Origin of the sequence: Acidithiobacillus sp. IBUN Pt1247-S3 (assembly GCF_041146875.1) — a bacterium.
GTDB lineage: Bacteria > Pseudomonadota > Gammaproteobacteria > Acidithiobacillales > Acidithiobacillaceae > Igneacidithiobacillus.
Genome location: NZ_JBFRXP010000018.1, coordinates 1 through 56,895 on the forward strand (window position 1 = coordinate 1; position 56,895 = coordinate 56,895).

Genomic DNA, 56,895 nt, shown 5'->3' on the forward strand with positions numbered 1-56,895 from the left:
AACCAGCCGCGTCTCAGCAACTGACTCTGTTGTAGTGGAGCGTTTTAAAATCGCTATTCGCAATATCAATGAGTTATAAAATTAACTGTCGAACTCGGGAGCACTATGTCGGCGGCTTCCTTGGCCGCCTCGCTGCCGCGCACGCCCATGGCGATACCCACATCGGCGCGTTTTAGCGCGGGCGCATCGTTGACACCATCACCGGTCATGGCGACTACCTGCCCGCGCTGTTGCAGCGCTTCGACCAAGCGCAGTTTGTGTTCCGGGCTGGTGCGGGCGAACACCTGCGTTTCTAGGGCTGCCGCCGGCAGATCTGCAGGGGCGATTTGGTCGATCTCGCTGCCGGTCAATACCTTGGCATGCGCGGGGTCGAGCAGACCCATCTCCCCGGCAATGGCCAAAGCGGTATGGCTATGATCTCCCGTAATCATCTTTACCTGGATACCTGCACGGCGACAGTCGGCAATGGCGTCGATGGCCTCCGGGCGCGGCGGATCGACAATACCCACCAAGGCCAGCAGGGTGAGGCTCTGCCCCAGGTTGTCCAGGTTCAAGGTTTCCTGACCAGCATCTACGTCCTGCTGCGCGAGGGCCAATACCCGCAATCCCGCGCTCCCCAGGCGGCGCATTTCCCGCTCCCAGAACACGCGATCGAGAGGTAGCACCATGCCGCTGGCATCAAACATGCTACGACAGCGTTCCAAAACCCGATCCGGCGCACCTTTCAGCAGAACCCGGCGCGTACCGTCAGGTCGCTGCACCAGCACCGCCATGAATTTGTGGCTGGATTCAAAAGGAATACTGGCAAGACGCTGGTAGCCCTCGCGCGCAAATCCGGCCTTGCTAGTCAGGGCGCGCAGCGCTCCCTCCGTGGGCTCGCCAACGATCTGCCAGTGTCCGCCCTCTTGCCGTAACTCGCTGTCGTTCGCCAGGCTGGCTACCTCCAGGGCAGCAAAGCGCGCAGCATCCACTGCGTTGTCCCCGCTGAGCTCGCCTTGGGTTGCATAGCCAGCGCCAGTAGCTTCATAGGTTCCCGCATGGGTGCGCAGGCTGCGGGCGAACATCTCATTACGGGTCAGGGTGCCGGTTTTATCGGTACAGATAATCGTCACCGAACCCAGGGTTTCGATGGCGTGAAGGCGGCGGGTGATCACTTGTCGTCGGGCCATACGTTCCACCCCGATCGCCAGGGTAATGCTGAGGATGGCCGGGAGCCCTTCCGGGATTGCGGCCACTGCAAAACTGATTACCGCGAGAAAGACCTCGAAGGGCGGCAGTAGCTGCCGCGCCAGACCGAAACCCGTCATCAGGACGCAAAGCGCGAGAACCAAAGCGGCCAGGGTTTTGCTAAAGCGCTGCATCTGCCGCGTGAGCGGGGTTTGGATAACGGTTACCCCTTGCATCAACCCCTGAATTTTGCCGATTTCCGTAGAGGTCCCGATGGCGGTGACCACCGCTTCGGCGCGACCGGCCTGTATGTACGTGCCGGCGTAGAGCATGTTGTGGCGGTCGCCCAAGGCAGCATTGGCCGACACCACGGCGGCGGATTTGTCGCTGGGCAGCGATTCGCCGGTAAGCAGGGATTCGTCGGCGCGCAGGCTTTGAGCCGAGAGGATGCGCAAGTCCGCCGGAACGCGATCGCCAGAGCGCAGCTGCAGGATGTCGCCAGGTACGAGCTCCTCGGCGTCGACACCCTGCCACTTTCCGCCACGTCGCACCTTGACCTGCAAACGGAGCAGCTTGCGGATCGCCGCCAGGGCATTTTCCGCCTTACCCTCCTGCAGGGTACCAATCAAGGCGTTGAGAAAGAGCACGGCAAAAATTACGGCGCTGTCCAGTAGATGCCCCAGGAGCAGGGTAACCACAAAAGCCGCAAGGAGGACATAGATGAGCGGGTCACGAAACTGTCGCAAAAAGCGCATGAGCAAACTGGGCGGGCGCCTGGAAGGCAGACGATTGGCACCGTAGTGTTTTTGCCGCGATGCGATCTCACTACTGGTTAGCCCTTGCGGTCGAGTCTCCAGCTGACCGAGCACGGTGTCGGCATCGACCATATACGCTGCTGCAGGCGCCTCTGTTATTTCCATCATGCTGTCGCTCCCTTCACTTTTTTCCAGTGTAGGAGGACAAGCTCTTTTTATCTACTTGTGGGGCTGCCAAGCACCTGCGCCAGCACTTGGCTGACTTCAATCTCCTCCATGCAGCGATGATGCTTTAGCGGACATTCCCGTTTGCCACAGGGGCTACACGACAATTCACGGCGAATGACCTGGGCATGGGCTGACAGCGGCGGGGTCATTTGTAGCGGTGTGGGCCCGTACAGAGCGATCACGCGACTGCCGACGGCACCAGCCACGTGCATGAGGCCGGAGTCATTACTGACCGTGATCGGCGCAAGGGAGAGGAGATCTATGGCTTGCAGTAAGCTGGTTCGCCCACCCAGATCGACCGCTCCCGTTGCCTGTGCGGCAATTTCCTGGGTGATCGGCGCGTCCTTGGGACTCCCGAAAAGCCAGACTTCATAACCACTTTGTAATAGGGCCTGGGCCAAGCGCGTCCAGTGGGCCACGGGCCAGCGTTTGGCCGGACCATATTCAGCACCAGGGGCCAAGGCGACAACGCGGGCACTCGGGTTAAGGCCAAATTCCTGCCAGGTCAGGTCGCGAGCTGCCAGATCGACCTGCAGACGGGGTGCTGGCAATTGCTGCGGTTGTGGCAGACGTGGCGGCAAACCGAGGGAGACGTACTGATCTACGGTACGGGGCAGTTTGCGACGATTCAGTCGATGTGGATCAGAGAGCAACCAGGCGCGCATCTCGCGGCGAAAGCCGCTGCGCACGGGAATCTTCATCCAGTACGGGACTAGCGCCGACTTGAAGCTGTTGGGTAGGCAGATGGCCCAGTCATAGTCCGTAGGCTGGAGTTCCTGAGCAAGAGCGCGCCGCGCCTTGAGCGCCAGTTTACCATGCGGGATTTCCAGGGGGATCACTCGGCGTAGCTCGGCCATACGTTGTCCTACCGGCGCACTGGCAGGCGGCGCCAAGAGGTCGATCTGCACCCGCGGCCAACGCCGGCGCATCACCTGAAACAGTACCTGCGCCATGACCATGTCACCTACCCATGAGGGCCCAACAACCAGGACCTGGGCCGGGTCGTTGCTGCGCGCCAGCCGGGTCATACGCTGTACCCGCGGCAACGGATCTTCCTCCGGTACCAACGGCCGCAAGTCGCTCACCACAAATAGCCTGCCATCATCACCAGCAGTTCCACGGCAATCAGCACAATGATGATCCACTCCAGTATGGTTTCGCGCTTGTGACGGCTGGCAACGACAATTACTTCCAGCCCCTCACCAATGGCGTCTAGTTTTTCGTCAAGCGCGCGAAAGCGGCTGGTCAACTCCAGATCCGCAGACAGTTCCCGCGACAGAAGTTCGAGGCCTGGGGTCTCCCAGACAACGTCGGGATTGTCGAGCACCGCCAGGCGCGAAAGGATCTCGGTGCGGGTGGCGGAGGTGGAGGCAAGAAAACGCAGATAGCCGCCCTTGCGACCCGGCAGACGCCCGCTCCTGGTAACTTCGGACAGGAGGTTCAGCGTGGTTTCGAGGAGATTTTCGACCGCTTCCTCATGCATCTCCAAGGCGAGGCTCTGCGCCAGCCGCAGCGCAACCAGAAAGAGGCGCTCATCATCGATTTGGCGCAACTGCACGGCCTCTTTTGCCACGCCGTCGCGCTCGCTCAAGCGCAGCTCGAGCTCTTCCACAGTCACCTTACTGACTGCGGGAAAGGCGGCCTGCACCCCGGCCATGATGCGTGCCTGCAACGCCGGCCCGGCCTCGTAAAAACAGATCACCCCAGAGCGAAAGAGCACCACGCGGGTCTCGCCTTCACGCAACATGCGGTGTGCCGGCCCCTCGTAGACACGCTCCATGTCAAAGGTTTCGGGCCAGGTCTTGAGCTGGATCTGGCGCACTGGTTGAATGGCGTGGAGCAGCGGCTGCATACGTGCTCAGACCTCGGGAAACAGCTTGCCAGGGTTGAGGATGCCCAAGGGGTCGAAGAGCGCTTTGATTTCCCGCTGCAGATGCAGGCTGACGGGGTCGAGCTCGCGCGCTACGAAACTGCGTTTGACGCTACCGATCCCATGTTCACCCGAGAGGGTGCCCCCCAGGGCTAAGACTTTACCGAAGAGACGATCCAGACCACGCCGGGCGCGCTGCATTTCGTCGCCATCGGCGGGATCGACGAGAAAATTGACGTGCAAATTGCCATTTCCGGCATGGCCAAAGCTGACGACCCGCAGCCGCTCCGAGCCAGCAATGTCCTCGATCTCGGTCAGGAGGTCGCATAGGCGCGGCACCGGCACAACGACATCCTCGTTGATTTTCAGCGGCGCCATAGCCTTGGTTGCCGGAGATAGGGACTTGCGTGCCGTCCACAGGGCGGCGATGGTCGCTGCATCCTGGCCGCGTTCCAACTGCAGCAGCCCGTCGCCAGTGAGGGCGGCGGCCATGATCTCCAACTGGCGGGGCAAATCCTCCAGCTCTCCATCGACCTCGACCATGACCAGGGCTTGCGTCGCCTGCGGCAGGCTACTGGCTGCACCCATGCCACGCACCGCCGCCAAGGCCTGGGGGTCCATGAATTCTACCGCGCTGGGGAGAATCGTCTGCTGCATGACACGACTCACGGCCGCGCAGGCATCTTTGCTCTGGGCAAAGGCCGCCCGCAACAGGGCACGGGCGGCTGGGCGGGGCGCTAGGCGCAGGGTGGCCTCAGTGATCAGAGCGAGGGTCCCCTCGCTGCCCACCAAAAGCCGGGTGAGATCATAACCCACCACCCCCTTGCTGGTGCGCACGCCAGTTTCCAGGGTTTCGCCGCGCCCGGTCACGGCGCGCAGCGCCAACACATAATCGCGAGTGACGCCATATTTGACGGCATGCGGGCCGCCGGCATTCATCGCCAGGTTGCCGCCGATGCGACAGTAGGGGCTGCTGCCCGGGTCGGGGGGATAGCTGAGGCCGTCAGCTCTGGCGATGCGATCGATTTCCGCGGTGATACAGCCGCTTTGCACACGGATGAGATGCTCTTGCGGGGCATATTCCAGAACTTCTGTCATGCACTCGAATGAGATGACCGCACCGCCTTCTACCGGGAGCGCACCGCCGACGTTACCCGAACCCGCTCCCCGCGCCGTCAGCGGCAAGTGGTGACGCCCGGCCAGACGCACGATGGCCTGCACCTCCTCATGGCTATGGGGGAAGAGTACCAGCGCCGGCAGGCGTGCCTCGGGGGTGTCGTCGCTGCTGTAAAGCTCGCGGGTAAAGAGATCGTCGCGGGCGCGCTCGACACCCAGGCTGGCCTTGAATCCAGCAATCGCATTTTGCGTCATGGTAAACGTTCCCGAATGCGCTGCAACAAGTTGCTGGTGCTGCGCTGGTGTTGAAAGGGAATGCTCAGCACCCGTCCACCCCAGCCTTGCACCTCGGTGGCGCCAACAATTTTTTCTACTGGCCAATCGCCGCCTTTGACGAGAATCTCAGGCCGAATTTTCGCAATCAGTTGCAGCGGGGTGTCTGCGCTAAACATGGTGACAAAATCGACAGATGCGAGTCCGGCGAGCACGCCCTGGCGATCCCCAAGGGCATTGATCGGGCGGTCGGCCCCCTTGCCCAGACGTCGCACAGAATCATCGCTATTTACGGCAAGGACCAGGCAGGCGCCCTGCGCCCGTGCCTCGTGTAAATACTGTACATGCCCGCGGTGCAGGATATCGAAAACACCGTTGGTAAAGACCAGGGGGCGCTGCCCCTTGACGCGCGCGGCGAGCTCATCCCAGTCGTTAATGATTTTTTCTTCCAGCGTTATTGCTTGGTCTAGTTCTGCGGCGTGCGCATCGACAGCGGCGCAGAGGCTGTGAATCAGGAGCAGATGGACTTCCTGGATACGCGCTGTGCGTTCGTGGGCTACCCGTAATTCGATGTCGCCAGGCCGCAGACGCTGGGCCAGTGCCCCGCCATCACGTCCGGTGAAGGCCAATACCCACATGCCACGCTCGTGTGCTGTTTGCACGGCAGCGAGGATGTTGGCGGAGTTGCCGGAGGTGCTGAATACCAGCAAGCTGTCCCCGGCACTGCCCAAGGCCGCCACCTGGCGGGCGAAGACCTGGTTGTAGTCGAGGTCGTTGGCAATGGCAGTAAGCACCGCGCCATCGGTGCTCAGGGCGATGGCGGGCAAGGGGCGGCGCCAGCCTTCGAAACGGTTGACCAACTCCGAGGCAATATGTGCGGCATCGCCGGCCGAGCCACCATTGCCACAGCTCAAGAGTTTGCCGCCACGACGCCAGGTTTGCAGAATGCGCTGCTCTGCTTGCCCGCTGGGCACGGCCAATTCGTCCAATCCAGCGAGTAGAGCACGGTGTTCGCCCAATTGCGCGGACCAGAAAGAGGACTCTGTCATGGGCTGGGTACCTGAAAGGCGTCGCGAATCCACTCCCCCGCCGCTTCACCATCAAAGCTTACGACGTCAAAGCGACAAGGCCAGGATTGATATTGGGAGTAGCGCAACAGAAAAACCTGCGCGGCACGGATGATACGTTGCTGTTTACGCGGTCCGATGCTCGCTGCCGCTGTTCCCTGGCGATCGTGACTGCGGCTGCGCACCTCGATAAAAACCAGATGTTCCCGATCTTGCGCGATGAGATCGATTTCGCCGGAACGGCAGCGAAAATTGCGCTGCAACAAGCGCATCCCCCGTTCCTGCAGCAAGCTCTGTGCGCGCTGCTCATGCCACTGTCCGACCTGTTGCGTGGGCGACGGCATCGGTCAGGGACTCGGTAAGCTCGGAAGGGCTTGGGTGGCGCCATTTTGCCAAGTTACCCAGCGCAAGTTTCTTTTGTTAATTACTCCTTGCTGACCCGACTGCGTCGCACCCACAATTTTGGCAAGCAGGCCATAGGACTCGACACCCAGCCCTGCCATGCGCCACTGCTGCGCTGTCGCCTGCGGCAGGCTTTGCTTGACTGCCAGTGCGGTCGGGCCACTGGCAAGTTGCGGATCATAGACCCAAGGCATGCCCAGCGCATAGATTTTTCCGCCTACCAGATTGCCAGAGCCCTCCGCACTAACGGAGGGGATACCGGCGAGCAGGATCGGACTCGCACTTTGCGCGCGTATATCCGCGACAATCGACGCGAGATTTTGCTCTGGTGGAACCAGAAAAATGAAACCGCGCTGCCCTGATCCAGAGCCCAGCGATTCTTGAACGGCCGCAGTGCTATCGCCACTACCCACGCGATAGTGGGCGACTCCAGCAACGCCTCCACCAAGCTTTTTCCAGGTCTCTAAAAAGGCCGCTTGCATGCTGGCGCCGGCGGAATCGAGCGGATACAACACGGCCACCTGTCGGAATCCAGCCTGGAACGCATCTTCCGCTACCCGGCGCGCGGTTACCTGCAAACTGATATCAAAGTCGAAGATGCCTTTGGCCGGGTCAGCAGCAGTATCGCCCAGGAGAAGGATGGGCGGATCGTTGGGACGTCGTGCCTCAAGTACCGCGCTGATGTCTTGCGGCAAGGCGGGGCCGACAAAAGCCGCGCATCCCGACGCTACGCCCGTGGCATATTGGGTGGTATTTAACACCGGATCACTACTGTCGCTCAATTCATGAATAACCGGTCCGGCCTGCTGCCGGGCCGCCGCCTGCAACCCCGCCGTAAAGGCGAGGGTATCATCGGCAAAACGCCCAGTCGTAGGGAGCAGCGTGCAGATGGCGCCATGTGCCCCGGTTTGCGATGTTTCCGCCGCATGATCGTAATGAATGTTTGGATGACCCGGGTGCGCCTGCAACCAGGCTGCAAAGGCCGCTTGCTGATTCGCGGGCTCAACATGCTCACGCGCAATCAAGGCAAAGGCGAGCCATTCCTGGACGATCGGATCGCCGCTGCGGCCTTGCCAGTTCTTCAAGCGCGCCGAGCTTTGCGCGCTGAGTAGGGTGTGAATCTGTTGCCGATTTTCTGTTTTTACGGACCCGGAAAGGAGGGCATCTCGTTTCACCAGAAAGTCCAGCGCGGTGAGATCGTGGTTTTCCGCTTGGTACAGTTTCGCGAGTTGCCCCATCGCCGCGGCGCGTCGCTCAGGCGGGACATCGCCCATACTGATGAGTTCGGCGAGAGAGCCACGGGCAAGCTTATCTTGCCCATCACGCTGATAGGCTTGTGCCTGAATCCACAGCGCTGTGGCACGTTGTGAAGGCTCATGGCTGAGTCGCAAAACTTCCGCGCTGAGCAATTCCGCCACCTGTGGACGGTTACCCTCCAACGACGCCTGCGCTGCCTTGAGCAGATAGTCCAATTGCTTATCGGTGCCACTCGCGGCTGCCGCTTGAATGTAGTCTTTAGCGGCAGCGAGATCTTTTCCTTCGGCCAGCAGTCGGTCTGCCTCTTTCGCCTGGCTGATTTCTGGCGGCGTAGAGGAAACTGCAGCCGGGGGGGTAGGCGTAGGCGCGGTAGGATGTGGCATACTCGCACAGGCGCTCAGCAGCGCTGCGACTAGCGCTATGCTGCCAAGGCGCCACCATGCCGGCGCAAAAAGTTGGGAGTGCAGGTGCATGGGCAGAGTGTAGGGAGAAGACCGCAGGTGCGCAATTAGATGACGAAGATGCCAGTTGAGCAAGGGACACATGCTGGGCGCCTGGATATTGTCGGCACGCCCATCGGCAACCTGGAAGATCTCTCCCCCCGGGCGCGACGAGTACTGAGCGCGGCCGATCGGATCTTGGTAGAGGACCGCCGCCACGCGCAGCGTCTCTTTCAGAGCATTGGTATCCAGCCGCGGACCGAGCCTTTGCACGAGCACAATGAACGCGAGCAAATTCCGCGCATCCTTGCCTACCTGCAAGCGGGCGAGCGCCTCGCCCTCATCTCCGACGCTGGGATGCCGCTGGTTTCCGATCCTGGCTATCCCCTGGTAAGTGCTTTGCGCCGCGCTGGGGTAGAGATTGCCGTTGTCCCTGGCCCCTCCGCATCCCTAGCGGCCTTATCTCTTGCCGGCCTGCCAACGGACCGCTTTTGCTTTGAAGGTTTCCTCCCGGCCAAGAGCGGCGCGCGGCAACAGCGGCTGCAAGAGCTGGTGGACGAGACCCGTAGCATGATCTTTTACGAGGCACCGCATCGGATTCTTGCCACCCTGCAAGACATGATCGCCGCATTTTCTAGCGAACGGGGTGCGGTGCTGGCGCGCGAGCTGACCAAGCTGCACGAGGAAAGCATTGGCGAAACCCTCGATAACATCCTGACGACTTTGGCGGCTGCCCCGGAACGCCAGCGTGGCGAGATGTGTCTAGTTTTGGCTGGTGCGCCAGCGCGTGAGAGCGGAGAAGCAGAGCTCGATCGCTTACTACGTCCCTTGCTCGCGGAGCTGCCGCTCGCGCAAGCGGTGCGCATTGCCGAAGCGCAGTGCGACGTTGCCCACCGTCGCCTTTATCAACGCGCCCTCGCCTTGACTTCGACAACAGAGTCGGATTAAATCGCGACTCTCACAGCCCAGGTAGCTCAGTCGGTAGAGCAGAGGACTGAAAATCCTCGTGTCGGCGGTTCGATTCCGTCCCTGGGCACCATATAAAACAAAATCTTACAAATCCTCCCTTGAGAATCCTCTGGTACCCCGATACAGATTCAGTGCACCCACGAATTTGCCAATGAATCCCAAATCTAGGGTTAACAGCCGGAATTGCCTGTTGAAGCCCGCATGGGTATGCTCGTTCCCAAAAATGGTATGGAGCATTGCGTGAACCAACAAAGCCTTTCCGCCCTGATCTGGTCCGTCGCCGACCTGCTGCGCGGGGATTTCAAGCCCCATGAATATGGCCGGGTGATCCTGCCCTTCACGGTGCTGCGGCGCCTGGATTGCGTGCTGGCACCCAGCAAAGAGGCGGTGCTGGCGGAATACCGGGAGAAAAAGGCGGCGGACATCGCCTATGCGCCCTTCGTGCTGCGCAAGGCCGGCCAGAGCTTCTACAACGTCTCCAGTCTGGACATGCCCAGGCTGCTGGGCGACCAGGACAACCTGCGCGCCAATCTGCACAGCTACATCCAGGGCTTTTCCGGTGACGTGCGCGACATCTTCAGCCGTTTCGATTTTGCGGTGACCGTGGAACGGCTGCACAAGGCCAGCCTGCTCTATCTGGTCACGGAAAAATTCACCCGTCTCGACCTGCACCCGGACGCCATCAGCAATTACCAGATGGGCCTGGTGTTCGAGGAATTGCTGCGCAAATTCGCGGAAATGTCCAACGAGACCGCCGGCGAGCACTTCACCCCGCGCGAGGTCATTCATCTCATGGTGGAGCTGCTCTTTACGGAGGATGGGGATGTCCTGACCATGCCCGGCATCGTCCGCACCCTCTACGACCCCACGGCGGGCACCGGCGGGATGCTCTCGGTGGCCGATGAACACCTGCACGACATCAATCCCCATGCCCGCCTCACGATGTTCGGGCAGGAACTCAATGACGAATCCTACGCCATCTGCAAGGCCGACATGCTCATCAAGGGCCAGGATGTGACGAACATCGTGCCCGGCAACACCTTGTCCGACGACGGTCATCCGGGCCGGCGTTTCGACTACATGCTCTCCAATCCGCCCTTTGGCGTGGAGTGGAAGAAGGTGGAGAAGGAGGTGCGCGCCGAGCATCAGCAAAAAGGCATGGCCGGGCGCTTCGGGCCGGGCCTGCCGCGCGTGTCCGATGGTTCCCTGCTCTTCCTGCTGCATCTGCTGTCGAAGATGCGTCCACGGGAAGAAGGCGGCAGCCGCATCGGTATCGTCCTCAACGGCTCGCCGCTCTTCACCGGCAGCGCGGGGTCGGGGGAAAGCGAAATCCGCCGTTATCTCCTGGAAAACGATCTGGTGGAGGCCATCGTCGGCCTGCCCACCGACATGTTCTTCAACACCGGCATCAGCACCTATGTCTGGATGATCTCCAACAAGAAGGCCGAGGACCGCCGCGGCTGGGTGCAGCTCATCGACGCCTCCGGCCTCTACCAGAAGATGCGCAAGAGCCTGGGCTCCAAGCGCAAGGAGCTGGCGCCCGCCCACATCAAGGAAATCGCCCACGTCTTCGGCGGCTTCATGGAGCTGGATCAGGCCATCGTGCTGGATCGGGACGGCAAGGAAGTGGAGCGGGTGCTGCTCTACGAGGACATCGCCGCGCCGCAAGCGCCCCCAGGGGGACGGATCAAGGTGGCGCCCTTCTCGAAGATCCTCGCCAACCACGAATTCGGCACCCGCACGATCACCATCGAGCGCCCGCTGCTGGACGAGGACGGCCAGCCGGTGCTGGTCGCCAAGGGCAAGAACAAGGGCAGGATACAGGCCGACAGCAAGCGGCGGGATACGGAGAACGTGGCCCTGGAGGAAGACATCGACGCCTATTTCCGGCGCGAGGTCCTGCCCCACGCCCCCGATGCCTGGATCGACACCGGCAAGCGGGACCCGCAGGACGGCCAGGTGGGCATCGTCGGCTACGAAATCCCCTTCAACCGGCATTTTTATGTCTACGAGCCGCCCCGTCCGCTGGCCGAGATCGACGCCGATCTCGCCGCCGTCATGGGCGAGATTCAGCGCATGATCGGGGAAATGTCGGCATGAGCGACATCGCCATCTACCAGTCCCCCCAAGGTGTGGTCGAGGTCCGTGTGGAGCGGGACACCGTCTGGCTCAAACAGGAGCAGATGGCGGAACTCTTTGGGCGGGATCGTACCGTGGTGGGTCGCCACATTCGCAACATCTTTGCGGAAGGCGAACTGGAGGAGAAAAGCAATGTGCAAAATTTGCACATTGCCGGCTCCGACAAGCCCGTGCGCCTGTACAATCTCGACGTCATCATTTCCGTCGGCTACCGGGTCAAGTCGAAGCAGGGTGTGCAATTCCGCCAATGGGCCACCGCCCTGCTTCGGGAGCACCTCACCCGCGGCTATACCCTCAACCGGCAGCGCTTCGAGGCCAACGCCCGCGAGCTGGAAACCGCCTTGCAACTCATCCGCAAGACCGCCGCCAGCCCAGATCTGGGGCTGGATGCCGGACGCGGACTGGTAGACGTGCTCACCCGCTACACGCATACGTTTCTCTGGCTGCAACGCTACGACGAGGGCCTGCTCACCGAGCCCGCCGGGCAACCCGGCGGCGTGCTGCCCACCCCGGCAGAGGCGCGCCATGTCATCGCCACCCTCAAGGCCGATCTCATGAAGCGCGGCGAGGCCAGTGAACTGTTTGGGCAGGAGCGCGGTGACGGTTTGGAAGCCCTCCTCGGCAATCTCGACCAAAGCGTTTTCGGTGAGCCCGCCTACCCCAGTGTCGAAGCCAAGGCCGTGCACCTGCTGTACTTCGTCATCAAGAACCACCCGCTGTCCGACGGCAACAAACGCAGCGCGGCGCTGCTGTTTCTGGACTTCTTGCACCGCAACGCACGCCTGCAACGCGCCGATGGCAGTGTGGTGATCAACGATGTCGGCCTGGCCGCACTGGCCCTGCTCGTTGCGGAATCCGACCCCAAGGACAAGGACGTGCTGATCCGCCTCATCATGCACATGTTGGTGGGGGATACCGATGGTGCAAAGGAAGCGCGCGCATGAGCTTCCTGCGCTATCCGAAATACAAGGATTCCGGGGTGGAGTGGTTGGGGGAGGTGCCGGAGGGGTGGGATGTGACAAAGCTCAAGAGGCTTGCCTCACTACAAAGTGGCGATTTCATCACTGGCGTATCAATTCAAGAAAACGGCGTTTATCCGGTTTATGGCGGAAATGGGCTGCGTGGGTACTGTGATACTTTTACTCATGATGGATTTTATGCGCTGGTCGGTCGGCAGGGGGCTTTGTGTGGTAATGTCAATTACGCCGACGGGAAATTCTGGGCTTCCGAACACGCAGTTGTGGTGTCTCCCTATCAGCCGACTTCCGTTCTCTGGCTCGGAGAATTGCTGAGTGCGATGAACCTCGGACAGTATTCAATTTCTTCAGCACAGCCTGGTCTATCTGTAGAGCGAATTGGTGATTTGCGCATACCAATCCCACCAGAGATTGAGCGCCGTTCAATCGCCGCCTTTCTCGACCGCGAAACGGGCAAGATCGACGCGCTGATAGGGGCGCAGCGGCGGCTCATCGAGCTACTGCGCGAGAAGCGCCAAGCCGTCATCTCCCACGCCGTCACCAAGGGCCTGGACCCGGACGCACCGATGAAGGACTCCGGGGTGGAGTGGCTGGGGATGGTGCCGGATGAGTGGGGCGTAAGCTGTATTAGGCGCATATTCGAAATTTGCAAACGCATAGCAGGCGAAGAAGGGTATGACATTCTATCCATCACCCAACGCGGGATTCAGATAAAAAACATAGAAAGCGGTGACGGGCAGCTTTCTATGGATTATTCCAAGTATCAGATCGTAGATGTTGGCGATTTCGCAATGAACCACATGGATTTACTAACGGGATACGTTGATGTCTCTCCATTCTTTGGCGTGACCAGCCCAGATTATAGAGTTTTTCGTTTCAAGAAAGAAAAGTCGTTCTCCGCTAAATTCTTCCTTTATATCTTTCAGAATGCATATAAACAAAAAATTTTCTTTCCGTATGGGCAAGGGTCGGCTCAACTGGGTCGATGGCGTTTACCTGCTGATGAGTTCAACTCATTTTCTTTACCCGTTCCACCCCTGCCAGAACAGAAAGTCATAGCCGCCTTCCTCGACCGCGAAACCGCCAAGATGGACGACCTAATCACCAAAGCTGAACAAGCCATCACTCTGCTGCAAGAACGCCGCAGCGCCTTGATCTCGTCGGTGGTGACGGGGAAGATCGATACACGCGGGGAGATCCAATGAACTGTATTCACATTTTTTTTGATGCTCTTGTAGGGATTGGCACACTCGCATTGGCATTTTTTACATACAAAAGCGTGGAGCAATCAAAACATATGTCTGCCGCCGCCAAGGAAAGTATCGATCTGACAAAGAAGATAGAAAAATCCAAGATAAAACCCTATTGCATTATTTCACCACTTCCTGAAAATGCTGACAAGCAGCGCTTCGGAACCTGCCCGGAAACTTATTTTATTAATGACCATCATGGGCCAAAAATGTCCTGCATTGTCAAAAATTATGGACCTGGACCAGCCCACGCTGTTAGCATTTTTTTGGGTGGAGATGAAAAAAAGTTATGGACAAAAAGAATTCTAGTTGCGGATCTTTTGGCCCCAGGAGATCAAATTGAGTTCAAGAGGCAATTTACCGAAATAGACCTGCCTTCATCCGAACTTAGAGAGTTCCCACGCACAAATACTCAAGGCAGGAGAGAGGGACAACCGGAGTATTTGTGTAGCAATATAAAGTACGCTGGCCTTGAATACAGCGATTCCGAAAAAGACAAATTCCACGCGATCCGGCTTTTCGTATCGCGAAGGGCACTATCTCATCCAGTACCCTTCGAGGAACCTACGGACGCTCAAAAATTTTCCGCGGAAATGGTAGAGATGGTCTTTTTTGACGGCCCACACGAGGACAGGCCCTTTTATTCGGAAACAGAGGAGGAAAAGGCGGAACGATTGAGTTTACCATCTACTTTTCGATCTCGGCCGGACATTGCCACGGTACCGATTGATCGCGGCAACGGACTGGACTAGGCTACCCGCGTACCGAAGGGCGGAGAAGCAAATCATGTCGAAAGCCAACCCTCAGGAAAGTAAAACCCAGCTTCCCCGCGAGGTGGATCAGATAGGCACTGGGGAAGAGATCATTATTTCTCGCGCCGGCAAGCCGCGCCCGCTGGGCCTGGGCGTGGGGCGCTTTACCATGCCGGAAGAGTTCGACCATTTCGCACAGGCCGAAATCAAGGCCATGTTCATTCCATCCAAGGGCACGGTCTAGGACGATGATGCTTCTGGTCGAAGTCGTTACCTGGAGCACCTAATCCATGCCCATCCACACCGAATCCCGTCTCGAATCCGAAATCTGCGCCGACATGGCGGCCCTGGGCTGGCTCTACACCCCGCCCGACGCCTCCCACATCAGCCCCGACGCCCCGCGCTACGACCGCGAGCACGCCCTGTTCCCCGATGATCTGCACGCCTGGATCGAAGCCAGTCAGCCCGATGCCTGGGCGCGGATCGTCAAGACCCACGGCGCCAACGCCATGAACGAGGTCGTGGACCGGCTGCGCAAGACCCTTGATACCCACGGCACCCTGCATGTGTTGCGCCATGGCTTCGAGATGCTGGGGCTGCGTCATCCGGTGAGCGTGGTGCAGTTTCGTCCCGCGCTGGCGATGAATGCGGATTTGCAGGCCCGCCATGCCGCCAACCGCCTGCGGGTCGTGCGGCAGGTGCGCTATTCCCTGCACAACGGGAATTGCATCGACTTAGTGCTGTTCCTGAATAGCCTGCCGATGGCGACGATCGAGATCAAGACCGACTACACCCAGGCCGTCGAAGATGCCGAGTACCAGTACAAGTCGGACCGCCTGCCCAAAGTGCCCGGCAAGAACGCCATCGAGCCCTTGCTGAGCTTTCCGGGCGGGGCGCTGGTGCATTTCGCCCTGAGCAATTCCGAAGTGCGCATGAGCACGCGCCTGGACGGCATGAAGACGCGCTTCCTGCCCTTCAATCAGGGTAATCAGGGGGCTGCGGGCAACCCGCCCAATCCCAACGGCTTCGCCACGGATTACCTCTGGAAGGAAGTCTGGGCCAGGGATTCCTGGCTGGATATTTTGGGCCGCTATCTGGTCCCGGTGAAAAACGAGAAGAAGCAGTTGGCGGGCTGGATATTCCCCCGCTACCATCAGCTCGACGCCACCCGCAAGGTGGTGGCTGCCGTGCTCCGGGATGGCCCCGGCGACAAGTATCTGATCCAGCATTCGGCGGGCTCGGGCAAGACCCATTCCATCGCCTGGACGGCGCATTTTCTGGCGGACCTGCACGATGCGGACAACGCCAAGGTCTTTGACAGCGTGATCGTGGTCTCCGACCGTACCGTGCTGGATGACCAACTCCAGGAGGCGCTCTCGGCCCACGAGCGCACGCGCGGCGTGGTGGCCCTGGTCAAGGGGGATGGCGGCAGCAAGAGCCGTGAACTCTCCGAGGCGCTGGCCGCCAACAAGAAGATCATCGCCTGCACCTTGCAGACCTTTCCCTTCGCGCTGGAAAAGGTGCGGGAACTGGCCGCCACCGAAGGCAAGCGTTTTGCCGTCATCGCCGACGAGGCCCATTCTTCCCAGAGCAACGAAACGGCGGCGAGGCTCAAGGTCATTCTCTCCGGCGATGTCGAAATGGAAATGGACGAGAGCGAGGAGATCAGCGTCGAAGACCTGCTCGACGCGCAACTGGGCGCGCAGATGCAGGCCAAGGCAGCGGGCAAGGCGTCCGGCATCACCTATGTCGCCTTCACCGCCACCCCCAAGGACAAGACCCTGCAGCTCTTCGGCACCCGGCCCGATCCCGCGCGCCCGCCCGCCGATGACAATGTGCCGCGGCCTTTCCATGTCTATTCCATGCGCCAGGCCATCGAGGAGGGCTTCATCCTCGATGTGCTGCGCAATTACACGTCCTACAAGATGGCCTTCCAGTTGGCGCACGCCGGGAATGGATCGGACGGAAAGGCGTCCCCGGTGGTGGACGAAAGTACGGCCAAGGCGGGCATCATGGGCTGGGTGCGGCTGCACGAGTACAACATCGCCCAGCACGTGCAGATCGTCGTCGAGCACTTCCGCACGCTGGTGGAGCCGCTGCTGGGCGGTCAGGCCAAGGCGATGGTGGTGACCAACAGCCGCCTGGAAGCGGTACGCTGGCAGCGGGCCATGCAAAAGTACATCGCCGGGAAGGGCTACCGTCTCAATACCCTGGTGGCCTTCTCCGGCGAGGTCATCGACGCGGAAAGCAGCCCCGACCCCCTGAGCGAGCACAGTACCCTGCTCAACCCCCACCTGAACAGTCAGGGTATCCGCCAGGCGTTCATGAGCCGGGGCGGCCAGCGCGGCGACTATGCCATCCTGCTGGTGGCCAACAAGTTCCAGACCGGCTTCGACGAGCCGCTGCTCTGCGGCATGTACGTCCACAAGCGCCTCGACGGCATCCAGGCGGTGCAGACCCTCTCCCGCCTCAATCGCGCCCATCCCGGCAAGGACACGACCTATGTGCTGGATTTCGTCAACGATCCTGCCGAGATCCTCGCGGCCTTCAAGCCCTATTTCGAGACCGCCGAACTGGATGGCGTGACCGATCCCCACCTCATCTACGACCTGCGCGCCAAGCTCGACGCCCAGGGTTACTACGCCGAGACGGAGGTGAACGCGGTCGCGGAAGCGGTGCTCCTGGGGAAACAGCAATCCCAGGTGGATGCGGCCCTGGTGTATGTCTCCAACCGGCTGCTGGGCCAGTTCCATGCGGCCAAGACGGCATTCCAGGCCCACGACCCGGACAGCGAAGCCGCCGGGGCGGCCAAGGCCCGGATGGATGCGCTATGGCTCTTCAAGCGCGACATCGCCACCTTTGTGCGCCTGTACGGCTTTCTCTGCCAGATCTTCAATTACGGCAACACCGCCATCGAAAAGCGCGCCATCTTCTACAAGCTGCTGCATCGGCTGCTGACCTTCGACCGCGACATGGAAACGGTGGACCTGTCGGCCCTGGCGCTCACCCACTACACGGTCCAGGATCTGGGGATGGCGCATCTGAGCCTGTCCGGCGGCGAGCCGATCAAGCCGACCCGTCCGGGAGAAGGTCAGGTGCGGGACCCGCATCGGGAGTCGCTGGATGCCATCATCGGCAAGATCAACGACCTCTTCGTGGGCGAGATCAGCGAGCATGACAAGCTGGTCTACGTCAACGATGTGATCAAGGGCAAGCTGCTGGATTGCGAAATCCTGATCCAGCAGGCCGTCAACAATACCAAGGAACAGTTCGCCAACTCCCCCGATCTGGACCGCCTCATCCTGGATGCGGTCATGGACGCGCTGTCCTCCTTCACGGCCATGAGCAAGCAGGCCCTGGAATCCGCGCGCATCCGCCTGGAACTGAAGGAAATCCTGCTCGGCCCGGCGGGCCTCTATGAAGCGCTGAAGGCCAAGGGAACAGGCGGGATGGAGCATGGTTGATGTGCCACCCCCTGCCTGAGCATCATGGATAAGCTCATGTCAGGCCCAGGGCCACAACCCAGAGCCCGATCCCACTCAGCGGCTGAGAATGGCCACTCCGAAAAGCCAAACCCCTCTGGTCAAAGCGGTAGGTAGCTCCACTGGTCCGTTGCCTTGGCCTTCTCCCGCACGGCTTCGTTCTTGGCCAGCAGCACCTCGTTCATCAGATGCGTATACGGTAACTGAGCGGCGTATCTGGCAAACAGTGAGTCCCTCTGCGAACACTTAAATGCTATCATCGCGCCCATCGTCTTTGCTTGCCACCCGTCGGAGTTCACCGTGCTCAGCACCCATCAATTGACCATGCAGTTTGGTTCCAAGCCCCTGTTTGAGAATGTCAGCGTCGAGTTTGGGGATGGCAATCGCTATGGTCTGATCGGCGCCAATGGGAGTGGCAAGACCACCTTGATGAAGATTCTTGGGGGTGATCTGGAACCCAGCTCTGGCAATGTCAGCCTGAGCAGTGGTGAACGCTTGGGCAAATTGCGTCAGGATCAGTTTGCCTTTGAGGGCTACACCGTGTTGGATGCGGTCATGATGGGACATGCCGAGTTTTGGCAGGTAAAGCAGGAGCGTGATCGTCTCTATAGCCTTGGCGAACTCAATATCGAGGATGGTATGGCCATCGCCCAGATCGAGGGGGACTACGCCGAACTCGATGGCTACTCTGCCGAGGCGCGGGCGGGGGAATTGCTGATTGGCGTTGGTATCCCCCTGGAACAACATCAGGGATTGATGTCCGCTGTTGCCCCAGGCTGGAAATTGCGCGTGCTCCTCGCCCAGGCGCTCTTTGCCGATCCGGACATTCTGCTGCTCGACGAGCCTACCAACAACCTGGATATCCATACCATTCAGTGGCTGGAAGAATTGCTCGCTACCATCAACAGCACCATTATTATCATTTCCCACGATCGCCATTTTTTGAATAGCGTGTGCACGCACATGGCCGACCTGGATTACGGCGAACTACGCATCTATCCTGGCAATTATGATGAATATATGCGCGCCTCGACCTTGGTGCGTGAGCAATTGCTGGCAGAGAATGACAAAAAACGCGAAAAGATGGCGGAGTTACAAACCTTCGTCAGCCGGTTTTCTGCCAATGCTTCCAAGGCTAAGCAGGCGACTTCCCGTGCCCGACAATTGGAAAAAATCGAGTTGGAAGAGGTCAAACCCTCGAGCCGCCAGAGTCCGTACCTGGTATTTCAACAAGAGCGCAAGTTATACCGTCATGCCCTGGATGGCAAAGATTTGCGCAAAGGCTTTGCAGAGTTGCCGCTGTTTCACAATCTGCGCCTGCACATCGAAGCAGGAGAACGGGTGGCGATCATCGGTGCCAACGGCCTGGGAAAAACCACCCTACTCCGTTGCCTACTTGGCGAAATGGCGCTCGACGCTGGCGTGATCAAGTGGGCCGAGAATGCCAAAGTTGGCTACTTTGCCCAGGATTATGCTGCGGAATTTACCGAAGAGCTCAGCCTGTTCGAATGGATGAGCCAATGGCGCAGCGAAAAAGACGATGACCAGACCATCCGTGGTGTACTAGGGCGGCTGCTTTTCGGGCAGGATCAGGTAGACCGCAAGGTACAGGTGCTTTCTGGTGGCGAAAAAGGGCGCATGTTGTTCGGCAAGCTCACCTTACAAAAGCCCAATGTTCTGATCCTCGACGAACCCACCAACCATTTGGATATGGAATCTATCGAGTCGTTGAATAATGCCCTGGAAAAATTTGACGGAACGCTAATTTTCGTTAGTCATGATCGGGAGTTTGTCTCGTCTTTGGCCACCCGCATTATCGAATTCACTCCCCAAGGGATCGAAGACTTTAAGGGTAGCTATGAAGACTATCTGCGCGGCCAGCAAAATAGCAAAGTCGTCCAGAAAAAGGTGGGGAAAGGACGGTGAGCGCAAAATTTCGGCCATCCTTGAAACTCTGTTGGAAAATCGCACTCCAAAAAGTGCGATGACGAAAGACTCTTCCTATGCTGAGGCGCGGGCCTTACTCAAGTTATTATTGATCAGCGGTGCCATCACGCTGGCCAGTGCCGCGGTTATCGTCGTACTCTGGTGGCTCTACGCTGGCCCTGGAATCGCTGGATGAAAGTATGCTAAAGACCTGTGGAGACGCCCAATACCGCTACCTGGACATGCGCGAAGCAGAGCCAGGCGATCGCTTCTTTCACCTGCGTCATCAACCCTATAGCGATGTGGTTTCGGCGATAGAGTCGGTCGAAGTCGTAACGGTAGATGACAAAACCCTGCACTGCCGGGTGGCAGGACAAAGCAAGCTCTGGAAACTACGGCGCCAGGAGGAACAGATCCATTGTTATGTGGCCGAAGATCCGCTCTTTCAGCAGCTCTATTACACGTTTATCCGCGCGCAGCGGATACAGCAGGTACAAGATTGGATTCGTCACGCGCCCCCGGAGCGCTTCGATGAAGAGGTCCTCCAGGCGATCGAGCACTGGCACGGTCAAAAGTAAGTTCCGTGCTGCTTGGCACCGGTCCTGCCGGCACCGCTACCGTTGCAAGTAGCGATAGCAGTATGCCACTCCATGCTGAAGTGGCCATACGGTTTGGGGCGAACACGGAGTCGAACACGCCTTGACTTTCGGGGGGGTTCTCCTTATCTTCTGTGCCCTTACGAAATTTTGGGGTAGATCATCATGAAGCGCACTTTTCAGCCTAGCGTCGTGCATCGCAAGCGCACCCACGGTTTTCGCGCCCGCATGGCGACCAAGTCTGGCCGCCTAGTGCTCAAGCGGCGGCGCGCCAAGGGCCGGTACAAGCTCTGCCCCTGAGGCATGAGCAGCCAGGCGTTTACCCGTAACGACCGCCTGCGCAACAAAGCCGAGATCCGGCAGGCCTTGCGCGAGGGGAAGAAGCGTAGTTTTCCCGAGCTGGTTTTTTACCGCCTGGACAACGACCTTGGCCATGCCCGGATCGGCTTCGCGGTCAGTCGCAAGGTGGGCAAAGCCGTGTACCGAAATCGCCTCAAACGGCGCCTGCGCGAAGCCTTTCGCTTAAGCACCGGGCGCTCGTTGTCTTGTGATCTCATGGTGGTGGCACGACCGGCAGCGCGTGATGCGGATTATGCCGCGCTGCGTCAACGTCTGGACAGCGTGTTGCGTTGATGCGAATGCTGCGTCGTGCCGTTATCCTTCTGATACACGGCTACCAACTCGTCTTGAGCCCCTTTCTCGGGCAGAATTGCCGCTACCATCCAACCTGTTCGCATTACACCTGCGAGGCCATTGAGCGCTACGGTGTCTTGCGTGGTGGCTGGATGGGCATCAAACGCATCGCTCGCTGTCATCCTTTTCACCCGGGGGGGTACGACCCCGTCCCCTGAGTTTACGGAGCCCCATGGATAGCCAACGTACCATCCTTGCCGTCGTCCTCTCGATCATCGTCCTGGTACTCTTCGAGTGGCTTGTACCCCATCCCAAGCCCAGCCCCAAACCGACGCCTACCGCAGTCACGCAGTCGGTGGCCAAGCCGGCGGCGGCGACAACGTCATCTGCCGCCATTACCAGCAGCCCTGTCGCGCCCAGCGCCATACCCGTGGTGACGAGTACAGCGGTCGGGGAGGGACCCAGTGTCGCCTTTCAGACAGTGCTGTATAGCGGCAGGATTTATCTACAGGGTGGTGACATCCAGAACCTCGGTCTGCGGGACTATCCCATCGCCGTCGACAACAAGGCTCCCTATCCCATCCTCGATAGCAGCGCGGCGCGGCTCACCGCGCAGCAGAGCGGTTTCATCGACGCCGGTGGTCAGACACTACGTCCGGATTTCAGCGCGCCAAAGACTGTCAGCGACGGCGAACCCATTACGCTAAGTGGGCAGGCTGGCCCACTCAAGATTGAGAAAACCTTTTCTTTCGAGCCACATACGTATGTGGTGAACGAGGACATCCGTGTCACCAACACGGGCAAAGAGCCTTGGAAAGGCAGCTATTTCGATCAGATCCTGCGCAACGATCGCACCCAGAGCCATTGGTTCATGTCGATCTTTACCGGTACGGTCTTGATGCACAATGGCAATCTCAGCGAAAAGGGGTTTTCCGATATTCGTGATCATCCCGAGCAGCATGGTGGTCCCGGCTGGGCGGGGATGACCGATCACTACTTTTTGCAGGCGGTGCTACCGGAATCACACGCATCTGTGCAACTGTATGCGCGTCCGGAGGGTGGCAACTATGCCGCTGGCGTGCAGCAAGCGCTGCCCACGTTGCAGCCAGGACAGAGCTATACCCTGCACCAGCAGCTTTTCCTGGGACCAAAGCAACAGAATCAACTGGCGGCCCTGGGCCGCGGCCTGGAACAGACGGTCGATTATGGCTGGTTCTCGATCGTTGCCGAACCCATGCATGGGGTGCTCAACTGGTTTCACTCTTGGGCCGGCAACTGGGGCCTCGCAATCATCCTCTTGGTCGTAGCGGTGAAGATCATCTTTTTCTATCCCTCCGCCATTAGCTACCGCTCGATGGCCAACATGCGCAAGCTGCAACCGAAACTTGAGCAAATCAAGAAGGAATGTGGCGACGACAAACAGAAGATGGGCGCCAAGATGATGGAGCTGTACCGCACGGAGAAGGTCAACCCCATGGCCGGCTGCCTGCCCATCGTCATCCAGATGCCGGTGTTCATTGCCCTGTATTGGGTGCTAGTGGAGAGCGTGTCGCTGCGGCAAGCGCCATTTATTCTCTGGATTCATGATCTGGCGGTGCCCGATCCCTACTACATTCTGCCGCTGCTGATGGGCATCAGCATGTTCTTGCAGCAGCGTCTGAACCCGGCGCCGATGGACCCGGTGCAGAAAAAGATCATGTCGATTTTGCCCGTCGCCTTCGCCATTTTCTTCTCCTTCTTTCCCGCGGGCCTGGTCCTGTACTGGCTGACCAACAACGTGGTCTCCATTGGTCAGCAATACCTGATCACCCGCCACGTCATGAAAGAGCGCTAGAGTGGCGCGCCGCGGGCGCTACCAACTGGGCGACACGATTGTCGCCATCGCCACCCCCCCGGGCGAAGGAGGCATTGGCATCCTGCGCCTTTCCGGCCCGTCTGCCCTGGCGATTGCCAACGCCCTTTGTGGCCTAACCGACGGGCAGCGATGGCGTGCGCGGCATGCCTACTTACGGCAATTTCTCCAAACGGCAGATGAGCGCATCGACCACGGTATCGCGCTCTATTTTCCCGCGCCGCACAGCTACACCGGCGAGGACGTGGTGGAGCTGCAGGGGCATGGTAGCCCGGTGATTCTCGGAATCCTGCTCGAACATGCCGTGCGCCTAGGCGCGCGTCCAGCCCGTGCCGGTGAGTTCAGCGAGCGCGCCTTCCTCAATGGTCGTCTCGACCTGGCCCAGGCCGAGGCCGTGGCCGACCTGATCCATGCCCGTAGCCAATCCCAGGCGCGCGCCGCCATCGCGAGTCTGGAGGGGCGTTTTTCAGCGGCCATCAATAGTCTACGCGCCGCCATCCTCAGCGCCCTGGCCCTGGCCGAAGCCGGCCTTGATTTTAGCGAGGAGGACCTCGGCGAGGAACATCAGCAGGCACTGAGCGCGCAGGTAGAAGAGCTACAGACCTGTCTGACGGCAATTTTGGAACAAAGTCGTGCGGGTGCGCGCCTGGCGCGCGGGGCACGGATTCTCCTCATCGGCCGCCCCAATGTCGGCAAATCCAGCCTGCTCAATGCCTTGGCCGGGCGCGACTCCGCCATCGTCACGCCCATCCCCGGCACCACCCGCGACATTCTGCGCGAAGAACTAGAGCTGGGTGGCTTGCCCCTGGAATTACTGGATACCGCCGGGCTGCGCGATAGCACGGACCCGGTGGAACAAGAGGGCATCCGCCGCAGCCGTGCCCTGCTGGACAGCGCCGAAGAGATCCTGCTTCTACTCGACGCCAGTCAGGGTTGGCAGGAAGAGGATGCGCAGCTATTGGCAGGGCTCGATGCGCAGCGTTGCACCCTGCTGTGGAACAAGATCGACCTCTGTCCAGAATTTGTCGCCCCGGATTCGGGGATCCCCGCACTGTGTATCTCTGCCAGCGTCGGGGCTGGGCTGGAGGAACTTCGCGCCCATCTTCAGCAACGGCTAGGCGGCAATGAGCACAGCGGCTGGGCGGCGCGGCAGCGCCATCTCCTGGCGCTGGAGGCGGCTCTGAGCCACCTGCACGAGGCCGCTGACAGCCTACATCACCCCGCTGCCGAGGAATTGCTTGCTCAGGGTCTGCGGGAAGCTGCCGACGCCCTCGGACAAATCACCGGCGTTGTCGATGTCGAGGAGATCCTGGGTGAGATCTTTTCGCGCTTTTGCATCGGCAAGTAAGCTTTTTGTCAGAGATACGCATCTCGACTATCCTGTACCGCATCACCGATCGCCGGAGAACATCATGCACAAAAGGGAATTCCTGCGCCTCACGGCGATGGGAAGCAGCCTCGCCCTCGGGGCATCGCTTATCGGCACGCGCATCGCCCTCGCCGCCAATGCCCAAGGCTGGCCCGCGGAGTCCTTCGCCGCCACTAGTGTCGATCGGGTCTTGCAAGAACTCTTTCAAATGCGCGACCTGACGATATCTGAACGGGTGCACGTCCAGATACCTGCGGAAGTCGACGATGCCCTCACGGTGCCGGTCTCGGTGTCCGTTGATCATCCCATGCGCGACGACGACTACATCGCCCGTATCTATCTGCTCGTCGATCACAATCCCACGCCGTTGGCGAGCATCTTTCATTGCAGTCCGGCTAACGGCAAAGCCGCTTGCTACCAGCGCATCAAGATCCTACATGACAGCCAGGTGCGCGTGATTGCACAGAGCAACCGCGGCGATATCCTCGCCGCCAAACCGCACGGGGTACGCATTCGGAGCACGGGAGCGACGCAATGAGCATACTCGCCAATATGGGTAGTCGACTGACACGCAATTTTGGCGAGGTTCAGATCGGGCTTCCAAAACAAGCGAAGAAAGGCGAGATCATCGAGATCCGGGCGTTAATCCTGCACCCCTCGCAAGACGAGACGGAAGGGAAGAAAATTTTCATCGAAGAGGTGACCTTTACCTTCGATGGCAAAGCCTTCTGCCATTTCGATTGCTCCAGTATGGGCAGCGCGAATCCCTATCTGGCCGTACCGCTACGTGCCGAAAAAAGCGGTCTGGTTACGGTGCGCTGGCGCAACAACCAGGGGCACACCAGTTCCGGTCAAAAGAGCCTGCGCGTTACCGATTAAAAAAGGGGGCATGGCCAATCTTGGGCTTTTCAAGAGGCGATCAATAGGGATAATCCCAACCGGGGGCCGGGTCTTTGTAGCGGCGATGTACCCACCAATACTGCTCAGGCGCACGGCGGATGGCCGCCTCCAGGGCGGCATTCATGGCCGCCGCGTCGGCTTCGTCATCACCGGAAGGAAAGCCATCTGGCAAAGGCACGATCTCGATCTCGAAGCCCTCGCCGGCGGATAAACGATACGCAAAGAGGCCGAATACCGGGCTACCCCGCCGTTGTGCGAGACGCGCCAGAAGTGGCGTGGTGCAGGCGGGTCGACCAAAAAAGGGGGCAAAGACGCCCTCGCGCGGGTCAACATTCTGATCTGGTAACACCCCCACCACTTCGCCCTTTTGCAGGGCCTGCAGCAGGCCGCGGATTCCACCATCCTTAGCCACCAGGTGTGCGCCGCTGCGCCCGCGCCCGGCGACCATTTGCGCATTGATAGCGGCATTGCGCGTTGGCATGTAGAGCACCGTCACCGGCCAGCGCTGGCCAATGTACTGCACGGCTGCCTCCCAGGCGCCCAGATGCGCGGTAAACAGCACCACGCCGTTGCCCTTGGCCAAGGCGGCATCCACTGCCTCCGCACCCTGCACGGAACGGATCAAAGCGAGGCTCTTGGGCAAGGGCCAGAACCACAGAGGCCCAAGCTCGATAAAGGCTTGTCCAAGCTGGCGAAAGTGGCGATAGAGCAGCGCCTGGCGCTGTTTGGCACCGAGCTCGGGAAAGGCGAGCGCAAGATTGGTACGCGCTACCCGCCTTCCGCGGGGCACCGCTAACCGCGCCAAATCTCCCAGACGATTCCCCACCCATACGCGCGTCGAACGGGGCGAGTGCGCGAGCAACCAAAGTAGTTTGCTGATCCCTAGCGCGAGCCAGGAATCCAGGCGCGCATTCGCCATCAGAGCAACACCGTCGGCTGGCGTTGGGCGAGTTCGATACCCTCGGCATCCAAGCGTAATTTGATCGTCTCGAGAATATCGCTGCGCGCGGAAGTATAGTCTGCTGTCGTTACCCAAGGCCGCACATAGAGTTGCACACCCAAATCCGTCAGATCCTGTACACCGATGGTCAACGCTGGTTCGGACAGCACGCGAAGATCGGCAGCAGCAACCTCAGCAAGAATTTGCTTGGCACGCTGCAAGTCTGCCTTGGGGGTTAGCGTCAGTAGAAGGTCGATGCGACGCTGGCCATGGATCGAACTATTGGTAAGAACCTCACTTAATACTTTGCTGTTAGGCACATAGAGCTGTCGATTATCCGGGCTGGTGATGACGCTTTGAAAGAGATGAATACGCTCGACCGTCCCAGAAACTCCCGCCACCTCAATGCTGTCTCCTACCTGATAGGGGCGCAGCACAAGCAACAACACCCCCGCCGCAAAATCCGCCAGTGACTTCTGCAGAGCAAGACCGATAGCTAAGCCAGCCGCACCCAGAATGGCCAACAGGGAGGTCGTCTGCACCCCCAATTGTCCGAGAGCCGCAACGACGACAACGATATACAGTACGATTTTGATGAGAGATTCGAGAAAGCGCGCCACGGTGAGGTCGTGGTGCACGCGCTCCAGGGTGCGTGCGCTCAGGCGCCCCAACCAACGCGCCAGCCACAACCCAATCACCAACACCAATAGGGCGGCAGCGATATGGCCTACCCAGGTCCACAGGCGGTCGTGGATGGCCATCGACCAGGAGGGAATCCATGCAAATTGGGAAAGGGACATAAAAATAGCACCGCAGAATTCGATCCAAGGAGCCTAGAGGCTGACGGCGCCGATGGCAAGGCGCCGGGGGATCAATGTAAAACGGTAGTCGATGTTCCTTTGCTAACAGCCGCCCGCAAGGCGTTGAGTTCTGCCATCATCCAGCGCTGGTAGTCGTAGCCCGTAGGCATGGTCTCGTAGACCCCCACCACCGGGACTTTGGCCTGTTTGGCAGTGGCCAGAAAAGATTGCGTCAGGCTATCAGTAACCTGCTGATTGTATAGAAAGACCTTGACCTGCCGCTGGCCAAGCAAAGCATTTTGCTTACTGACATCCTGCGGCGCTGGGTCGGTGCCGTTCATGATGGCCGCCTGCAAGGACCAAGGCGTTTTGATCTCGCAACCCGCCGCCTCTAGCATGTAATCTGCTACCGGTTCCGTCACCGCCACCGGGGTGTTCGGATATTGCTTTTTGAATGCCGCCAGCCCCTCGTACCAAGGCCGAAGAGAAGCATCAAAGCGCTTCACTCGCGCGGCAAAATAGGCGCGGTGCTCGGGCATCATGCTGCTGAGCGCATCGGCCACTGCTGCCGCCACCTTGGGCATAGTTTCCGGTTTGTACCAGAGGTGCGGGTTGCGGGTATTTTCCGGCAGGCCCAGCAGATCCTGCACCACAATCACCTTACGCGCCTGGCTGGGGTTGGCCGCCAGAATTTTCTTTGCCCAGGTGTCGTACCCGAGCCCGTTGCGCACTACCAACTGCGCCGCTGCCATCTCGCGGGCGATGGCCGGACTGGCCTCAAAGGTATGCGGATCGGTATTGGGATTGCTCTCGATGGCGCGCACTTGCACATATTCGCCGCCAATCTGACTGATGACATTGGCATATTCATTTTCGACACCAACGGCGCGGATGCTGCCGGCAGCATGGGCAACACCAGCAAAAAGGGCGCTGCAGGCAAGGCCGATGGCCAGTGAACGACGAAGGGGAACAGACATTGCAGCGCTCTCCGTAAAATGCAACTTGGTTGCATCAGTTTCATGCGTCGCTCTCTTGCTGTCAAGCCATGTGCGCCCAAGTGCACACATCAAAAAAACTCCAGGTGCAAGCGTAACAAGCCAACAGTAGCGTTTGGATATACGCCATTGGGATGGACGATGTACTGCAAGTCGGGCTGCAGGCTCAGATAGTCGTTGAGCTTGGCAACATAGGTCAGCTCGTAACTGGTCTCGGCCGGGTAAATGGCCGCGGGCTGCTCTTCATCCTCGAAACCCGCGGCAACGACTCCCGGCCGCAGTGCCGCGCGCGCCATACCGAAGGAGAGGGCATCATCGGGACGTGCGGGCAGGAAATGACTCAGGCGCGCTCCCGCCCCCAAATACCAGGGAACGAGATTTTCCCGCCCAAAGGCCTTGCCCCATTGCAGAAAGGGCGCCAGCTCGGCACCGGCAATCTGCCAATGGGCCTCGACAATGCCATAAACACCGTTCGTCGTTGGGCTCAAATCGAAAGCGGGGGCACGCGGCTGGCGGTAATGCCAAGCACCGACCTTGAACACATACTGGCCGTACTCGTCGGTATCATCATCGGCATCTTCGCCTTCCTCGTGCCCCCAGTGCAGGGCACCCTCCCAGATGGCAAAGTAACCACGATCAAAAACGCCTTGGTACTGATGTACAGCATCCCCCTGAAAGATCGCCGCTTTACTGCTCCAGTTGCCCCCATAGGTATGGACGATAAAACCGAGCCCGGAATACGGGTAGGTAGGCAACGCCGGGACGTTGCCAGAGAGGCTGGGGTCCAGGCCAAAGGAACCGTTGAGCAACTGCAGGGCATTGCTGGCGACATCAAAGTAGAGATTGAAATCCGTGTAGCCGACTCGGGTAGCCAACCAATCCGTCCATTGCTGACGATAGTTGAGCTCGTACAGACGTATGGCCGAGGGCGCGTAGATGTTGCTCGCGGTCTGCAGGTCACCGCTGTAGGCCGTATCCTCTGCCGAGCTATAAATACCGAAAGCAGAAGCGGTAAACAGCCCCCCCGGCCAAACACCGGCCTTATTGGTATTCCATTGTAGGCCGAGCTGGCCGGCGCTGGTGCTGGCGGTGCCCTGGCGAATGCCACCGGCGAGGTTGGCAAAGAGCTCGGTATCCAAGTGTGCCGACCAGGACAGCCCTTGGCCGATGTGTTGAAAATCCGTCAGATAGCGTGGCGCGATGCCATTCTGAACGGGAATTGGCGAGTCGGCACCCGGTCCCGGCAATCCGGACGCAAGACTGGAGCCACTCATAAAAAAGGTGAGAAAAGAAAAGGTTTTGAACTTCATGAAACGCTCTCATCAGGAAGAACGGCGTCACTATGCCAAACCTTCTTTTCTAAGTCAATAACGATTCTCATTCTTATTTATCTGCGCTTTCCACAACCCTACGCCATCCTCTACACTGCAATTATGCAGAAAACTAGTCTTTTTCTTGGCGGTACCTTCGATCCCATTCACTACGGACACCTGCGTGCTTTGGAAGAGGTACGCGAGGCCTTGGGGATGGAGCAGGCCACCCTCATTCCGGCGGGTGACCCACCGCATCGCGGTAGCCCTTGGGCGCCGGCGGAACATCGTCTGGCCATGGCGCGGGCGGCTGCCTCCCAGGCGCCGGGGATCGAGGTACTCGCCTTCGAAGTGGAACAAAGCGGTCCCTCCTATACCATCGAGACCGTGCACGAGTTGCGCCGACAGAACCCCGAAGGGTTTCTGGCCATGGTAATTGGCATGGATGCCTTCTTGCGCTTCGACACCTGGCGCGACTGGGAAAACATCCTCGAACTCACCCACTTGGTCGTCATTGGCCGGCCCGGCTGGCCGATGGCGGAACTGCCGGAAGGCCTGCGGCAGGCGCTCTATCAACGGCGGGTGGACGAACTCGCGCAACTGCACAGGACGCCCGCCGGCAAGATCGCCTTTCATACCGTCACCGCACTAGAGATTTCCGCTAGCCATATTCGCAGCCTGCTCGCTGCCGGTCGCAGCGCGCGTTTTTTGTTGCCAAACGCGGTCTTGGATTATATTACCGAACATCGGCTCTACCACGAAGCGTAACCCGGAGGATCACTCATCTTGCTCATCACCCCCGAAAGCCTGCGCGATCTCAGTATCGCCGCCCTCGATGAACACAAGGCCATCGACATCCAAAGCATCGACGTTCGTCAGCAAACTGACATTACCGATTACCTGATTGTTGCCTCCGGTAACTCCGACCGGCAGCTTCGTGCCCTCGCCGATGCCGTCATCGACAAGGCGCGCGGCCAGGGCGTGCGGCCTCTCGGTAAGGAAGGCGCCTCGGGTAGCGACTGGATGCTGGTGGATCTGGGCGACGTGGTAGTGCATTTGATGCGACCGGAAACCCGCGACTTCTATCAGATCGAGCGGCTTTGGGGCGAGCTGCCCAAGGTGCGTAGCCAGGGCAACGAGGGCTAGCGTGCGCTTGTTGGTCCTCGCTTTGGGGACCCGCATGCCGGACTGGGTAGAGACGGCGGTCGAGGAATATCGCCGACGGATTCCCGCCCCGGTGCAGTTGGAGTGGCGCAGTCTGCCCTTGGCCAAGCGCGGACGCCAGTGCGATCCCGCCCGCTGGCGACGGGAAGAAGGTGAACGACTTCTCGCCAGCACCCTCAAAGATAGCGAGATCGTCGCCCTAGAGGTCCAGGGTCGAGCCTTGCGCAGCGAGGAACTGGCGCAGAAAATGGACACTTGGATCAACCATCATCAGGACGTAACCCTATGGATTGGCGGCCCCGATGGGATTGATCCCGAGCTGCGGCCGCATTGGCGCTGGTCGCTATCGGCATTGACCCTGGCACATCCCGTAGTGCGAGTGGTGCTCGCCGAACAGTTGTATCGGGCCCGGAGCATCCGGGCGGGCCTGCCCTATCATCGTGGCGGAGAGGAGAGTGGATGGTGAAGCTTTATCAACGTGTCTTGCCCAGACTAGGCTTGGTCGTCACCTTGAGTCTGGGGCTCAGCGCCTGCGCGCAGATGGTGGTGCCCACGCCGCAGCAAAGCAGTAGCAACGCCATTGCCGTGCAGGCGGCGCGCATCCACATTTTCTCCCTGTCCCCACAGGTACCCACGCAGCAATTGGAGCCGGCGCGCAAAGCTCTGGCGGCGGCAAACGCGGCGCAGCAACGTGGCGACTATCTCTTTGCCGAGCGGCAAACGGAGCTGGCCCGCATTCGCCTCGATAACATTCAGCAGCGCTTGAATCAGAGCCCGGCGAACGACGGCAACCAACAAATCAAAGGACAACTTCGCGATCTGCAAGGACGGATTGCCAGCCTTCAGGAAAAAATTGCTGCCACCCGTCAGCAGCTTCAGGAGACGAACCCATGATTCGCCGCAGCCTGCTTGCCGCCACGCTTCTCTTCTTACCCGCCCTCGCCTGGGCCGATACAAGTACTACTGCGGCGTTGCAACGCGCCTATGCGCAAACGCAGAGCCTGCAGAAATCGCATGACTTGAGTCCACAGCAGTCCGCAAATCTGCAACGAGACTTACAGCAGATGACGGCAGATCAGGTGAACCCACCCCTTTTCGCGGTCGACAAGGCCATCTTCGAGGCCCGGCTGCATGGCCTGCGCGAGGCGCAGACTGCAGCAAGTGGTGGCCAGGAGAAAGAACGGCTGACGCACGAATTAGCAACATTGAATCAAAAATACCAGTCTCTGCAGGCGGAGTACGCGCAATTGCGCCAGCAGCTGGCAAACCACACCATGCAAGGTGCCCGCACGGCCCGCCTGAAACAAGAAATCCAGCAGCAGAAAGAGACGCTGCAACAAGAGGAGCAGAGCCTCGCGACGATGCAACCGAGCACAGCACCGAGCAGCAGTAGCAGTCCGGCCGTTGCTCCCAGCTTCCCGGCGCCAACCGTTGCCGCAGCGCCCGCGCCAATGCAAGCACTGGCGGCCTACGGTGATTTGCACCAGGGCAAATATGGCACCGAGCTGAATATGCCCGTAACCGGATTGTTCGCCGGGGATCAGCAACTTTCTGCTAATGGCAAGCAGCGCCTGCGCGCCGTCGCTGGCACGCTCAAGGGAATCACCGCAGCGCAAATTCTGGTACGCGTTTCCGGGCAACCTGGCGGACTGAATCTCGCCACCCAGCGCGCGGAGGCGATCTTGCAGGGCTTGCGCCAGGCAGGAATTCCAGACTCCCGTCTTGCCTTGGCCTCAGGCTCCGGGGTCGCCAGCGGTATGGCACAGATCCTCTTACCCAGCGGCTCCTGAGCGTATGCCCAAACTGGTCCTCGCGTCGGCCTCGCCACGCCGACGGGAACTGCTCGCACAGCTTGGTTACACCCCCGAACTGCGTCCGACGAGTATTGATGAGTCCCGCCATGCTGGCGAGAGTCCCAGGCATCTCGTCCGCCGTCTAGCGCGGGAGAAGGCAGAATCCGCCCTGCGGGCCGACGAAGACGCCCTAGTGCTCGGCGCCGACACCCTGGTCTGCTTGGGCGATCAGGTCTTCGGCAAGCCAGCGGATTATACCGAGGCCGAGCAAAATTACCGCGCGCTCGGTGGGCGCTGGCATCAGGTGCTTACTGCGGTAGCGATTACGGACGGCAGCCGGATACGACAGATCCTGTCGCGCAATGCCGTCTACCTGCGTAGCATTTCTTCTGCCGAGGCGCACGCTTATTGGGCCAGTGGCGAACCGCAGGACAAAGCGGGCGGCTATGCCATCCAGGGCCTCGGCGCCGTATTCGTGCGTAGCCTGCGCGGTTCCTACTCCGCGGTGATGGGCCTACCCTTAGCAGAGACGGCGACATACCTCCACGAACTGGGTCTTTCATCCCCCAAATTGCAGGCAATCCATGAGTGAAGAACTACTGATCAATGTCACTCCGCAGGAGATCCGCGTTGCCCTGGTAGACAACGGCGTATTGCAGGAACTGCAGGTAGAGCGTAGTGGCCATCGCGGCTTGGTCGGCAACATCTACAAGGGTATCGTGCGCCGCGTGTTACCGGGCATGCAGGCGGCCTTTATTGATGTGGGACTCGAGCGCACGGCGTTTTTGCATGCCGCCGATATCCAGGGCGCGGAAAGCGAGGAGGAACTGCAGCAGGAAGGTGAGACAGATATCGAAACGCGTAGTATCAACCTCCATGACCTGCGCAGTGTCTCGACCCTGCTGCATGAGGGGCAGGAAATCCTCGTGCAGGTAATCAAAGACCCCGTGGGTAGCAAGGGTGCGCGCCTATCGACACGCATCACCCTACCGGGGCGCTATCTGGTGTATATGCCATACTCGCCGCGCATTGGCGTATCCAGCCGCATCGACTCGCCCGAGGAACGCAGCCGCCTGAAAGATCTACTGAAGGAGCTGCTCCCGGAGGAGGAGACCGGCGGTTTTATCATTCGCACCCTCGCTGAGGGCATGGGCGCCGAGGATTTTCGCAGTGATCTGCGGTTTTTGCAGCGCCTCTGGCAAAACGTGCAGGAGGATCTCCGCCAAAGTCGGGCGCCGCAACTGATTCACGAGGATCTGAATCTCGCCCTGCGTGTCATGCGCGATGTGATGTCCGACGATATCCAACGGGTGCGTATCGACAGCCGCGAGGCCTATGAGGCGGCGCGGCAATTCTGCCGCGAGGTAATACCCGAGGTTACCGAGCGTATCGAGCATTACGCCGGTGAACGGCCCATCTTCGACCTCTACAACGTCGAGGACGAAATCGAGCACGCCCTGGAAAGCCGCGTCACGCTCAAATCCGGTGCCTACCTGATCATCGACCAAACCGAAGCGCTAACCACGGTAGACGTGAACACCGGTGCCTTCGTCGGCCGCCGCAATCAGGAAGAGACGATCCTCAAGACCAATCTCGAAGCTGCCGCCGCCATCGCCCGGCAACTGCGTTTACGCAATATTGGCGGTATGGTGATCATCGATTTCATCGACATGGACAACGAGGAGCATAAGCGCCGCGTGCACCGTACTCTGGAAAAGTCCCTGCAGAGCGATCGCACGCGCTGCACCATCACCCAAATCTCCGCACTAGGGTTGGTGGAAATGACGCGCAAGCGTACCCGCGAAAGCCTACGCCAGATCCTCTGTGAGCCCTGCCCATATTGCCAGGGGCGGGGATTTTTGAAGACCGCAGAAACCCTGTGTTATGAGATCCTGCGCGAAATTGTCCGCGAGACCCGCGCTTATCCCGCCGAGCGCTTTATTGTCCTTGCCTCGCCGCAGGTGGTGGATAAATTACTGGACGAAGAAAGCACCAGCCTCGCTGCCCTGGAAGAATTCATCGGCCGCCCCATCAAGGTCCAGGCGGAAAGTACCTACACCCAAGAACAGTATGATATCGTTTTTTTGTAAGGGCATGGTTTATGGGATTGTGTAACGAGGCATCATGTAATTGGGTAGTGAAAAAACGTGAAGCTGAAAATTCTTGAGGCCTAAGCAATATGCAAAAAAATAAAGCCGATTTATATAAGAAAAGTGTTTCAGATATATATTCCAGCCGCAGCAAAACATATGATAGCAGCGAAAATAGCGCATGGCATGAGCTAATTTGTAAAAATCTTGTTGATCTTTCTGGAATACGTCCAGGGTCAAGGGTTCTTGATGTTGCTACCGGGACTGGAATGCTGGCATTTTACGCGGCGTCAAAAGTCGTACCAGATGGCACCGTAATTGGTATCGATATTTCTGAATATATGATTAATAAGGCAAAATCAAAAATACCCGGTCATGGAATGGGAAATATTTGTTTTGAAGTCATGGATGGCGAAAACATTGATCATAGTTCAGGCTCGTTTGACTTCATTTTTTGCAGTTCTGCCCTTGTTCTCATGACGAACATTGTTGCCACACTAACGCACTGGAAAAAATTTCTAAATGTAGGCGGCAAGGTTTGTTTTAATGCATTTTCAGAAAATTCTTTTATTAACGGTGTTGTAGCGCAGTCGGTCCTGCGAAATTATGGTGTGAATTATGAGATGAACAACATAACAGGAACCGCAAAAAAATGCCGAACGCTTCTGGAGCTGTCCGGATTCAAAAATATTGAGGTAAAAACAGAAAACTATGGTTGTTTCATTAGCCTGGAAGATGCAAAAAAATCTTGGATCAGCACATCATATCCAGCGCCTGGACAATTTCCCCATCCACTTGCGTGTCTAACGCAAGAACAACTTTCACAAGTTCGCCAGGATTACGAACGGGAAATGGAGACACTCCATACGAAAGATGGAATATGGAATGACATGACAACATTTTATGCTATCGCGTCTGATTAAGGTCCGTTCCGGCTTTTCTTAACACTCTCCAGAGCCCTAGGGCAACTCGCTGTTACCTACCTGAAGGCGCGAGCGTAGGCGCAGGGCGATTTTTTCCCCGAGTACCGCAGCTACCCCCATGGGACCAGTGAACGGCCCGTGGGCATCGCGGTACGCGACAATGGCATCAGCGCGCTTTTCCCCCACACCACGCAGGCAGCGCAGGGTGCTGGCATCGGCATGGTTGATGTCGATCTGCTCCGGGCAGTTTGCCGGCTTCTTGCCTCCCGCCCAGGCCGCGCCTGTTACCAGCAGGAGGAGCAGAGCAACGCCCACCCGACGCATGAATCAGCCGCCCAGGGCGGCGCGGATCTGCGTTCCCATGGCGGCACGATCTTCCGCGCTGCTGTCGCGCGCCAGGGCAAAGTTCAGATCGCTGATGGCGGTCATCGGGATTAGATGCACATGGGTATGCGGAACCTCCAGGCCGGCTACCATCACCCCCACGCGCAGACAACCGGTGGCCTTTTCCAGGGCCGGCACGACGCGCTTCGCAAAGGGCAGGAGACCGGCGAGGGTCGCGTCGTCGAGGGTAAAGATATAGTCATGCTCGATCTTGGGGATGACCAGGGTGTGGCCGGGCCGGATCGGACGAATATCGAGAAAGGCCAGGTACTGGTCGTTTTCGAGGATCTTTTCGGCGGGGATCTCGCCGCGGATGATCTTGCTGAACAGTGTCGTCATGGGGGCTCCTTAGAGTTGCTTCAGCGCCTTGCGCGCAGCACTGATGGTGGTGTCGATGATACGGTCATCATGGGCGGCGGAGAGAAAGCCGGCCTCGTAGGCGCTGGGGGCAAGGTAGACGCCTTCGGCGAGGAGGGAGTGGAAGAAGCGTCCGTAGCGTTCCTTATCGGCGCCCATGACGTCCTGAAAGGTCTGCACCGGCCCGGCCGTGAAAAACAGCCCAATCATGCCCGGAACCTGGGTGATAAAGAGCGGCACGCCCGCCTCTTCGGCCACCCGCGCCAGCCCCGCACAGAGTTTTTCCGTCTGTGCCGCGAGGCGCTGATGAAAGCCCGGCACTTGCAGCAACTGCAAGGTACGCAGACCCGCGGCCATGGCTAGCGGGTTACCGGCCAGGGTGCCCGCCTGGTAGACCGGCCCGTTGGGGGCCAGGTGCTCCATAAGCTCGCGACTGCCACCAACGGCGCCCACTGGCAAGCCTCCACCAATGATCTTGCCCAGGGTAGTAATGTCTGGACGGATGCCGTAGATCTCCTGGGCGCCACCCGGGGCGACGCGGAAGCCGGTCATCACTTCATCGAGAATCAACAGGCTGCCGTGGGCATCGCAGAGGCTGCGCAGGCCATCCAGAAAGCCCGGCAGTGGCGGCACACAGCCCATGTTCCCGGCAATGGGCTCGACAATGATCGCCGCGATCTTGTCGCCCTGCTCCGCCATCGCTGCCGCGACGGCATCAAGCTCGTTGTAGGGCAAGACCAGGGTCTCGCGGGTTAGCTCCACCGGCACCCCGGCGCTCGACGGCTGCCCCAGGGTGAGAGCGCCAGAGCCGGCTTTCACCAGCAGACTGTCGCTGTGGCCGTGGTAGTTACCTTCAAATTTGATGATGCGCTCCCGCCCAGTATAGCCGCGTGCCAGACGAATGGCGGTCATCACCGCCTCGGTGCCGCTACAGGTCATGCGCAGCATCTCCATATTGGGCATCAGGGCACAGACAGTTTCCGCCAGTTCCAATTCGATGGCGGTAGGCGCACCAAAACTCAGGCCCTTTTGCATCTCTGCAGCCACCGCGGCGAGGATTTCCGGATGGGCGTGACCGTGGATCATCGGCCCCCAAGAACCCACATAATCGATATAGCGGCGCCCTTCGACATCCCAGAGGTAGGGGCCTTCGGCGCGGGCGATGAAGAGAGGGTCACCACCCACACCGCGAAACGCGCGTACCGGCGAATTGACCCCGCCAGGAATGCGGCGCTGGGAAGCGGCAAAGAGCTCGGCGTTACTGGTCATGGTGTCTCCTCTATCTGGCGACGAAAGGGCGCTTGCAGGCGCTGGGTGGCGGCAGCGACATCCGCTGCCCCGAAGAGGGCGGAAATTACCGCCGCGGCATCGGCGCCCGCCGCAGCGACGTCCGCGACATTATCCTGTGTGATGCCGCCAATGGCTACCAGCGGCAGCTCCAGGGGGCGCGCGGCAGTAAAGAGGGAAAGCGCCGCGTGCCGCGCCTGCGGCTTGGTCGGCGAGGGGTAGACGGCACCAAAGGCCAGATAATCGGCGCCAGCGGCCGCCAGCCGGTCGGCACGCGCCAGATCGTTGTAGCAGGACACGCCGATGAGCACATCCGGCCCGAGAATGGCACGCAGATCGGCGATGCCAGCATCTTCTTCTCCTACATGGATCGCCTTCGCGCCGATCCGGTGGGTAAGATCGGGGTCGTCATTGATCACCAGCAACGCATCATAGTGCTCACAGAGCGCCAGGAGCGCCGCGGCCTCACGCTGGCGGCGGGCGTCATCCGGGCCTTTGTCGCGGTACTGGAGCAGGCGCAGGCCGGCGCGCAGAGCCACCTCGGCCTTTTCCAGTAATGCCGGACCAAGCATCAATCCGCTGTCCGTAATACCGTAAAGGCCATGAATACGCTCGCGCTGGCGGGTCATGGGCGCACCTGCAAGCGATCGGGAAAAGACTGCCCATGCCCCAGCTGATAGGCGTGCTCGACCGCCGTATGAGTAAAGGCAAGGGCTGCCGCCACAGCGTCCGGCAACGGCTTGGCACAGGCGAGACCGGCGGCGATGGCGGTAGAGAGGGTACAACCGGTGCCATGATAGCTACCCGGCAGACGTGCTTGCGGGTAGCGCGCGTGCAACGTCCCGCGCTGATAAAGGCGATTATCGAGTTGTGCAGCACTACCGTGTCCATCGCTGATCAAGAGCCAATCGCCGGGCCAGTTGCTGGCCGCGATATCCGCACTGTCCGCCCCAGTTAGCTGCAAGGCCTCGGGGAGATTGGGGGTGGCAATGTGGGCAAGGGGCAGAAGTTCATCGCGCACAAACGCATAGAGCGCGTCGCCCGCCAGCTCTTGGCCACCGCCCGCTCGCCAGATCGGGTCGAGCACCAGCGGCAGATGGCGATGGGCTAGGAGAAACTCGCGCAGCATCTGTGCCATTGGCAACGAGCCGATCAGGCCGATCTTGATGGCAGCAATGGGAAAATCTGCAAGCAGAACGTCTATCTGTGTGCGGGTGTCGGCGGCATCGAGTACCTGCACGCGCTGCACGCCGCGCGAGTCCTGCACCGTCCAGGCGGTAAGCGCGGTGCAGACGTGCACTCCGAGTGCGGCGCCGGTCAGGAGATCCGCCTGCAGCCCCGCCCCAGAGCTAGGATCGGCACCGGCGATGCTGAGGACTATGGGACGCGATGAGGGAGTTGGGTTGGACATAAATCTCGGCAGGATATTTGCTTGCAATCGGAGGTGAAAAACAAAAAGGGAGGTTTTCACTATGCGGCAATTGCCGGAGCTGAGTATAGCAGAAAAATTGGTCCACACTGGCTTCATTTTCCTGGTCGGTTTGGGACTGTTGGTGGCCGAGGCTTACGTCTACGTCACCGTCGGCGGCAAGAACGGGCTCACGGTACAGGCGGTGACCCAGCATTACTATGGCAACCGCAGTTCTTCCACCATACAAGCGGCATTGCCGCGGATGATGGGCTTTGCCGGGATGCCGGCCAGCGAGCAGCCAAAGATGACCGAAGCGGTGAACCATTGGATTGCCAATGGCGAAAGCAAACAGGAATATGCGAGCAGTATCCAGCCGCTGATCGCTGGCAACTGTCTGAAATGTCACAGCGTTGCCATGACCAAGGTGCTGCACAATCCACCCCTGGCAAGCTATGACGACGTCAAGAAAGTTGCCCAGGTCGATACCGGCATGAGCGTCAACACCATGCTCCTCAATGGCATGATCCATCTAACCATGCTTGGGGTAATCTTCTGGATTGCCGGCTGGATCTTCAGCAAGGCACGCTTTCCGGCGGCACCCAAATATGTGCTCATCATTCTGCCCTTCATCGCCATGACCGTCGATTTCGCCGGCTGGTTCCTCACCCATCAAAACCCCGCTTTCGTCTGGTTGGTATTGATTGGTGGTGCCCTATCCTGCCCCGTCGCGCTTCTGGAAATGTTCCTGAGCCTGATCCAGCTCTGGGTACTCAAGCCACGACTTGCTGCTTGAGAAGGGAACCGGACACCACACACGCCCCCACTTGGGGGCGTTTTCTTGTGGATAACTTTGTGGATGAAATCGGTATAGGGGTTCTGTCAATGATGATTTTTTGACGACGACCCCAATGGTAATCAGTTTTTCATAAATTAACTGCTATAAACCAACGCGTTATAAGATATCCCGCAGAAGCATCTGGAAGAATGTCGCGCAAACTCTCCATCACTGGGTTGTGGAAAACTAATCAACGCGACGCGGCTTGGATGCCAGATGGCGTGGCCAAAGGCGTTCATAGACGCCACTGGGCAAGATGCGCAACAGCAAACTCAGCCAGCGCATCTGCCACGGCAGCACGAGAAAACGCCGGCCGCGATCGATGCCGCGCTGCATCTGCCGTGCCGCCCGCGCCACGGGCATAAGCCAGGGCATTGGATACGGGTTATCCGCCGTCATTGGCGTAGCGATGAGACCTGGGGCAATACAAGTGACGCCAATCTGCCGCGCACGGAGATCCAGGCGCAGGCTTTCCAGATATACGGCTACCGCGGCCTTGGAAGCGGCATAGGCTGCAGCGCCGGGCAAACCGCGAAACCCCGCCACACTGCCAATGCCCACCACCTGCGCCCGCGCTGGAAGATAGGGCAAAAATGCGTTGATGCTGTAGTGCATGCCGAGAAGGTTGGTAGTAATGACCTCAGCAAATACCGCGCAATCTTCCACCAGCTCAGCCGAACTACCGATACTGACTCCGGCATTGGCAACAAGAAGCGCGACCGGGCCGCGCCGCTTTGCAAAATCGGCGGCTATCCGCTGCAAGGCTTCGGCATCGCGCACGTCGACCGCCGCCAGTTCTACCTCCGCCCCCGCCTGGCGTAGCTCGACTGCTACTTGCTCAAGCGGAGTTTGGCGTCGACCGAGGAGCAAAAACAACTGCCCCGGTTGGGCGTAGCAGCGCGCCAGCGCCGCGCCAATACCGCTCCCCGCACCCGTAATGACGATTGCTCCGGGGGGTCGCACAGGTAGCGAAAAAAAGTTCACGAAACAATCTCCTAAGGATGACAGGGAAGGGCTTCACTGGCGAGAAAAAGGGGCTTGGCGTATACTCGTGCAGTGATGTTGAAGGGTAGCGTAGCGCGCTGCGCGCTGCGCGGAAATGTACAAGCATCCGTGACAAGGACCCCATGAGTAACGAAACAGCAAGCCAGGACGGAGCCGCGCTGTGGAGCGCCCTGAGCGTCCGCATGGAAATGTTGGTGTCCGCGCAACAGTACAACACCTGGCTGCGACCCTTGCAGGCCGAGTTACACGCCGAGGAGCTGCTGCTCCTCGCGCCCAATAGTTTCGTGCGCGATCGTGTGCAAAACCATTACCGCGAACTGCTGGAAAAAGAACTGGGCGAAATCCTTCCGGGTTTGTTCCTGCGCATCGCCCTCCACGAGGCGCCCGCTCCGGTTGGCAAAGAAAAACCCGTAGCAGTACCAGAACGCCGCCTCAACGGCCATCACCTCAACACTGGCTTTACCTTTCAGGCCTATGTCGAGGGCAAGTCGAACCAACTCGCCGTGGCTGCGGCGCGGCAGGTGGCGGAACATCCAGGAAAGTCCTATAACCCTCTCTACATCTATGGCGGGGTGGGACTTGGCAAAACCCATCTCATGCATGCCGTCGGCAACGAAATCCTGCGTAGCAAGCCACAAGCGAAGATCCTCTACATCAGCTCTGAGGGCTTCGTTATGGATATGGTGCGCGCCCTGCAACACAACAGCACCGCCGAATTCAAACAGCGTTATCGCAAGCTTGACGCACTGCTCATCGACGACATCCAGTTCTTTGCCAACAAGGACCGCACGCAGGAGGAGTTCTTTCATACCTTCAATGCCCTTTTCGACGGCGGTCGGCAGATCATCATCACCTGCGATCGCTATCCAAAGGAGGTCGAGGGCCTGGAGGAACGCCTAAAATCCCGTTTTGGCTGGGGCCTGACGGTGGCCATCGAACCTCATGATCTGGAAACGCGGATGGCTATCGTATTGTGCAAGGCGGAAGAGGCAGGGATCAATCTACCCCACGAAGTCGCCTTCTTCATTGCTGAGAAGATTCGCTCGCATGTGCGCGAACTGGAAGGCGCACTGCGCCGCGTCATTGCCCACGTCAATTTCACGCGTAAGCCCTACACGGTCGAGACTGCACGCGCGGCCCTGCGCGACCTGATCGATGTCCAGAAGCGCATGATCAGCTTGGACAATATCCAAAAGGTGGTGGCTGAGTATTTCCACATTCGCGGCTCGGAAATGCAGTCCAAACGCCGCAGCCGCAACATCGCACGACCGCGGCAAATCGCTATGGCCCTAACCAAGGAACTCACCTCGTATAGCCTGCCAGAGATTGGCGAGGCCTTTGGCGGCCGTGACCATACCACAGTCTTGCATGCCTGCCGGCAGATCGAAAAACTGCGGCAAAGCGACTCCCAGGTCGCCGAGGATTACAACAACATCCTGCGGGTACTGGGCGGATGAGCGTCAGGAATAAGCTGTGGGTAAACCCCAGAACAAGTCCGGTACTGGCTTGGGGATGGAATCGATGGGCAGAATCATCCCCGATGATACCGACTTATCCACAGGCATCCCATCCCTCCAGCCGATGCCCGATCTATAACAACGTCAAAAATTTAGGCGTATTATCCACAGGCAATTTTGCCCTTAATAATCATAATAAGAAAAAGAAAGAAAATTTATTATTCTCTTGGGAGAGAACCCGATGAAACTTCGTGTGCAGAAAGATGAGATCCTGCCCCTCCTTGCCGCCATGGCCAACATTGCCGATCGCCGACCGGTCCAGGCGATCTTGTCGCATCTGCTGCTGCGTACTACAGAAACAGGCATTCAGCTCGTTGCTACGGACTCCGAAATCCAGCTCCTGGGAGAACTGGAGCTCGCGGTAGAAGAAGCCGGGCAAAGTGCCATTCCAGCACGCAAGCTCTACGACATTTGTCGCACCCTGGCCGATGGCAGCGAGATCCTTCTGCACAAGGATGGCGAGCGCCTCACCGTACGCGCCAGTTCCGCCCGTTTTACTCTACCTACCCTGTCTGCCCAGGATTTTCCGATCATGGAGGAACGGACCGCGCGCTTATCCGGCAATTGCGACGGCGAAGACTTCCAACGAGCCTTATCCGTAGCGGCTACCGCCATGGCGCACAATGACACCCGCCATTTTCTCAATGGTGTTTTTGTCGAAATTGGCGGGCAGAAGATGCGTCTCGTCGCTACGGATGGGCATCGGCTGGCACGCATGGAGATCCCCTTTGCCCATGCTACCGAGGCCACGGCGTACCAAGGCATTCTGCCACGCAAGGCGGTATTGGAACTTTTGCGTATCGTAAGCGCGGGAGATATCGCCTGGCACTTTGACGAACAGGGTTGCCGTATGCAGCAACGGCAGCAGCAGTTTGCCAGTCGCTTGGTGGATGCCAATTATCCTGACTATCGTCGCGTCATTCCCGTTGGTCATCCGACCCAATGCGTTGTCGATCGACAGAGCTTGAAGACCGCTTTGCAACAAATCGACGTCATTGCCAGTGACAAAAATCCCGCTTGTACCCTGCAATTCCAGCGCGAAGAGATTGTGCTGCGCAGCCGCAACGAAGACCAGGAGGAAGGCGAAATCAGCGTGCCCGCTGCTCTGGACGGTAAGCCTACGGAAATTGCCTTCAATACCCGGTATCTTCTCGATGTACAAAATATCTTTGTTGACGAGCAACTGTTGATCCAGGTTCGCGATAGTGGCAGCAGTGCCCTGATCCGCAGCCAGGAAAGCGATAATCCCCTGTACATCGTCATGCCCATCCGCTTGTGATGCCCGTAGTGGAGCTACAGATCGAAAATCTGCGCAGCATTGCCCAGCTCCGCATGCGCCCGCAGCCGGGCTGGAACTGGCTGATCGGTGCCAATGGCGTGGGTAAGAGTACGGTACTCGAGGCCCTGCACCTCTTGGCCAGCGGCCAGAGCTGGCGGCGTGGGCAGCGACAACTGATTCGCGAAGGCAGCGAGCATTATCGTCTGGGCGCGCGTCTGAACGACAGTAGCGCCAGTTTTATCGGTATGCGTCGGCAGGGAGAAGAACGGGAAATCGCGCGCGATGGCGAGCGCATTCACAGCGCCTGGGAATTACTCGAGGCCCTGCCCTTGCAAGCTTGGCATGAGGGTAATGCGCATTTTGTCTCGGCAACTGCAGAAGAACGTCGTCGTATCCTCGACTGGGGGCTGTATTACGCCGATCGTCGCTATGGCAGCAGTCTGCGCGAATATCGGCACGCTCTTAAACAACGCAACGCCGCCTTACGCCAGGGATTGAACCCGCAGCCGTGGAATGCAGCAGTGATTGGCCTGGGTACACGGATCCAGGAACAGCGCACCGCCCATATCAACACCCTGCAAGGGCATTTTCAAGGCATCTGGGCGGCGAGCCCGCAAGCGGAGCAAGCCGTTGATTTCGTCCTGCATCCGGGCTGGACAGGGGATCTTGCCGAGGCCCTGGAACGGGATTTGGCCATCGATCGGCAATTTGCCTACACCCACAGCGGTGCTCACCGTGCTCGCTTGCAGTTTCGGGCGCAGGGCCGCGCAGCGGCGGAGCAGTTGTCGCGCGGGCAACTGCGTCTGCTCGGCATTGCTTTTCGTTTGGCACAGATTGCCGTACAGCGCGACGCTGGCGCTGCCCTACCGGTGATCCTTATCGACGATTTTGCCGCCGAGCTGGATACTCACGCACGCCAGTGGTGGATGCAGGAACTCCAGGCCCTGCAAACCCAGATTTTTGCTGCCAGTACCGAAATCCCGACGGAGCCCGGCGGCGCCATTTTTTACCTGCATGCAGGTCGATTGATCGAGGAAAGCAATGACGAAAAATTATGATTCTTCCAGCATTCAGGTTTTGCGTGGCCTCGAGGCGGTACGGAAACGCCCGGGCATGTACATTGGCGATACCGATGATGGCAGTGGCCTGCATCACATGGTCTTCGAGGTGGTCGATAATGCCATCGATGAATCCCTGGCGGGCTATTGTGACCAGATCGTCGTCACCATTCATGAGGATGAATCCCTGAGTGTGACCGACAATGGGCGCGGTATTCCGGTAGATATCCATGCCGAGGAGGGACGCTCGGCGGCGGAAGTGATCATGACCGTTCTGCATGCCGGCGGTAAATTTGACGATAATGCCTACAAGGTGTCGGGTGGTTTACACGGTGTCGGGGTTTCGGTGGTCAATGCGCTGTCGAGCTGGCTGCGCCTGCGTATTCAGCGCGATGGCCATGTCTGGAACCAGGAATACCGTGATGGCGAGCCGGTGGCACCGCTGAGTCAGGGAGAGGCATCGCGCAAACGTGGTACCGAGATCCGCTTCCTGCCCTCGCCGGAGATCTTTGCCCTCACCCGTTTTCATTTCGAGATCCTTGCCAAGCGCCTGCGCGAACTGGCCTTCCTCAACTCCGGGGCGCGCATTCGCCTGGTCGACGAACGCGGTGACGGGCGCGAAGAAAATTTCCATTACGAGGGCGGCATCCGCGCCTTTGTCGAACATCTCAATCGCAACCGCACGGCCATCCATCCGTCCATCATTACCCTGACCGGGGAACGTGATGGCGTGACGGTAGAGGCGGCACTGCAATGGAGCGATAGTTATAGCGAGACCGTGCTCTGCTTTACCAATAACATCCCCCAGGCCGATGGTGGCACCCATCTGGCCGGTCTGCGCGGCGCCCTCACCCGTACCCTGAACCAGTACATGGAGCGCGAGGGCTTACTCGCCAAGGCCAAGATTGCCGCCACTGGCGACGATGCGCGCGAGGGCCTGACGGCGGTGCTTTCGGTCAAGGTTCCGGACCCCAAGTTCTCGTCCCAGACCAAGGAAAAACTGGTGTCGAGCGAGGTCAAGCCAATCGTTGAGTCGTCGATGACCGAGGCCCTGACTATCTTCCTCGATGAACATCCGAAAGAGGCGCAGGCCATTGCCGCCAAGATTATCGAAGCGGCGCGGGCGCGCGAGGCGGCGCGCAAGGCGCGCGAACTGACGCGGCGCAAGGGGGCCTTGGATGTTGCCAACCTGCCGGGCAAACTCGCCGATTGTCAGGAAAAAGACCCAGCCAAGTGTGAGATCTATCTGGTCGAGGGCGATTCCGCCGGTGGCTCGGCTAAACAGGGGCGTGATCGTCGGCACCAAGCCATCCTCCCCCTCAAGGGTAAGATCCTCAATGTCGAGCGCGCACGTTTCGACCGCATGCTTTCTTCCGACGAGATCGGCACCCTGATTACCGCCCTCGGCACCGGCATTGGCAAGGAGGATTTTGACGTCGCCAAGCTGCGCTATCACCGCGTCATCATCATGACCGATGCCGACGTCGATGGCAGCCATATCCGCACCCTCTTGCTCACCTTTTTTTATCGGCAAATGGCCGAGCTGGTGGAGCGTGGTCATGTCTACATCGCCCAGCCGCCGCTCTATAAGGTCAAAAAAGGGCGTGACGAGCGCTATATCAAGGACGATAACGAGCTCGCGGCCTATTTGCGCGAGCTGGCCATGCAGGGGGCAAGCTTCCACGCCGACAAAGAGAGCAGCGTCGAGGCCGAGTCCCTTGCCGCCATGATGCGCCAGTATCAAAGCATTGATGCCTTGGTGACGCGCCTGGAACGCCGCTATCCCCAGCCTCTGCTCTGGGCGATGGCGAGCGTGCCCGCGCCAGTAGAGGCAGCCACAGATGGCGAATGGGCGGCCTACGCCGAGGCCCTGGCGGTGGAATTGGCGCAGACGGCCTTGGCCGGTGAGAACTGGCAGCTCGAGTGGTTAGGCAGCGCCGAGGATCCACGTCTTCTGCTTAACCGTCACTTCCATGGCAGCCGCGAGCAGCGCTATCTCGATAGTCAGTTCTTTGCCAGTAGCGATTTTCGTCACCTGCGCAAATACGCTGCTGAAGTGGAGGCGGGCCTCGGGCAGGGTGCGCGTATCGAGCGTGGCGAACGCGGCAGCAATGTGCGGCGCTTCCGCGAGGCCATGCAATGGCTGCTCAGCGATGCCCGGCGCGGCGTGGAGATCCAACGCTACAAGGGTCTCGGCGAGATGAACCCGGAACAGCTCTGGGAGACCACCATGAATGCCGAGAATCGGCGCCTGGTGCGGGTGGATGTGGAAGATGCCATCGCCGCCGATGAAGTCTTCTCCATGCTCATGGGCGATGCCGTGGAGCCACGTCGTCGTTTTATCGAAGAAAATGCCCGTTACGTTTCGCGACTCGACATCTAAGCGCGGAGCGGGGCAAAATGGCCGGCTTCTGCCGGCGGGGTGAGCAGGGAGTACTTGTATTGAAGCTGAGTGATTTTGCATTTTCCGAATATTTGCAGGCGGAAACGACGCAACGCCTGGATGCGGCCTTTATCGATGCGCTGCGCGCGCGCGACGCCGACTTGGCCAAGCGCTTACTCGATCATCGCGCCGGGCATGCCGCGCAAGAGGGGCAAGAGCGCAGTGCGCTATTGCTTGCCCTCGCTCCGCACCTGGAGCAGTTCCTGGCAGAATTCTTTGCCGTGGTCTTGGAAAATCAGAAATTGCAGGACAGCGTCCGCGACCAGGACGTGGTCATGGATTTCAAAAAGCAGTACGTCTTGCGCCGTGGTCGCCGTTTTCGTGGTGAATATACGGCGAGCTTTGCCGATTTGCAGATCTGGCTGGATGAGCAGATCCATGCTGCCGCCCTGCCCGCCGCTGATCGGGAATGGTCCATCGCCCGTCTCGGCATGGGTTGGTTGGCGGATGAGGCCACGCATGCCGATCCGATCCAGCGCTTGACGCAATGGTGCGCCCTGGCCCTGAGCGACCCCTCTGCCAGGCGTGCGGTCACGGGCTGGTCGAGTTTCCGCCTGCCCGAGCGCCTGGATCATGAGCAGCTGGTACCCTTGCTGCGTGCCGCGCGCGCCGATCATCCCTTGGCCTCCGACCCCAACCATTGGCGTCGCCGCGACGCTTTTCACCTGACTGATCTGCGTATGGACCTGCGCAGCGTGCAGAGCGAAGTGCATTACTGTCTCTATTGCCACGACCACGATGGTGATTTTTGCTCGCGCGGTTTCCCCGAGAAGAAGGGCGTGCCAGAACTGGGCTTCAAGGTCGATCCCTTGGGCGTCACCCTGACTGGCTGTCCTTTAGAAGAAAAGATCTCCGAGATGCAGATCCTGCGTCGCGACGGCTTCAGCATTGCCGCGCTAGCAATGATCATGGTCGACAACCCTATGGTGCCGGCTACGGGTCACCGCATTTGTAATGATTGTATGAAGGGCTGCGTGTACCAGAAGCAGGACCCGGTCAATATCCCCCAGGTTGAGACGCGCATCCTTACCGACGTGCTGGCTTTGCCCCTGGGTGTGGAAATCTACGACCTGCTGACGCGCTGGAATCCGCTACGCCAGGAGCAGTTCGTTGCGGCCAGCGACAACGGGCGTAAGGTCTTGGTTGCCGGTATGGGGCCCGCGGGCTTCACTATGGCGCATCATCTGTTGCAGGCTGGCTGTACGGTGGTGGGGGTGGATGGTCTCAAGATCGAACCTTTGCCGCAGTCTTTGCAGACGGCGCCGGTGCGTGACTGGGCAGCGCTACAGGAAGACCTCGACGAGCGTATCCTGCTCGGCTTTGGCGGGGTGGCGGAATACGGCATCACCGTGCGCTGGGATAAAAACTTTCTCAAACTCATCTACCTGGGTCTCCTGCGCCGCCCCGGTTTTCAGATCTTTGGCGGCGTACGTCTGGGCGGTACCCTGCGCTTGGAAGATGCCTGGGAATTGGGCTTTGACCATGTCTGTCTGGCCACTGGCGCTGGTCTGCCGCGCGTGCTGTCGCTGCCCGGAAGTCTCGCGCGTGGTATGCGCCAGGCCAGCGACTTCCTCATGGCCTTGCAGCTCACCGGTGCGGGAAAACAGAGTAGTCTTGCCAATCTACAGGTGCGCCTGCCCGCCGTCGTCATCGGCGGTGGCCTGACGGCAGTCGATACCGCCACCGAGGTGCAGGCCTACTATATCCGTCAGGTGGAGAAGGTCCTGGCGCGCTACGAAGCGCTCCTGCCAGAAATCGGCGAAGAAAAGCTGCGTGCCGGCCTATCGGAAGAAGATGCCGGTATCCTCGACGAATTCCTCGCCCATGGCCGGGCGGTACGCGCCGAGCGCGAGCGTGCCGCAGGTGCCAACGAGACGCCGAACTTTATTCCGTTATTGCACGCCTGGGGCGGTGTCACCTTGGCGTATCGCAAGGGTATGCGCCAGTCCCCTGCCTATACGCGTAACCACGAAGAACTGATCAAGGCCATGGAAGAGGGGCTCTTTTATCAGGAAGGCGCCGATCCCCTGCGCGCCGATCTCGACAACTACGGACATGTCGAGGCGATGGTCTTTCGCAAGCTGCGCGAAGAGGACGGACGCTGGGTGGCGACGAGCGAGGAACTGCGTTTGCCCGCGCGTGGGGTCTTCGTGGCGGCAGGGACCGTGCCCAATACCATTTATGAGCGCGAATATCCGGGCACCTTGCAGCTCGATGGCGATCACTTTCAACCGCATCTGGCGCATCGTGACCGCAGTGTGCAGGAAGTACAGGTGGCGGAGCACTGCAAATCCCCGGAGCCTGGGCCTTTCACCTCCTATCATGATGGTGTTGGGCATCGGGTGAGCTTTATCGGCGATACCCATCCGGTCTACCACGGTAGCGTGGTCAAGGCCATTGCCTCGGCGAAGCGCAGTTATCCTGACGTCTTAGCGGCGATGGAGATTCTGCCGCCGGCGCCACGGAGTGATCTGCCCGCTTTTCAGGAACTCCTGGCGGCGCGGCTCAGTGCCCGTATTCGCCGCATCGACCGCAGTAACCCTGCGGTTTGTGAACTCTGGGTCGAGGCCCCGGCGGCGGCGCAAAACTTCCAACCCGGTCAGTTCTTCCGCCTGCAAAGCTTTGAGACCGGTAGCCCGGTAGTCGAGGATACGCGCCTGCAGATTCCGGTATTGACGGTGAGCGGGGCAGGGGTGGAAGGCGACCTGATCCGCCTGATGGTCTTGCAGTGGGGTACCGCGCCGCGCATTGCCGGGCGCTTGCAGGAAGGTGATCCCGTCCTGCTCATGGGGCCGACGGGGGCGCCTACGGATATCTCGCAGGGCAAGACCATTGCCGTGGTGGCCGGGCGCTGGGGCGCAGCGGTGATGCTCGACATCGGCCCGGCCCTGCGTGCTGCCGGCAATCGCGTGCTGTATGTGGCTGCCTTCGCGCAAGCAAGCGAACTGGATCATCAGGACGAACTCGAGGCGGCGGCCGATCAGATCCTTTGGTGTACTGCCCGCGGCCCGAAAATCCAGGCGCGGCGCCCGCAAGACCTGAGTGTCGAGGCCGCTGACATGGTGCAGTTGCTGCGCGATTATGCCGCGGGGCAGCTCCCTGGGCAGGGCAGTGATGGTATTCCCTTGCAGCAGGTCGACCGTCTCATGGTTATGGGTTCCACGGGTTTGCTCAAGGGCTTCCAGGGCGCATTGCGCGGCGATCTTGCCGAATGTTTCCCGGCGCATCTCGAGGCCGTTGCCACCGTCGGTAGCCCCATGCAGTGCATGCTCAAGGGCGTTTGCGCCCAGTGCCTGCAATGGCAAGTCGATCCAGAAACCGGCAAGCGCACCCAGGCGGTCTTCACCTGCGCCGGCCAGGATCAACCCCTGGCCTGGGTCGACCTCGACAACCTCACTGCGCGGCAGGGGCAGAATCGCCTATTGGAGCGGCTTTCCAGTCACTGGCTGGATCACGTCCTGCAGCGCGCCTGAAAATCGATTTCCGCAACACGCAAGGTTCACTCCCGCGCAAACGAGGTGCTGATCTCCTCTAGCGATAGGCCGCGGGTTTCGGGTACGCGGCGCCAGGTGTAGTAACCGGCAATGAGGCAGGCGAGGGCATAGAGAAAAAATGTTTGCCCCTCGCCAAGCCAGCCTATCAAGTTGAGAAATACGCCAGTGACGAGCATGTTGCTGAGCCAGTTGGCGATGGTTGCGAGGCCCATGGCGCGTCCGCGCAGACCGGTCGGGAAAATCTCACTGATCAGTAGCCAAAATACCGGCCCGATGCCGATGGCAAAGAAGGCGACATAGGCGGCTACCGCCACGGCAAGCAGATAGAGAAAGGCCCCCTGTGCGTGCAGAACCATACAGCTGGCAAGGATCAGCAAGCTGACAAGCATGCCGGCGAAGCTGGTCAAGAGCAGCGGCCGCCGCCCGATCCGGTCGAGCCAGCGCAGGGCCAACAGGGTAGCGAGGAAGTTGATGCTGCCAATGCCCACCGTGGCAATGATTTCCCCGTCCGTTGAAGCGAAGCCTGCGGCATGAAAGATGATGGGGGCAAAATAGAGAACGACATTGATGCCGGTGATTTGCTGAAAGATCGCGAGCAGCAGGGCGATCTGCAAGGGTCGCCGTTGGCCCAATAGTGCCCGCCAAGGCAGAGCGCGTTGCCCCGCGGTGTTTGCCAATGCCTGCCACTCCGCGTCACCGCCATCGCTGCGTAGGGACTGCAACGCTTGGCGTGCATCTGCTGCCCGTCCGCCTTGCAATAGCCAGCGCGGGCTTTCTGGCAGGAGCAGGACGCCAAGGAGCAGGATCACGGCGGGTACGGCCCCCAGCCCCAGCATCCAGCGCCAACCGCCAGCCAGCTCCGCAAACCCAAGATTGACGAGATAGGCGAGGAGGATGCCAACGGTAATGAGCAGTTGGTTGATGGTGACGATGGCACCGCGCCGCTGGGCTTCGGTAATTTCAGAGAGATACAGCGGCGTGACCGTTGAGCTGAGGCCAATCCCCAGCCCTAAGCAGGCGCGCCCAAGGAAGAGCAGCGGAGTGGCGTTGGCGAGTGCGGCCAGCAAGGAGCCGAGGGCAAAGAGGAACGCGGCCAGCCCAATTACCCGTCGCCGCCCAAAACGGTCGGCGAGTACGCCGGCGAGGGCGGCACCCAGGGCAGCAGCAGCCAGCGCGATGGCAACGAAAAAGCCAGCGGAGCTGGCATCGAGGGCAAAGGTGCGGCGCAGAAAGAGCAAGGCGCCAGCAACAATCGCCGTGCCGTAACCAAAAAGCAGGCCACCCAGCCCCGCAATCCCGGCGATCAGGGTAAAGGAGGTACCCGTATGTCGCATCTCAAGCCCCGGTCGCGGAAACTTTTACGCCAAGCGCGTGCCATTATCGGGATCGAAAAAGACGGCCCGCTCCATGTGGAAGGAGAGCGTAGTGTGCATTCCCTCTTGCAATTGCGTGCTGGGATGCACGCGTGCCACCAGAGAATGGCCATCCAAACGGGTGAAGACCAAGGTATCGGGACCGGTGGGCTCGAGGAGCTCTGCGCTCAGCTCAATGCTGTGCAAGGCCTCTCCCTCGCGGGCACTGCCTGGGTCGGTGATCTGTTCGGGCCGAATCCCCAAGGTGATGCGGCGCCCCAACTGGCTGCGCAGAGCGCCTTGCAGCTTGCCCGGCAGGGGGAGGAGGTTACCATCCCCCTCTGGTCCGGCGACGCGGAGACACAGGCCTTGCGTCTCCTCGCGCGCGATGACCGGCAGAAAATTCATGGAGGGCGAGCCCATGAAGCCAGCAACAAAACGGTTGGCCGGGTCGTTGTAGATGCTCTCCGGGCTACCGAGCTGTTGAATCACCCCCTCATTCATCACCGCGATGAGATCGCCCATGGTCATCGCCTCGATTTGATCGTGGGTGACATAGACCATGCTGGTCTGTAACTGCTGGTGTAGACGTTTGATCTCGCTGCGCATCTCCACCCGGAGCTTGGCATCGAGATTGGACAGCGGCTCGTCAAAGAGAAAGAGCGTGGGACGGCGGGCGATGGCGCGGCCGATGGCGACGCGCTGTTGCTGCCCCCCGGAGAGTTGTCGTGGCCGACGATCAAGGAGGTGCTCGATTTGCAGCAAGCGTGCGACGTCGAGCAGGATCTGTTCGCGTTCTGCCTTGGCTACCCGGCGATTCTCCAAGGCAAAGAGGATATTGTTGCGCACGCTCATCGAGGGATAGAGGGCATAGGACTGAAAGACCATGGCGATGTCGCGATCCTTGGGGCTGAGTCCGTTCAGGCGCCGCTCGTTGAGCAGGATGTCACCTCCACTTTCGTGCTCCAGCCCGGCAATGATGTTGAGTAAGGTCGTCTTGCCGCAACCGGAAGGGCCGATGAGTACCAGAAACTGATTTTCTCCCGTCTCGATATTGATGCCATGGAGGACTTCATCCTTGCCATAACTCTTGTGAATATCACGTAATATGAGCTTGCCCATGTCTTATCCTTTTACCGCGCCGCCGGTCAGACCGCGCACGAAGTATTTTCCGGCCAATAAATAGACCACCAGAGTGGGTATGGCAGCAATCAGCGCCGCAGCCATATCGACATTCCACATATGCACACTGGTGACGGTATCTACTAGATCGTTGATGGCAACCGTAACCGGCTGCTGGTCGCTGTTGGTAAAAACGACGCCAAAGAGGAAATTATTCCAGATCATGGTGAATTGCCAGATGGCCGTCACCATAATGATGGGCGTGCTCAAAGGCAACATAACGCGCCAAAAGATGCGAAAGAAGCCTGCACCATCAACGCGTGCCGCGCGCACCAGGTCGTGCGGAATACTGACGTAGTAATTGCGGAAAAAGAGGGTAGTGAAGGCGAGGCCATAAATAATATGGACCATTACCAAACCGGGTATCAAGGTGCCGGCAATGTGCAATTGTCCCTGCACCCAGGCCATCGGCAGAAGTATGATTTGAAAAGGAAATACTGTTCCCAACAAGAGAAGATAAAAAATGATGTTGGCGCCACGAAAGCGCCAATGGGTAAGGACATAGCCATTGATGGCGCCAATGGCGGTGGAGATGATGACCGCCGGAATCACCAATTCAAAAGAGTTGAAAAAGAACGGGTGAATGCCTTGATCGCTGGCACCGATGGTAGCTCCACTCCAGGCGTGATGCCAGGCATAGAGATCGAGATGATGCGGTAGGGCAAGGATGCCATCGTTATAGATTTCCGGCATGGTTTTGAAGGAGGTTACCAACATGATGTACAGCGGCAAGAGAAAAAACAGGGCGGCTGTACCCAGGATGAGGTAAATCGACAAGCGGCGCATCAGGCTTTCCTCCGTGCATCGAGAATCACAAAAGGCACCACCACAATCATCATGATGGCCAACATGATCAGCGCACTCGCAGCCCCCACTCCCATCTCTCCGCGTTCGAAAGAAAAGACGTACATAAAGATCGTTGGCACATTGGTGCTGTAGCCGGGGCCGCCGCCAGTAAGGGCAATGATCAAGCCGAAGGCCTTGATGGCCAGGCCAGCGCTGAGAATGAACGCGACGAAAAAGGTGGGCGCCAGATTGGGAAGGATCACCCGTCGGTAGATACGCATGGTCCCGGCACCGTCGATGCGTGCGGCCTTAACGATGTCGGGACTGATGCCCCGCAAGCCGGCGAGAAATATCGCCATCATGAAGCCAGAAGTTTGCCAGACGGCGGCAATGACCACGGTGTAGATGGCGAGGTCAGGATCATCAATCCAGGCAAAATGAAAATGGCTGAATCCCAGGGAACGAATAATCGCCTGGACGCCAAAATTGGGATCGAGCAGCCAGCGCCAAGCGACCCCGGTTACGACGGCAGAGATCGCCATGGGATAGAGAAACACTACCTGAAACAGGCGCTCGCCACGGATTCGTTGGTCGAGAAAAATGGCGAGAATCAGGCCGATGGCCATAGAAATCAACACATAAAGCCCGCCGAAGATACCCAGGTTGCTGAGTGAGCGCCACCAACGGCTGCTGCCAAAGAGGTCCTGATAATTGGCAAGGCCAACAAAATGGTTGCTGGGCAAAATCGTCGAGCGGGTCAACGATAGCCAGATCGTCCAGAGGATAAAGGCGTAAATGAAAAAGACTGCTGCCAATACGGTTGGCGATAGCATCAGACCCGCCAGTATCTGGTCCTTACCGCCCATGCGCTGCATCACCGTGCGTGCCATACATTACCCCCCGTGATGAGAAAGGCATCCCGCCGCGACCGGTCGGGATGCCTTCGCTTTGCCATGTATGTTAGTCCTGGCTCTTGGCCACTTCTACCCGCTTTGCCATGGTCTCGGCGGCCGCCTGCGGGGTCTCATTGGAGGTATAGAAATGATCCAAGGAGTCGATGAAGGCACCGGTTGGCGGTCCATAAGTAGACATGTTCTGCGAGAAGCTCGGTACTAGGTTGTGCTCCTTGCTCGCCGTCAGAAACTGCGCGCGTGACTTCAATTGACAAGGGTTATAGCCCTTCAGCGACACGTTCATCAAATCGGGAATCGAGCCCTTATATTTGTTGAACAGCAACTGGAACTTGGGGCTGGTCATGGTTTCCGCGAGTTTGATCGTCGCCGCGCGTCCGGCTTCGCTGTGCTGGCGGAAGAAAATGAAGCTATCGACATTGTAGATGAAGTCGCTAGCGGTACCCGGAAACGCGACGCAGCCGACCTTGGGGCCACCGGGGGTTACCCCAAGGAACTCGAACTGGCCATTGGCCCAATCGCCCATGATCTGGAAGGCCGCTTGGCCGTGGGCAACGAGGCCGGTGTCGTAGTTCCAGGTACGTCCCGCCAATGCTTTGGGAGTGTAGGCCTCGATTTGGCGCAGGCGTTCCAGGGCCTTGACCATAGTGGGACTGTCGATGGCCTTGGCATCGAGTTTGACGAAGACGTCGCGGTACCACGCCGGTCCGCCGGTTTCCAGAGCGATGGGATCAAATTCCGTGGCAATCATCCAACCATTTCCACCTCCAGCCATCGGCGTGATGCCTTTGGCCTGTACCTTGGCGAGGTCAGCAATGAGCTCGTTCCAGTCCTGGGGTGGCGCCTTGATCCCGGCCTTGGCGAGTACAGCACGGTTGTACCAGAGCCAATTCAGGCGATGTAGATCCATCGGTGCTGCCACATAGTTTCCCTTGTATTTCATGTAGTTGTCGATTTCTGTCGGGATGTTTTTATCCCATTCTCCGGCCTTGGCGGCGGCATCTACATTGGCGAGCAGGCCGGTATGCCCCCATTGCTGGATCTCTACGCCCTTGATCTGCGCGGCTCCGGGCGTCTCTCCTTCCATCAGGCGGGTCTTGAGGATGGTGCGTGCCTGCGCCCCACCACCACCGGCGATGGCATCGTTTTTGATGGTCACCCCCTGCGTCTTCATCATCTGCACCAGCACATTCATTGCTTTGGCCTCGGAGCCAGCGGTCCACCAGTTGATGACACTCAGGGAAGTCTGGTCGGCCATGGCCGGCTCTGCTGCTAGGGCAGCAATACTCAGGATGGCCAGGGCGAGTGCCCTCTTTGCGGGTTGTTTCATGATCGTGTTCTCCTCTGTTCGTTTCAGAAGTGGTATTTCAGATAGAAACGGTTGCTGAAATACGGGTTTTTGTACTGCGGATAGTTCGCCTCATTTTGCGCCACGGAGATGTCGGTGTAGTCAGCCACCGTCAAGCCGCGCAGCAAGCTCGCCAGGTTGTAGGAGAAGCCCACATCCATGGACCAGAGCTTTTGATCGGGAACCGCCTCGCCGCTGGGGAACCCATACGCACCGCTGTAGCTATAGGCGCTGCCACCATAGCCATAGCGCGCCACATAGCGGATGAAGCTGGCGTTGAGCATCAGTTTACGCTGCATAAAGCCAAAATTGCTGGCAATGCCATAGGCGTATCCGGGTCCGAAATCGGAGATGCCGGTTTGCATGGTGGTGGTGTATTCCGTCCCGCTCAAGTCATTGTAGGGATGGATCAGGCCGCCATGGCGGAAGGAATTGTAGTTGATGGGGCTGTAGTCTCCGACCAGGGCAACGGTATCGTGCTCCTGACCAAACTGCACGCCAAGTCGGCCGCCATAGATATGGGCGTCGACGGAACTGGCATTGAGGGCCTGGAGAAAATTGGTACCCGCGCCGGAATTGCCCTCGGCAATCATTTGGAAGCCAGCCAACAGTGCCAGGTTCTGTTCGATGGGGGCCGAGAAATTCGCCTGTCCATAGAACATATTGGCAAAGCCATAGAAGTTGTAGTCCCAGAGTTGGACGGCGATATGATTGCCAAGGAACGGAGACTGATAACGTAGGCCGACGGTATAGAAGCCATTGGTATGGGCGTCGGTGTAGCGGTTGCCGGTGGTAAAGGTGGAGCTGTAGC

Annotated in this window: 54 protein-coding genes, 1 tRNA gene and 1 pseudogene (1 of these 56 only partly in view); 32 read left to right on the plus strand and 24 right to left on the minus strand. The window is 59.3% G+C overall.

The window, feature by feature from the left end; all coding sequences use genetic code 11:
- Window positions 1-65: 65 nt before the first annotated feature.
- The 8 genes and pseudogenes from AB4090_RS11755 to AB4090_RS11790 form a co-directional block, all read right to left on the minus strand.
- Window positions 66-2,090: a cation-translocating P-type ATPase gene (locus AB4090_RS11755; protein WP_369574073.1), complete on the minus strand. Its 2,025-nt coding sequence runs from the start codon at window positions 2,088-2,090 to the stop codon at window positions 66-68.
- A 47-nt stretch (window positions 2,091-2,137) separates the two neighbouring features.
- Window positions 2,138-3,235 carry a lipopolysaccharide heptosyltransferase II gene (waaF, locus tag AB4090_RS11760; protein WP_369574074.1) on the minus strand — a complete coding sequence of 366 codons (1,098 nt, stop codon included), beginning with the start codon at window positions 3,233-3,235 and terminating at the stop codon, window positions 2,138-2,140.
- Window positions 3,232-4,002: an RMD1 family protein gene (locus tag AB4090_RS11765; protein WP_369574075.1), complete on the minus strand. Its 771-nt coding sequence runs from the start codon at window positions 4,000-4,002 to the stop codon at window positions 3,232-3,234. Before AB4090_RS11765 ends, waaF begins: the two co-directional genes overlap by 4 nt.
- Before the next feature lie 6 nt (window positions 4,003-4,008).
- Entirely contained in the window at window positions 4,009-5,391 is a 1,383-nt protein-coding gene (locus AB4090_RS11770) for an FAD-binding oxidoreductase (protein WP_369574076.1), read from the minus strand.
- Window positions 5,388-5,921: a D-glycero-beta-D-manno-heptose 1-phosphate adenylyltransferase gene (gene rfaE2, locus AB4090_RS11775; RefSeq protein ID WP_369574127.1), complete on the minus strand. Its 534-nt coding sequence runs from the start codon at window positions 5,919-5,921 to the stop codon at window positions 5,388-5,390. Before rfaE2 ends, AB4090_RS11770 begins: the two co-directional genes overlap by 4 nt.
- A pseudogene (locus AB4090_RS11780) lies at window positions 5,895-6,458 on the minus strand (SIS domain-containing protein); the annotation flags it as partial. The gene rfaE2 and the pseudogene AB4090_RS11780, both read right to left, overlap by 27 nt.
- On the minus strand, window positions 6,455-6,820 hold the full coding sequence (locus AB4090_RS11785) for a YraN family protein (RefSeq protein WP_369574077.1): 366 nt from the start codon (window positions 6,818-6,820) through the stop codon (window positions 6,455-6,457). The gene AB4090_RS11785 and the pseudogene AB4090_RS11780, both read right to left, overlap by 4 nt.
- 3 nt (window positions 6,821-6,823) lie before the next feature.
- Entirely contained in the window at window positions 6,824-8,608 is a 1,785-nt protein-coding gene (locus tag AB4090_RS11790) for a penicillin-binding protein activator (protein ID WP_369574078.1), read from the minus strand.
- Window positions 8,609-8,647: 39 nt separating this feature from the next.
- On the opposite strand from AB4090_RS11790, the gene rsmI reads away from it, so the two are divergent.
- From rsmI to AB4090_RS11880, 18 genes are all read left to right on the plus strand, one after another.
- Window positions 8,648-9,523, plus strand: a complete 876-nt coding sequence (rsmI, locus tag AB4090_RS11795; RefSeq protein ID WP_369574079.1) for a 16S rRNA (cytidine(1402)-2'-O)-methyltransferase — start codon at window positions 8,648-8,650, stop codon at window positions 9,521-9,523.
- Window positions 9,524-9,538: 15 nt separating this feature from the next.
- Window positions 9,539-9,614: transfer RNA gene (locus tag AB4090_RS11800), tRNA-Phe, on the plus strand.
- A 170-nt stretch (window positions 9,615-9,784) separates the two neighbouring features.
- Window positions 9,785-11,644: an N-6 DNA methylase gene (locus tag AB4090_RS11805; RefSeq protein WP_369574080.1), complete on the plus strand. Its 1,860-nt coding sequence runs from the start codon at window positions 9,785-9,787 to the stop codon at window positions 11,642-11,644.
- Window positions 11,641-12,627 (plus strand): RhuM family protein, encoded by a 987-nt coding sequence (gene rhuM, locus AB4090_RS11810; protein WP_369574081.1) that lies wholly within the window; start codon window positions 11,641-11,643, stop codon window positions 12,625-12,627. The genes AB4090_RS11805 and rhuM overlap by 4 nt, the downstream gene beginning before the upstream one ends.
- Window positions 12,624-13,865, plus strand: coding sequence for a restriction endonuclease subunit S (locus tag AB4090_RS11815; RefSeq protein WP_369574082.1), 1,242 nt, complete (start codon window positions 12,624-12,626; stop codon window positions 13,863-13,865). The genes rhuM and AB4090_RS11815 overlap by 4 nt, the downstream gene beginning before the upstream one ends.
- The gene (locus AB4090_RS11820; protein WP_369574083.1) at window positions 13,862-14,662 is read left to right on the plus strand and encodes a hypothetical protein; all 801 of its coding nucleotides are present in this window, start codon (window positions 13,862-13,864) and stop codon (window positions 14,660-14,662) included. The genes AB4090_RS11815 and AB4090_RS11820 overlap by 4 nt, the downstream gene beginning before the upstream one ends.
- Before the next feature lie 34 nt (window positions 14,663-14,696).
- Window positions 14,697-14,906 carry a type II toxin-antitoxin system Phd/YefM family antitoxin gene (locus tag AB4090_RS11825; RefSeq protein WP_369574084.1) on the plus strand — a complete coding sequence of 70 codons (210 nt, stop codon included), beginning with the start codon at window positions 14,697-14,699 and terminating at the stop codon, window positions 14,904-14,906.
- Between the two features lie 46 nt (window positions 14,907-14,952).
- Complete coding sequence (locus tag AB4090_RS11830; RefSeq protein ID WP_369574085.1) at window positions 14,953-18,126, plus strand: type I restriction endonuclease subunit R; 3,174 nt, start codon at window positions 14,953-14,955, stop codon at window positions 18,124-18,126.
- A 318-nt stretch (window positions 18,127-18,444) separates the two neighbouring features.
- Window positions 18,445-20,070, plus strand: a complete 1,626-nt coding sequence (locus AB4090_RS11835) for an ABC-F family ATPase (RefSeq protein WP_369574086.1) — start codon at window positions 18,445-18,447, stop codon at window positions 20,068-20,070.
- Between the two features lie 58 nt (window positions 20,071-20,128).
- The gene (locus AB4090_RS11840; RefSeq protein WP_369574087.1) at window positions 20,129-20,266 is read left to right on the plus strand and encodes a hypothetical protein; all 138 of its coding nucleotides are present in this window, start codon (window positions 20,129-20,131) and stop codon (window positions 20,264-20,266) included.
- A gap of 4 nt (window positions 20,267-20,270) precedes the next feature.
- Window positions 20,271-20,648, plus strand: coding sequence for a hypothetical protein (locus AB4090_RS11845; protein WP_369574088.1), 378 nt, complete (start codon window positions 20,271-20,273; stop codon window positions 20,646-20,648).
- A 183-nt stretch (window positions 20,649-20,831) separates the two neighbouring features.
- Window positions 20,832-20,966 (plus strand): 50S ribosomal protein L34, encoded by a 135-nt coding sequence (gene rpmH, locus AB4090_RS11850; protein ID WP_215872187.1) that lies wholly within the window; start codon window positions 20,832-20,834, stop codon window positions 20,964-20,966.
- A 3-nt stretch (window positions 20,967-20,969) separates the two neighbouring features.
- On the plus strand, window positions 20,970-21,299 hold the full coding sequence (gene rnpA, locus AB4090_RS11855) for a ribonuclease P protein component (protein ID WP_369574089.1): 330 nt from the start codon (window positions 20,970-20,972) through the stop codon (window positions 21,297-21,299).
- A 5-nt stretch (window positions 21,300-21,304) separates the two neighbouring features.
- Window positions 21,305-21,517, plus strand: a complete 213-nt coding sequence (yidD, locus tag AB4090_RS11860; RefSeq protein WP_369574090.1) for a membrane protein insertion efficiency factor YidD — start codon at window positions 21,305-21,307, stop codon at window positions 21,515-21,517.
- Between the two features lie 14 nt (window positions 21,518-21,531).
- Window positions 21,532-23,133 carry a membrane protein insertase YidC gene (yidC, locus tag AB4090_RS11865; RefSeq protein ID WP_369574091.1) on the plus strand — a complete coding sequence of 534 codons (1,602 nt, stop codon included), beginning with the start codon at window positions 21,532-21,534 and terminating at the stop codon, window positions 23,131-23,133.
- Window position 23,134: 1 nt separating this feature from the next.
- Window positions 23,135-24,499 carry a tRNA uridine-5-carboxymethylaminomethyl(34) synthesis GTPase MnmE gene (mnmE, locus tag AB4090_RS11870; RefSeq protein ID WP_369574092.1) on the plus strand — a complete coding sequence of 455 codons (1,365 nt, stop codon included), beginning with the start codon at window positions 23,135-23,137 and terminating at the stop codon, window positions 24,497-24,499.
- 64 nt (window positions 24,500-24,563) lie between these two features.
- Window positions 24,564-25,058 carry a thiosulfate oxidation carrier protein SoxY gene (locus AB4090_RS11875; protein ID WP_369574093.1) on the plus strand — a complete coding sequence of 165 codons (495 nt, stop codon included), beginning with the start codon at window positions 24,564-24,566 and terminating at the stop codon, window positions 25,056-25,058.
- Complete coding sequence (locus tag AB4090_RS11880; protein ID WP_369574094.1) at window positions 25,055-25,399, plus strand: thiosulfate oxidation carrier complex protein SoxZ; 345 nt, start codon at window positions 25,055-25,057, stop codon at window positions 25,397-25,399. Before AB4090_RS11875 ends, AB4090_RS11880 begins: the two co-directional genes overlap by 4 nt.
- Before the next feature lie 40 nt (window positions 25,400-25,439).
- Here AB4090_RS11880 and AB4090_RS11885 read toward each other — a convergent pair whose 3' ends face one another.
- The 4 genes from AB4090_RS11885 to AB4090_RS11900 all read right to left on the minus strand — a co-directional run bounded on the left by AB4090_RS11885 (window position 25,440) and on the right by AB4090_RS11900 (window position 29,465).
- Complete coding sequence (locus tag AB4090_RS11885) at window positions 25,440-26,339, minus strand: lysophospholipid acyltransferase family protein (RefSeq protein WP_369574095.1); 900 nt, start codon at window positions 26,337-26,339, stop codon at window positions 25,440-25,442.
- Window positions 26,339-27,160, minus strand: coding sequence for a mechanosensitive ion channel family protein (locus tag AB4090_RS11890; RefSeq protein WP_369574096.1), 822 nt, complete (start codon window positions 27,158-27,160; stop codon window positions 26,339-26,341). The genes AB4090_RS11885 and AB4090_RS11890 overlap by 1 nt, the downstream gene beginning before the upstream one ends.
- A 71-nt stretch (window positions 27,161-27,231) precedes the next feature.
- Window positions 27,232-28,137 (minus strand): metal ABC transporter solute-binding protein, Zn/Mn family, encoded by a 906-nt coding sequence (locus tag AB4090_RS11895; protein ID WP_369574097.1) that lies wholly within the window; start codon window positions 28,135-28,137, stop codon window positions 27,232-27,234.
- Window positions 28,138-28,226: 89 nt separating this feature from the next.
- Complete coding sequence (locus AB4090_RS11900) at window positions 28,227-29,465, minus strand: carbohydrate porin (protein WP_369574098.1); 1,239 nt, start codon at window positions 29,463-29,465, stop codon at window positions 28,227-28,229.
- 123 nt (window positions 29,466-29,588) lie between these two features.
- On the opposite strand from AB4090_RS11900, the gene nadD reads away from it, so the two are divergent.
- The 8 genes from nadD (at window position 29,589) to AB4090_RS11940 (ending at window position 35,435) form a co-directional block, all read left to right on the plus strand.
- A complete protein-coding gene (gene nadD / locus AB4090_RS11905; protein WP_369574099.1) occupies window positions 29,589-30,233 on the plus strand; it encodes a nicotinate-nucleotide adenylyltransferase in 645 nt (214 codons plus the stop codon).
- 18 nt (window positions 30,234-30,251) lie between these two features.
- Window positions 30,252-30,611: a ribosome silencing factor gene (rsfS, locus tag AB4090_RS11910; RefSeq protein ID WP_369574100.1), complete on the plus strand. Its 360-nt coding sequence runs from the start codon at window positions 30,252-30,254 to the stop codon at window positions 30,609-30,611.
- A 1-nt stretch (window position 30,612) separates the two neighbouring features.
- The gene (gene rlmH / locus AB4090_RS11915) at window positions 30,613-31,095 is read left to right on the plus strand and encodes a 23S rRNA (pseudouridine(1915)-N(3))-methyltransferase RlmH (protein ID WP_369574101.1); all 483 of its coding nucleotides are present in this window, start codon (window positions 30,613-30,615) and stop codon (window positions 31,093-31,095) included.
- The gene (locus tag AB4090_RS11920) at window positions 31,089-31,523 is read left to right on the plus strand and encodes a hypothetical protein (RefSeq protein ID WP_369574102.1); all 435 of its coding nucleotides are present in this window, start codon (window positions 31,089-31,091) and stop codon (window positions 31,521-31,523) included. The genes rlmH and AB4090_RS11920 overlap by 7 nt, the downstream gene beginning before the upstream one ends.
- Window positions 31,520-32,419: a hypothetical protein gene (locus AB4090_RS11925; protein WP_369574103.1), complete on the plus strand. Its 900-nt coding sequence runs from the start codon at window positions 31,520-31,522 to the stop codon at window positions 32,417-32,419. The genes AB4090_RS11920 and AB4090_RS11925 overlap by 4 nt, the downstream gene beginning before the upstream one ends.
- Window positions 32,420-32,423: 4 nt before the next feature.
- Window positions 32,424-33,014, plus strand: a complete 591-nt coding sequence (locus tag AB4090_RS11930) for a nucleoside triphosphate pyrophosphatase (protein ID WP_369574104.1) — start codon at window positions 32,424-32,426, stop codon at window positions 33,012-33,014.
- The gene (rng, locus tag AB4090_RS11935; protein WP_369574105.1) at window positions 33,007-34,512 is read left to right on the plus strand and encodes a ribonuclease G; all 1,506 of its coding nucleotides are present in this window, start codon (window positions 33,007-33,009) and stop codon (window positions 34,510-34,512) included. The genes AB4090_RS11930 and rng overlap by 8 nt, the downstream gene beginning before the upstream one ends.
- Before the next feature lie 89 nt (window positions 34,513-34,601).
- A complete protein-coding gene (locus tag AB4090_RS11940) occupies window positions 34,602-35,435 on the plus strand; it encodes a class I SAM-dependent methyltransferase (RefSeq protein WP_369574106.1) in 834 nt (277 codons plus the stop codon).
- A gap of 36 nt (window positions 35,436-35,471) precedes the next feature.
- Here AB4090_RS11940 and AB4090_RS11945 read toward each other — a convergent pair whose 3' ends face one another.
- From AB4090_RS11945 to AB4090_RS11965, 5 genes are read right to left on the minus strand one after another with little or no spacing between them, the layout of a single operon-like run.
- Window positions 35,472-35,759: a ComEA family DNA-binding protein gene (locus tag AB4090_RS11945; RefSeq protein ID WP_369574107.1), complete on the minus strand. Its 288-nt coding sequence runs from the start codon at window positions 35,757-35,759 to the stop codon at window positions 35,472-35,474.
- A 3-nt stretch (window positions 35,760-35,762) separates the two neighbouring features.
- Window positions 35,763-36,158, minus strand: coding sequence for an HIT family protein (locus AB4090_RS11950; RefSeq protein WP_369574108.1), 396 nt, complete (start codon window positions 36,156-36,158; stop codon window positions 35,763-35,765).
- Window positions 36,159-36,167: 9 nt separating this feature from the next.
- Window positions 36,168-37,445 carry a glutamate-1-semialdehyde 2,1-aminomutase gene (gene hemL / locus AB4090_RS11955; RefSeq protein ID WP_369574109.1) on the minus strand — a complete coding sequence of 426 codons (1,278 nt, stop codon included), beginning with the start codon at window positions 37,443-37,445 and terminating at the stop codon, window positions 36,168-36,170.
- Complete coding sequence (gene thiE / locus AB4090_RS11960; RefSeq protein ID WP_369574110.1) at window positions 37,442-38,092, minus strand: thiamine phosphate synthase; 651 nt, start codon at window positions 38,090-38,092, stop codon at window positions 37,442-37,444. Before thiE ends, hemL begins: the two co-directional genes overlap by 4 nt.
- On the minus strand, window positions 38,089-38,874 hold the full coding sequence (locus AB4090_RS11965) for a hydroxymethylpyrimidine/phosphomethylpyrimidine kinase (RefSeq protein WP_369574111.1): 786 nt from the start codon (window positions 38,872-38,874) through the stop codon (window positions 38,089-38,091). The genes thiE and AB4090_RS11965 overlap by 4 nt, the downstream gene beginning before the upstream one ends.
- Before the next feature lie 61 nt (window positions 38,875-38,935).
- Between AB4090_RS11965 and AB4090_RS11970 the strand changes: the two genes are divergently transcribed.
- On the plus strand, window positions 38,936-39,667 hold the full coding sequence (locus tag AB4090_RS11970) for a hypothetical protein (RefSeq protein WP_369574112.1): 732 nt from the start codon (window positions 38,936-38,938) through the stop codon (window positions 39,665-39,667).
- Between the two features lie 228 nt (window positions 39,668-39,895).
- On the opposite strand, the gene AB4090_RS11975 is transcribed toward AB4090_RS11970, so the two are convergent.
- Entirely contained in the window at window positions 39,896-40,693 is a 798-nt protein-coding gene (locus AB4090_RS11975) for an SDR family oxidoreductase (protein ID WP_369574113.1), read from the minus strand.
- A gap of 143 nt (window positions 40,694-40,836) precedes the next feature.
- On the opposite strand from AB4090_RS11975, the gene dnaA reads away from it, so the two are divergent.
- The 5 genes from dnaA (at window position 40,837) to AB4090_RS12000 (ending at window position 50,484) form a co-directional block, all read left to right on the plus strand.
- Window positions 40,837-42,171 (plus strand): chromosomal replication initiator protein DnaA, encoded by a 1,335-nt coding sequence (gene dnaA, locus AB4090_RS11980; protein ID WP_369574114.1) that lies wholly within the window; start codon window positions 40,837-40,839, stop codon window positions 42,169-42,171.
- Between the two features lie 241 nt (window positions 42,172-42,412).
- Window positions 42,413-43,510, plus strand: a complete 1,098-nt coding sequence (gene dnaN, locus AB4090_RS11985) for a DNA polymerase III subunit beta (RefSeq protein WP_369574115.1) — start codon at window positions 42,413-42,415, stop codon at window positions 43,508-43,510.
- Window positions 43,510-44,568 carry a DNA replication/repair protein RecF gene (locus tag AB4090_RS11990; protein WP_369574128.1) on the plus strand — a complete coding sequence of 353 codons (1,059 nt, stop codon included), beginning with the start codon at window positions 43,510-43,512 and terminating at the stop codon, window positions 44,566-44,568. Before dnaN ends, AB4090_RS11990 begins: the two co-directional genes overlap by 1 nt.
- Complete coding sequence (gene gyrB / locus AB4090_RS11995) at window positions 44,552-46,951, plus strand: DNA topoisomerase (ATP-hydrolyzing) subunit B (RefSeq protein WP_369574116.1); 2,400 nt, start codon at window positions 44,552-44,554, stop codon at window positions 46,949-46,951. Before AB4090_RS11990 ends, gyrB begins: the two co-directional genes overlap by 17 nt.
- Before the next feature lie 59 nt (window positions 46,952-47,010).
- Window positions 47,011-50,484, plus strand: coding sequence for an FAD-dependent oxidoreductase (locus AB4090_RS12000; protein ID WP_369574117.1), 3,474 nt, complete (start codon window positions 47,011-47,013; stop codon window positions 50,482-50,484).
- A 26-nt stretch (window positions 50,485-50,510) separates the two neighbouring features.
- On the opposite strand, the gene AB4090_RS12005 is transcribed toward AB4090_RS12000, so the two are convergent.
- The 6 genes from AB4090_RS12005 to AB4090_RS12030 form a co-directional block, all read right to left on the minus strand.
- A complete protein-coding gene (locus AB4090_RS12005; RefSeq protein ID WP_369574118.1) occupies window positions 50,511-51,839 on the minus strand; it encodes a sugar porter family MFS transporter in 1,329 nt (442 codons plus the stop codon).
- A gap of 24 nt (window positions 51,840-51,863) precedes the next feature.
- Entirely contained in the window at window positions 51,864-52,979 is a 1,116-nt protein-coding gene (locus AB4090_RS12010; protein WP_369574119.1) for an ABC transporter ATP-binding protein, read from the minus strand.
- Window positions 52,980-52,982: 3 nt separating this feature from the next.
- Window positions 52,983-53,825 (minus strand): carbohydrate ABC transporter permease, encoded by an 843-nt coding sequence (locus AB4090_RS12015; protein WP_369574120.1) that lies wholly within the window; start codon window positions 53,823-53,825, stop codon window positions 52,983-52,985.
- Window positions 53,825-54,715, minus strand: a complete 891-nt coding sequence (locus AB4090_RS12020) for a carbohydrate ABC transporter permease (RefSeq protein ID WP_369574121.1) — start codon at window positions 54,713-54,715, stop codon at window positions 53,825-53,827. The genes AB4090_RS12015 and AB4090_RS12020 overlap by 1 nt, the downstream gene beginning before the upstream one ends.
- 70 nt (window positions 54,716-54,785) lie before the next feature.
- Window positions 54,786-56,066 (minus strand): ABC transporter substrate-binding protein, encoded by a 1,281-nt coding sequence (locus AB4090_RS12025; RefSeq protein ID WP_369574122.1) that lies wholly within the window; start codon window positions 56,064-56,066, stop codon window positions 54,786-54,788.
- Between the two features lie 23 nt (window positions 56,067-56,089).
- Window positions 56,090-56,895: the 3' portion of a hypothetical protein gene (locus AB4090_RS12030; protein ID WP_369574123.1), read on the minus strand. It continues 652 nt past the right edge of the window; 806 of the gene's 1,458 nt are visible here — the last part of the coding sequence; its start codon lies beyond the right edge, outside the window — the gene reads right to left on this strand; it ends in the stop codon at window positions 56,090-56,092.

Excerpts from the sequence above, each read along its gene's own strand:
- yidD (WP_369574090.1), top strand. The coding sequence starts at position 21,305 with ATGCTGCGTCGTGCCGTTATCCTTCTGATACACGGCTACCAACTCGTC.
- AB4090_RS11990 (WP_369574128.1), top strand. The coding sequence starts at position 43,510 with ATGCCCGTAGTGGAGCTACAGATCGAAAATCTGCGCAGCATTGCCCAG.
- dnaN (WP_369574115.1), top strand. The coding sequence starts at position 42,413 with ATGAAACTTCGTGTGCAGAAAGATGAGATCCTGCCCCTCCTTGCCGCC.
- AB4090_RS12010 (WP_369574119.1), bottom strand. The coding sequence starts at position 52,979 with ATGGGCAAGCTCATATTACGTGATATTCACAAGAGTTATGGCAAGGAT.
- dnaA (WP_369574114.1), top strand. The coding sequence starts at position 40,837 with ATGAGTAACGAAACAGCAAGCCAGGACGGAGCCGCGCTGTGGAGCGCC.
- AB4090_RS11925 (WP_369574103.1), top strand. The coding sequence starts at position 31,520 with ATGATTCGCCGCAGCCTGCTTGCCGCCACGCTTCTCTTCTTACCCGCC.
- AB4090_RS11815 (WP_369574082.1), top strand. The coding sequence starts at position 12,624 with ATGAGCTTCCTGCGCTATCCGAAATACAAGGATTCCGGGGTGGAGTGG.
- AB4090_RS11830 (WP_369574085.1), top strand. The coding sequence starts at position 14,953 with ATGCCCATCCACACCGAATCCCGTCTCGAATCCGAAATCTGCGCCGAC.
- nadD (WP_369574099.1), top strand. The coding sequence starts at position 29,589 with ATGCAGAAAACTAGTCTTTTTCTTGGCGGTACCTTCGATCCCATTCAC.
- AB4090_RS11785 (WP_369574077.1), bottom strand. The coding sequence starts at position 6,820 with ATGCCGTCGCCCACGCAACAGGTCGGACAGTGGCATGAGCAGCGCGCA.
- rnpA (WP_369574089.1), top strand. The coding sequence starts at position 20,970 with ATGAGCAGCCAGGCGTTTACCCGTAACGACCGCCTGCGCAACAAAGCC.
- AB4090_RS11770 (WP_369574076.1), bottom strand. The coding sequence starts at position 5,391 with ATGACGCAAAATGCGATTGCTGGATTCAAGGCCAGCCTGGGTGTCGAG.
- thiE (WP_369574110.1), bottom strand. The coding sequence starts at position 38,092 with ATGACCCGCCAGCGCGAGCGTATTCATGGCCTTTACGGTATTACGGAC.
- AB4090_RS11920 (WP_369574102.1), top strand. The coding sequence starts at position 31,089 with ATGGTGAAGCTTTATCAACGTGTCTTGCCCAGACTAGGCTTGGTCGTC.
- yidC (WP_369574091.1), top strand. The coding sequence starts at position 21,532 with ATGGATAGCCAACGTACCATCCTTGCCGTCGTCCTCTCGATCATCGTC.
- AB4090_RS11825 (WP_369574084.1), top strand. The coding sequence starts at position 14,697 with ATGTCGAAAGCCAACCCTCAGGAAAGTAAAACCCAGCTTCCCCGCGAG.
- AB4090_RS11890 (WP_369574096.1), bottom strand. The coding sequence starts at position 27,160 with ATGTCCCTTTCCCAATTTGCATGGATTCCCTCCTGGTCGATGGCCATC.
- gyrB (WP_369574116.1), top strand. The coding sequence starts at position 44,552 with ATGACGAAAAATTATGATTCTTCCAGCATTCAGGTTTTGCGTGGCCTC.
- AB4090_RS12005 (WP_369574118.1), bottom strand. The coding sequence starts at position 51,839 with ATGCGACATACGGGTACCTCCTTTACCCTGATCGCCGGGATTGCGGGG.
- AB4090_RS11965 (WP_369574111.1), bottom strand. The coding sequence starts at position 38,874 with ATGTCCAACCCAACTCCCTCATCGCGTCCCATAGTCCTCAGCATCGCC.
- AB4090_RS11765 (WP_369574075.1), bottom strand. The coding sequence starts at position 4,002 with ATGCAGCCGCTGCTCCACGCCATTCAACCAGTGCGCCAGATCCAGCTC.
- AB4090_RS11880 (WP_369574094.1), top strand. The coding sequence starts at position 25,055 with ATGAGCATACTCGCCAATATGGGTAGTCGACTGACACGCAATTTTGGC.
- AB4090_RS11845 (WP_369574088.1), top strand. The coding sequence starts at position 20,271 with ATGCTAAAGACCTGTGGAGACGCCCAATACCGCTACCTGGACATGCGC.
- AB4090_RS11875 (WP_369574093.1), top strand. The coding sequence starts at position 24,564 with ATGCACAAAAGGGAATTCCTGCGCCTCACGGCGATGGGAAGCAGCCTC.
- AB4090_RS11900 (WP_369574098.1), bottom strand. The coding sequence starts at position 29,465 with ATGAAGTTCAAAACCTTTTCTTTTCTCACCTTTTTTATGAGTGGCTCC.
- AB4090_RS11790 (WP_369574078.1), bottom strand. The coding sequence starts at position 8,608 with ATGCACCTGCACTCCCAACTTTTTGCGCCGGCATGGTGGCGCCTTGGC.
- hemL (WP_369574109.1), bottom strand. The coding sequence starts at position 37,445 with ATGACCAGTAACGCCGAGCTCTTTGCCGCTTCCCAGCGCCGCATTCCT.
- AB4090_RS11840 (WP_369574087.1), top strand. The coding sequence starts at position 20,129 with ATGACGAAAGACTCTTCCTATGCTGAGGCGCGGGCCTTACTCAAGTTA.
- rhuM (WP_369574081.1), top strand. The coding sequence starts at position 11,641 with ATGAGCGACATCGCCATCTACCAGTCCCCCCAAGGTGTGGTCGAGGTC.
- rpmH (WP_215872187.1), top strand. The coding sequence starts at position 20,832 with ATGAAGCGCACTTTTCAGCCTAGCGTCGTGCATCGCAAGCGCACCCAC.
- AB4090_RS12020 (WP_369574121.1), bottom strand. The coding sequence starts at position 54,715 with ATGGCACGCACGGTGATGCAGCGCATGGGCGGTAAGGACCAGATACTG.
- AB4090_RS11930 (WP_369574104.1), top strand. The coding sequence starts at position 32,424 with ATGCCCAAACTGGTCCTCGCGTCGGCCTCGCCACGCCGACGGGAACTG.
- rsmI (WP_369574079.1), top strand. The coding sequence starts at position 8,648 with ATGACGAAGATGCCAGTTGAGCAAGGGACACATGCTGGGCGCCTGGAT.
- rng (WP_369574105.1), top strand. The coding sequence starts at position 33,007 with ATGAGTGAAGAACTACTGATCAATGTCACTCCGCAGGAGATCCGCGTT.
- AB4090_RS11940 (WP_369574106.1), top strand. The coding sequence starts at position 34,602 with ATGCAAAAAAATAAAGCCGATTTATATAAGAAAAGTGTTTCAGATATA.
- AB4090_RS11970 (WP_369574112.1), top strand. The coding sequence starts at position 38,936 with ATGCGGCAATTGCCGGAGCTGAGTATAGCAGAAAAATTGGTCCACACT.
- AB4090_RS11755 (WP_369574073.1), bottom strand. The coding sequence starts at position 2,090 with ATGATGGAAATAACAGAGGCGCCTGCAGCAGCGTATATGGTCGATGCC.
- AB4090_RS12015 (WP_369574120.1), bottom strand. The coding sequence starts at position 53,825 with ATGCGCCGCTTGTCGATTTACCTCATCCTGGGTACAGCCGCCCTGTTT.
- AB4090_RS11820 (WP_369574083.1), top strand. The coding sequence starts at position 13,862 with ATGAACTGTATTCACATTTTTTTTGATGCTCTTGTAGGGATTGGCACA.
- AB4090_RS11950 (WP_369574108.1), bottom strand. The coding sequence starts at position 36,158 with ATGACGACACTGTTCAGCAAGATCATCCGCGGCGAGATCCCCGCCGAA.
- AB4090_RS11945 (WP_369574107.1), bottom strand. The coding sequence starts at position 35,759 with ATGCGTCGGGTGGGCGTTGCTCTGCTCCTCCTGCTGGTAACAGGCGCG.
- AB4090_RS11895 (WP_369574097.1), bottom strand. The coding sequence starts at position 28,137 with ATGTCTGTTCCCCTTCGTCGTTCACTGGCCATCGGCCTTGCCTGCAGC.
- AB4090_RS12025 (WP_369574122.1), bottom strand. The coding sequence starts at position 56,066 with ATGAAACAACCCGCAAAGAGGGCACTCGCCCTGGCCATCCTGAGTATT.
- AB4090_RS11885 (WP_369574095.1), bottom strand. The coding sequence starts at position 26,339 with ATGGCGAATGCGCGCCTGGATTCCTGGCTCGCGCTAGGGATCAGCAAA.